This is a genomic window from Bosea sp. 685, from assembly GCF_031884435.1.
GTDB lineage: Bacteria > Pseudomonadota > Alphaproteobacteria > Rhizobiales > Beijerinckiaceae > Allobosea.
In genome coordinates, this window is sequence record NZ_CP134779.1 from 5,477,191 (window position 1) to 5,534,861 (window position 57,671).

47 protein-coding genes (2 of these 47 only partly in view) are annotated in these 57,671 nt (G+C 66.3%); 23 read left to right on the plus strand and 24 right to left on the minus strand.

Annotated features, from left to right (window positions below; genetic code table 11):
• From RMR04_RS26855 to RMR04_RS26870, 4 genes are all read left to right on the plus strand, one after another.
• On the plus strand, positions 1-973 hold the 3' portion of the coding sequence (locus tag RMR04_RS26855) for a hypothetical protein (RefSeq protein ID WP_311911583.1). The gene continues 824 nt to the left of window position 1, outside the view; only the last 973 of its 1,797 coding nucleotides appear in the window; its start codon lies off the left edge, out of view; its stop codon occupies positions 971-973.
• A 12-nt stretch (positions 974-985) separates the two neighbouring features.
• The gene (gene bcsN, locus RMR04_RS26860; protein ID WP_311911584.1) at positions 986-1,957 is read left to right on the plus strand and encodes a cellulose biosynthesis protein BcsN; all 972 of its coding nucleotides are present in this window, start codon (positions 986-988) and stop codon (positions 1,955-1,957) included.
• 48 nt (positions 1,958-2,005) lie between these two features.
• Positions 2,006-4,285, plus strand: a complete 2,280-nt coding sequence (locus tag RMR04_RS26865) for a response regulator (RefSeq protein ID WP_311911585.1) — start codon at positions 2,006-2,008, stop codon at positions 4,283-4,285.
• A gap of 120 nt (positions 4,286-4,405) precedes the next feature.
• Positions 4,406-7,627 (plus strand): PAS-domain containing protein, encoded by a 3,222-nt coding sequence (locus RMR04_RS26870; protein WP_311911586.1) that lies wholly within the window; start codon positions 4,406-4,408, stop codon positions 7,625-7,627.
• Positions 7,628-7,769: 142 nt separating this feature from the next.
• Here the strand turns inward: RMR04_RS26870 and RMR04_RS26875 are convergent, their stop codons facing one another.
• The 10 genes from RMR04_RS26875 to RMR04_RS26920 all read right to left on the minus strand — a co-directional run bounded on the left by RMR04_RS26875 (position 7,770) and on the right by RMR04_RS26920 (position 19,713).
• Entirely contained in the window at positions 7,770-9,566 is a 1,797-nt protein-coding gene (locus RMR04_RS26875) for a hypothetical protein (protein WP_311911587.1), read from the minus strand.
• On the minus strand, positions 9,550-10,656 hold the full coding sequence (locus RMR04_RS26880; RefSeq protein ID WP_311911588.1) for a protein-glutamate methylesterase/protein-glutamine glutaminase: 1,107 nt from the start codon (positions 10,654-10,656) through the stop codon (positions 9,550-9,552). Before RMR04_RS26880 ends, RMR04_RS26875 begins: the two co-directional genes overlap by 17 nt.
• Positions 10,653-11,552 carry a CheR family methyltransferase gene (locus RMR04_RS26885; RefSeq protein WP_311911589.1) on the minus strand — a complete coding sequence of 300 codons (900 nt, stop codon included), beginning with the start codon at positions 11,550-11,552 and terminating at the stop codon, positions 10,653-10,655. Before RMR04_RS26885 ends, RMR04_RS26880 begins: the two co-directional genes overlap by 4 nt.
• A 4-nt stretch (positions 11,553-11,556) precedes the next feature.
• Positions 11,557-12,039, minus strand: coding sequence for a chemotaxis protein CheW (locus RMR04_RS26890; protein WP_311911590.1), 483 nt, complete (start codon positions 12,037-12,039; stop codon positions 11,557-11,559).
• A gap of 92 nt (positions 12,040-12,131) precedes the next feature.
• On the minus strand, positions 12,132-14,336 hold the full coding sequence (locus RMR04_RS26895; protein WP_311911591.1) for a HAMP domain-containing methyl-accepting chemotaxis protein: 2,205 nt from the start codon (positions 14,334-14,336) through the stop codon (positions 12,132-12,134).
• A gap of 103 nt (positions 14,337-14,439) precedes the next feature.
• Positions 14,440-16,515: a HAMP domain-containing methyl-accepting chemotaxis protein gene (locus RMR04_RS26900; protein ID WP_311911592.1), complete on the minus strand. Its 2,076-nt coding sequence runs from the start codon at positions 16,513-16,515 to the stop codon at positions 14,440-14,442.
• A gap of 27 nt (positions 16,516-16,542) precedes the next feature.
• Positions 16,543-17,025 (minus strand): chemotaxis protein CheW, encoded by a 483-nt coding sequence (locus tag RMR04_RS26905; RefSeq protein ID WP_311911593.1) that lies wholly within the window; start codon positions 17,023-17,025, stop codon positions 16,543-16,545.
• Complete coding sequence (locus tag RMR04_RS26910; RefSeq protein WP_311911594.1) at positions 17,025-19,055, minus strand: chemotaxis protein CheA; 2,031 nt, start codon at positions 19,053-19,055, stop codon at positions 17,025-17,027. The genes RMR04_RS26905 and RMR04_RS26910 overlap by 1 nt, the downstream gene beginning before the upstream one ends.
• Positions 19,052-19,417: a response regulator gene (locus RMR04_RS26915; RefSeq protein WP_092171067.1), complete on the minus strand. Its 366-nt coding sequence runs from the start codon at positions 19,415-19,417 to the stop codon at positions 19,052-19,054. Before RMR04_RS26915 ends, RMR04_RS26910 begins: the two co-directional genes overlap by 4 nt.
• A 5-nt stretch (positions 19,418-19,422) precedes the next feature.
• Entirely contained in the window at positions 19,423-19,713 is a 291-nt protein-coding gene (locus RMR04_RS26920; RefSeq protein WP_311911595.1) for an STAS domain-containing protein, read from the minus strand.
• Between the two features lie 518 nt (positions 19,714-20,231).
• Here RMR04_RS26920 and RMR04_RS26925 point away from each other — a divergent pair.
• Positions 20,232-21,254: an AraC family transcriptional regulator gene (locus RMR04_RS26925; protein WP_311911596.1), complete on the plus strand. Its 1,023-nt coding sequence runs from the start codon at positions 20,232-20,234 to the stop codon at positions 21,252-21,254.
• A 224-nt stretch (positions 21,255-21,478) separates the two neighbouring features.
• Here the strand turns inward: RMR04_RS26925 and RMR04_RS26930 are convergent, their stop codons facing one another.
• Complete coding sequence (locus tag RMR04_RS26930) at positions 21,479-22,540, minus strand: ATP-binding protein (RefSeq protein ID WP_311911597.1); 1,062 nt, start codon at positions 22,538-22,540, stop codon at positions 21,479-21,481.
• A 157-nt stretch (positions 22,541-22,697) separates the two neighbouring features.
• On the opposite strand from RMR04_RS26930, the gene ppk2 reads away from it, so the two are divergent.
• Entirely contained in the window at positions 22,698-23,663 is a 966-nt protein-coding gene (ppk2, locus tag RMR04_RS26935) for a polyphosphate kinase 2 (protein WP_311911598.1), read from the plus strand.
• Positions 23,664-23,676: 13 nt separating this feature from the next.
• Here the strand turns inward: ppk2 and RMR04_RS26940 are convergent, their stop codons facing one another.
• The 4 genes from RMR04_RS26940 to RMR04_RS26955 all read right to left on the minus strand — a co-directional run bounded on the left by RMR04_RS26940 (position 23,677) and on the right by RMR04_RS26955 (position 29,320).
• On the minus strand, positions 23,677-24,624 hold the full coding sequence (locus RMR04_RS26940) for a lysylphosphatidylglycerol synthase domain-containing protein (RefSeq protein WP_311911599.1): 948 nt from the start codon (positions 24,622-24,624) through the stop codon (positions 23,677-23,679).
• A gap of 324 nt (positions 24,625-24,948) precedes the next feature.
• Positions 24,949-26,478 (minus strand): ABC-F family ATP-binding cassette domain-containing protein, encoded by a 1,530-nt coding sequence (locus RMR04_RS26945; protein WP_311911600.1) that lies wholly within the window; start codon positions 26,476-26,478, stop codon positions 24,949-24,951.
• Positions 26,479-26,862: 384 nt separating this feature from the next.
• Positions 26,863-27,438, minus strand: a complete 576-nt coding sequence (locus RMR04_RS26950) for a hypothetical protein (RefSeq protein ID WP_311911601.1) — start codon at positions 27,436-27,438, stop codon at positions 26,863-26,865.
• A gap of 94 nt (positions 27,439-27,532) precedes the next feature.
• The gene (locus RMR04_RS26955) at positions 27,533-29,320 is read right to left on the minus strand and encodes an ABC transporter ATP-binding protein/permease (RefSeq protein ID WP_311911602.1); all 1,788 of its coding nucleotides are present in this window, start codon (positions 29,318-29,320) and stop codon (positions 27,533-27,535) included.
• A gap of 487 nt (positions 29,321-29,807) precedes the next feature.
• Here RMR04_RS26955 and exbB point away from each other — a divergent pair, with 487 nt between their 5' ends.
• The 7 genes from exbB to RMR04_RS26990 all read left to right on the plus strand — a co-directional run bounded on the left by exbB (position 29,808) and on the right by RMR04_RS26990 (position 34,901).
• Positions 29,808-30,497 (plus strand): tonB-system energizer ExbB, encoded by a 690-nt coding sequence (gene exbB / locus RMR04_RS26960; protein ID WP_311915962.1) that lies wholly within the window; start codon positions 29,808-29,810, stop codon positions 30,495-30,497.
• A 4-nt stretch (positions 30,498-30,501) separates the two neighbouring features.
• Entirely contained in the window at positions 30,502-30,996 is a 495-nt protein-coding gene (gene exbD, locus RMR04_RS26965; protein WP_311911603.1) for a TonB system transport protein ExbD, read from the plus strand.
• 316 nt (positions 30,997-31,312) lie between these two features.
• On the plus strand, positions 31,313-31,627 hold the full coding sequence (locus RMR04_RS26970) for an NIPSNAP family protein (protein WP_311911604.1): 315 nt from the start codon (positions 31,313-31,315) through the stop codon (positions 31,625-31,627).
• Positions 31,624-32,451, plus strand: coding sequence for an alpha/beta fold hydrolase (locus RMR04_RS26975; protein ID WP_311911605.1), 828 nt, complete (start codon positions 31,624-31,626; stop codon positions 32,449-32,451). The genes RMR04_RS26970 and RMR04_RS26975 overlap by 4 nt, the downstream gene beginning before the upstream one ends.
• A complete protein-coding gene (locus RMR04_RS26980) occupies positions 32,448-33,254 on the plus strand; it encodes an aspartate dehydrogenase (RefSeq protein WP_311911606.1) in 807 nt (268 codons plus the stop codon). Before RMR04_RS26975 ends, RMR04_RS26980 begins: the two co-directional genes overlap by 4 nt.
• A 63-nt stretch (positions 33,255-33,317) precedes the next feature.
• Positions 33,318-34,076 (plus strand): SDR family oxidoreductase, encoded by a 759-nt coding sequence (locus RMR04_RS26985; protein ID WP_311911607.1) that lies wholly within the window; start codon positions 33,318-33,320, stop codon positions 34,074-34,076.
• A gap of 54 nt (positions 34,077-34,130) precedes the next feature.
• A complete protein-coding gene (locus RMR04_RS26990) occupies positions 34,131-34,901 on the plus strand; it encodes an SDR family NAD(P)-dependent oxidoreductase (RefSeq protein WP_311911608.1) in 771 nt (256 codons plus the stop codon).
• Between the two features lie 25 nt (positions 34,902-34,926).
• Here the strand turns inward: RMR04_RS26990 and RMR04_RS26995 are convergent, their stop codons facing one another.
• The 7 genes from RMR04_RS26995 to RMR04_RS27025 form a co-directional block, all read right to left on the minus strand.
• A complete protein-coding gene (locus RMR04_RS26995; protein ID WP_311911609.1) occupies positions 34,927-35,835 on the minus strand; it encodes a phosphate/phosphite/phosphonate ABC transporter substrate-binding protein in 909 nt (302 codons plus the stop codon).
• A 14-nt stretch (positions 35,836-35,849) separates the two neighbouring features.
• A complete protein-coding gene (locus tag RMR04_RS27000) occupies positions 35,850-36,851 on the minus strand; it encodes an ornithine cyclodeaminase family protein (protein WP_311915963.1) in 1,002 nt (333 codons plus the stop codon).
• 36 nt (positions 36,852-36,887) lie between these two features.
• Positions 36,888-37,865 (minus strand): oligopeptide/dipeptide ABC transporter ATP-binding protein, encoded by a 978-nt coding sequence (locus tag RMR04_RS27005; RefSeq protein WP_311911610.1) that lies wholly within the window; start codon positions 37,863-37,865, stop codon positions 36,888-36,890.
• Positions 37,862-38,866: an ABC transporter ATP-binding protein gene (locus tag RMR04_RS27010; protein ID WP_311911611.1), complete on the minus strand. Its 1,005-nt coding sequence runs from the start codon at positions 38,864-38,866 to the stop codon at positions 37,862-37,864. Before RMR04_RS27010 ends, RMR04_RS27005 begins: the two co-directional genes overlap by 4 nt.
• Before the next feature lies 1 nt (position 38,867).
• Positions 38,868-39,722: an ABC transporter permease gene (locus RMR04_RS27015; RefSeq protein WP_311911612.1), complete on the minus strand. Its 855-nt coding sequence runs from the start codon at positions 39,720-39,722 to the stop codon at positions 38,868-38,870.
• Positions 39,719-40,693, minus strand: a complete 975-nt coding sequence (locus tag RMR04_RS27020; RefSeq protein WP_311911613.1) for an ABC transporter permease — start codon at positions 40,691-40,693, stop codon at positions 39,719-39,721. Before RMR04_RS27020 ends, RMR04_RS27015 begins: the two co-directional genes overlap by 4 nt.
• A gap of 260 nt (positions 40,694-40,953) precedes the next feature.
• Positions 40,954-42,510 (minus strand): ABC transporter substrate-binding protein, encoded by a 1,557-nt coding sequence (locus RMR04_RS27025; protein WP_311911614.1) that lies wholly within the window; start codon positions 42,508-42,510, stop codon positions 40,954-40,956.
• Positions 42,511-42,801: 291 nt separating this feature from the next.
• Here RMR04_RS27025 and hutH point away from each other — a divergent pair, with 291 nt between their 5' ends.
• From hutH to RMR04_RS27060, 7 genes are all read left to right on the plus strand, one after another.
• Positions 42,802-44,355: an HAL/PAL/TAL family ammonia-lyase gene (hutH, locus tag RMR04_RS27030; RefSeq protein ID WP_311911615.1), complete on the plus strand. Its 1,554-nt coding sequence runs from the start codon at positions 42,802-42,804 to the stop codon at positions 44,353-44,355.
• 417 nt (positions 44,356-44,772) lie between these two features.
• On the plus strand, positions 44,773-46,278 hold the full coding sequence (locus RMR04_RS27035) for an ABC transporter substrate-binding protein (protein ID WP_311915964.1): 1,506 nt from the start codon (positions 44,773-44,775) through the stop codon (positions 46,276-46,278).
• Positions 46,279-46,443: 165 nt separating this feature from the next.
• A complete protein-coding gene (locus RMR04_RS27040; protein WP_311911616.1) occupies positions 46,444-47,421 on the plus strand; it encodes an ABC transporter permease in 978 nt (325 codons plus the stop codon).
• 139 nt (positions 47,422-47,560) lie between these two features.
• Positions 47,561-48,397, plus strand: a complete 837-nt coding sequence (locus RMR04_RS27045; RefSeq protein WP_311911617.1) for an ABC transporter permease — start codon at positions 47,561-47,563, stop codon at positions 48,395-48,397.
• Entirely contained in the window at positions 48,394-50,034 is a 1,641-nt protein-coding gene (locus RMR04_RS27050; RefSeq protein WP_311911618.1) for an ABC transporter ATP-binding protein, read from the plus strand. Before RMR04_RS27045 ends, RMR04_RS27050 begins: the two co-directional genes overlap by 4 nt.
• A 136-nt stretch (positions 50,035-50,170) precedes the next feature.
• A complete protein-coding gene (locus RMR04_RS27055) occupies positions 50,171-51,460 on the plus strand; it encodes an ArgE/DapE family deacylase (protein WP_311911619.1) in 1,290 nt (429 codons plus the stop codon).
• A gap of 225 nt (positions 51,461-51,685) precedes the next feature.
• The gene (locus RMR04_RS27060; protein WP_311911620.1) at positions 51,686-52,129 is read left to right on the plus strand and encodes an NUDIX hydrolase; all 444 of its coding nucleotides are present in this window, start codon (positions 51,686-51,688) and stop codon (positions 52,127-52,129) included.
• Here RMR04_RS27060 and RMR04_RS27065 read toward each other — a convergent pair whose 3' ends face one another.
• Together RMR04_RS27065 and RMR04_RS27070 are read right to left on the minus strand one after the other, a co-directional pair.
• Positions 52,130-53,851, minus strand: coding sequence for a Na/Pi cotransporter family protein (locus RMR04_RS27065; RefSeq protein ID WP_311911621.1), 1,722 nt, complete (start codon positions 53,849-53,851; stop codon positions 52,130-52,132).
• Positions 53,852-54,018: 167 nt separating this feature from the next.
• Positions 54,019-55,020 carry a GlxA family transcriptional regulator gene (locus tag RMR04_RS27070; RefSeq protein ID WP_311911622.1) on the minus strand — a complete coding sequence of 334 codons (1,002 nt, stop codon included), beginning with the start codon at positions 55,018-55,020 and terminating at the stop codon, positions 54,019-54,021.
• A gap of 86 nt (positions 55,021-55,106) precedes the next feature.
• Here RMR04_RS27070 and RMR04_RS27075 point away from each other — a divergent pair, with 86 nt between their 5' ends.
• The 3 genes from RMR04_RS27075 to RMR04_RS27085 all read left to right on the plus strand — a co-directional run.
• Positions 55,107-56,357 (plus strand): sarcosine oxidase subunit beta family protein, encoded by a 1,251-nt coding sequence (locus RMR04_RS27075; RefSeq protein ID WP_311911623.1) that lies wholly within the window; start codon positions 55,107-55,109, stop codon positions 56,355-56,357.
• Positions 56,358-56,518: 161 nt separating this feature from the next.
• Entirely contained in the window at positions 56,519-56,794 is a 276-nt protein-coding gene (locus RMR04_RS27080; protein WP_311911624.1) for a sarcosine oxidase subunit delta, read from the plus strand.
• Positions 56,791-57,671: the beginning of a sarcosine oxidase subunit alpha family protein gene (locus RMR04_RS27085; RefSeq protein ID WP_311911625.1), read on the plus strand. 2,104 nt of this gene lie beyond the right edge of the window; the window shows 881 of its 2,985 coding nt (coding positions 1-881); the start codon lies at positions 56,791-56,793; its stop codon lies off the right edge, out of view. The genes RMR04_RS27080 and RMR04_RS27085 overlap by 4 nt, the downstream gene beginning before the upstream one ends.

The window sequence follows — 57,671 nt, forward strand, 5'->3', positions numbered from 1 at the left end:
CGCGCTCGGCTGGTTCAAGCTCGCGATCGCGCGTGGCGGCGACGCCATGGTGGCGCATGGGCTCGCCCATACCCTGCTCCGGCTCGGCAAGCGCCGCGAGGCCGAGGAGGTCGCCTTCGCCTGGCGTGAGCCGCTGGTGAACAACGCCATCCTGTTCATCGATGTGCTCGAAGGCGAACTGACACAGCCGAGCCCTCCGGCGATCGAGCCCGAGCGGCTTTCACGCTATGCCCGCGTCACGCTCGACAGCCGCTCCGGCGAGGGCGCACAGGCGCTCGGCTGGTACGCCTACAACGCCTGCCAGTTCGAGACCGCGCTCGACTGGTTCCAGCGCGCCAGCGCCTGGCTGCCGAAAGAGGCGACCGTCTATGGCCAGGCACTGGCCCTGCAGCGGCTGAAACGCGGCAAGGACCTCTCCGAGCTCATCAACCGTTATGACGGACTCTTCCCCAAGGTGGTGGCGCTCGCCTTGCCGGATCCTCGCAGTGAAGCGCCTGGCCCCTGCGATCCACAGCCTGCGGCGCGGACGGCCTCCTACGATGCGGGCCGCTCCGGCCTTATCGCCACGATCCGGGTTCCGCAGCCGGCCGGCACCATCGTTTCCGATGCGAGTCTGGCGATGAAGCGCGCCGGTTTCCCCACTGCCGTCTCGCCCGAAAATCCGCTGCGCTATCCCGAGGCCGCTCGCAGCAGCGACACGCTGCGCCCGCGCGCCGCGGAGGCACGCCCGCTGGTGGCGCGCCGCGTCGGCGGAGTCGCGTCCATGCCTTACGAACCATTCGGCTTCACCTTGCTGCCCGGCTGGAACGGACAGACGGCCCCTAACGACATCGCCACCGCCGAGCGCGCCCCGGCGCGCGGGACGCTCTGGGCCGAGACGGCAGGCCAGACTCAGAGGGCAACCAGAACCGGCCAGACGCCGGAGCGCGAATCCAGCCCCGCCGACGCCGCCGCCAACCGCTTCCGGCGCTGAAGAGAACCGATCATGAGCCCTTCCTTCCCCAGCCGCCTCAGGCGCGCGACCTTCGCCGCACTCACCGGTGTCGCGACCCTCTCGGCCGCGGGCTGTTCCCAGCCGCGCGACGCAGCCGCCACGCAACCGCTCGAATCACTGGCCGGCGCTCCCGCCGCCGCGACCTGGAGCGCATTGCAGCCCGAGGCCGCGTTGCTGTACCTGCCCGACCGACGCGATCGCGCCACGGCACTGCGCGAGCAGCGCCCGACGCAGGGAGTGATGCAGGAGATCGAACTGCCGGCTCGCGGCGGGACCGGACGCAACCTGCTGACCCTCGCGGTCCATAGCGCCACCCCAGTGCCAGGGCTGTTCCCGGGCAAACCGAGCGAGGCCGGCATCAAGGCCGAAATCGCCGCGGCCTTTCCCGGGCGGGCGCTACGAATCGTATCCCAGCCGCGCCGCAACGGCTTCGGCCCCTACGGACTCGCCGTCGCCACCGGTCCCGACGGGCAGCGCTGCGTCTATGCCTGGCAGTGGCTCGAGCGTGACGACAAACGTGTGCGCGACGCACTCGGCGGCGCGGCCTCCTGGCGCGCCCGGATCTGTCGCAAGACGCAGACGCTCGACGAGATCGCCGCCGCGCTCGACGAGATCGCAATCGGCCTGCAGCCGGACATTGCGAACGCGCCCGCGCCGAGCCCGGCCCGTGCGGCCAACCCCACCAGGACGCGAGCCGCGCAGCCGGCGCCGGCGACCCGGCAGGCAAGATCAGCAGAGCCGGCTGCCGCCCTGCCGAGCCCGGCTCCCGACGGGCAACGCTATCTCGCCGCCGTTTCGTCCGCACAACGCCCCCCGGCCGGCCCAGTTGGCGCACAGGCCATGCTCGACCAGAGCCTGCCGGCCGAGGCTTATCGCGGCCCGATGGCTCGCACTGCCCAAATACCGCGCCCGGCGCTGCGTGAAGCCGCTGTGCCGCGCAGCGCCATCCCCGTTCCCGACTGACACGCAACCGATCCGACGACGACACACGCACTCCTTGAAGGTACCCTCATGACCCGCCGCATTCTGCTGATCGAAGATGAGCCGCTGTCGCAGGACATCATCACCGCGCTGCTGCGCGGCCAAGGCTATGCCGTCGATGTCGCCACCGATGGTTTTGCAGCTCTCGACCGGGTCCGCGCGGTCCACTACGACGCCGCGCTGATCGACTACCACCTGCCCGAGATGGACGGCTACGCGCTCGGCCGGCTGCTGCGCGAACAGCATCCCAGCGGCGATACGGGTCCGGTCCTGATCGGGCTGACCGCCGACCGCAACGGGCTTGCAGCCCGGCGCGGCTCCGACGCGGTCTTCCGCGCCATCCTGCCCAAGCCGATCAAGCCAGCCGAGCTGTTTGAAGCGATCGAGCGCCTCTGCGACACAGCCGGCAGGCCCTCCTCCGCCGAAACGCCTGCCCAGCCCGGCGACGCCCGCGGCGCGGCGGCGGCGCTCTGGCGCAGCCACGGCCTCGGCATGCCGCCGCGGGCCTGCGCCAGCCCGGCACCGACGATCGAGCAATCATCCGCGCTGATGCTTTGCTTCGAGCTGGTCGAACCCGAACAGGCGCAATGCGTCGTGCTGCTGGAGCGGCACGGCATCAACGAGGCGCTGCGCATCGCCAAGCTCGGCCGGGCTAAGCCACGGCCGATCATCGGCCTGAGCCAGGACCATGCTGATATCTGCGACAGCCTGTTCCGCGTCGATGATCCCGCCTCCTGGAAAACGCTCGCCAACATGCTCGGCGGCGTGGCGCCGGGACCAGCCGCTCGAATCCAGACGATGCCGGCACGCGTCGAACCAGCCGCCGTCGCTGCAGCGGTTGCCGACGATTCAGCTGCAGACGACATCGCGGCAAGCGACATCGTGATGGAGGAGGCCGAGTCCAAGAAGGCCGAGCCCGAGCACGCCGCGTCCCGCGACATCGGCAAGGCTCACCCCGACATCGCCGGCTCCATCCTGCGGACATTGCTGCTCAGCGGCGTCCGTGCGCCGCTCGACGCGCTGCGCGGCGAGCTTGCCGCGCAGCAGCGTTCGCGGGAGGCGTCCGATCCGGGGCAGACCCTTCCGGGGCAGCTCGCCACCCTGGACTCCGTCCTGCTGATCACCGGCACGATCGCCGACGCCTTGAACATGCCGGCGGCACGGACCCGCGAGGCCGCGATCTTCGACCCCGCCGAACTCGCCGAGAACGCTCTGGCGATGATCCGCGATTCGCGGCCGCCTGGCGCCGTGCGGCTGTCATGCCGGATCAGCGACAGCGTGCCACGCCTGCTGCGCGGCGACGTGCACCGGCTGAGCCAGGCCGTTCTGACGCTGCTCGACGATGCCTGCTCCGGCACTGAGCCGGCCATGCTGGCGCTGCACCTCGGCTTCGATGCCGAGCAGGGTTCATTGACGCTGCGGCTGAGCCATGAAAGCGGGACAAGCGAGCCCGCGCAAAACGAGGGCGTCGTCGCGCTGTTGCGGAATCTGCGCCTGACGATGTTGGGACGCCTCGTCCAACTGATGGGCGGAACCCTCTCGCAGGATGGAGGGCAGGTGCTGCTGACCGTTCCGTTGGAAAACGAGGCCAATGCGCCCGCGCAACAGGACAATAACCAGGCCAGCGAGCCCGCTCATGTGCTGCTGATCGACGACGGCGCGACCAGCGGCCAGGTGCTGACCCTGCTGCTCACGCAGAAAGGCCACCGGGTCTGCCGCGTCGGCGACAGCGAAGCGGCGCTCTTCGCTTGCCGCAATGCGCGGCACGACCTCGTCATCTTCGACCTCGCCAGCGGCGTCGAGGCGCGGCTCGCCTCGCTGGAATCGGTGCGCCAGTTCCAGACCTCGCAGGCCGATGTGCCGGCGCTCGTCCTGGCCAATGCGTTCTCGACGCAGGAGGAGGCCCGCCTGCGCAGCTGGGGTGTTGCACTCACCTTGGCCAAGCCGTTCTCGCCGGAGGCGCTCGGCAATGCCGTCGCGGCCTGCCGACTGAAGCGGGCCGAACCGACGCGCCCCGCGAGCGCAGCGATCGACACCCGCGTGCGCGATGCGCTGGCTCAGGCGCTCGGCGACCAAACCGTAGAACGCCTGACGGGCCAGCTCTTGGCGCAGATCGAGGCGTTGACCGACGGGTCGGAGATCACGAGCGAGGCGACGAGTCGACTGGTCGAGCTGTCGGGCTGCGCCTCCGTGCTGGGGCTCGCGGAGCTGGCGACGCATTGCGCGGCGCCAACGGGCGGTGTGGCGATCCACGGCGCGCTGCAACGCCTGCGCACCACGCTGGAGACGCAGCGGCTGGCCGCTGCTTGACGTCTCGTTAACCATATACGTGCTTGCGTCGGCACTCGGGAGTGGTGCGGGCAAAGGGCTCCGCGAGGGAAAGCGCGGATGACCATGGGGCAATCCAGGAGGGGCCGGAGAAAGCTCCTGGTGCCTGCCATCCTCATCGGCGTCATCCTCGCGAGCGTGCTGCTGCTCTCCGTCACCGGCTGGCTGGTCTGGCAATCCCGCCAGCGCGCCATCCAGACCGCCGTGACGGCGAACGAATCCCTGGTCTCCGTGCTCGAACGGCACGCGGCACAGATGATCGACCCGATCCGGATCGTACTGAAGACGGCGGGCCAGCAGCTCGGCCCTGCTCCGGGCGATCGAAGCCGGCACAATATGCTCGATGCCTGGCTCGCCGACGTGGCACGCGATCTGCCGCAACTGCGCGCGGTCGGCGTCTTCGACACCAGCAACGGCACATCGGTCTACCAATTCATACGCTCACGCGACCCGAGCGAGGCCGCGTTGAAGGCTTTCGCCACAGCTGCCTCGCGCCTTACGGGCGACGGCGTCCAGATCGGAGACGCCGTTTTCGACGACGCCAGCGGCCATTGGCTGTTGCCGATCGGGAGCGCCATCCCGCCCCGCCAAGGCATCGGCGGCCATATCGTCATGGCGCTCGTTTCGCTCGATCACCTTCAGGAACTCTACGCCTCGCTCGACACCGGACCGAACGGAACGGTGGTCCTGTTCCACAGTGATGGCTCCGTGCTGGTGCGCCATCCCTACGACCCGAGCCGCGTGGGCCAGAACATCCAGTCCGGCAGCCTTTTCGGCACCCATCTGTCGAGCCGGAACAGCGGAACCTTCCAGGCGCACTCCTCTATCGACGGCGTCGAGCGGATCATCAGCTTCCGCCGGCTCGAAGCCGCCCCGCTTGTGGCCGTAGTGTCGCGCTCGGTCACCGATGTGCTGGCGAAATGGCGCCAGGAGCTATCTGTCGATTTCACGGTGTCGGGGCTGTGCGCCGTAGCGCTGCTCGGCCTCGGCCTGCTGCTGATCCGCGTCGCGCAGGAGCGCGACAAGTCCAGCAGCTACCTCGATGTCACCCTGGCGCATATGGAGCAGGGCCTGCTTATGGTCGGCCCCAACCAGCGCACCAAGGTCTACAACCGCCGCGCGCTCGAGCTCCTCGATCTGCCGGAAGAGCTGATGGCGCGCCGGCCCCATTCGACAGAGGTCTTCGCCTACCAGGTGGCACGAGGGGAGTTCGCCGAGACCCCCAACGATCTGCATGGCAAGATCATCCGGCAGATCCTGTCGGAGACGCCGCATTGCTACGAGCGTACGCGGCCGAACGGCACGGTGCTGGAAATCCGCACCACACCGCTGCCCGATGGCGGCGCGGTCAGGACCTATACCGACATCACCGAACACCGCAGGGCGATCGACGATATGAACGCCAGCACGGCCTTCGCCAACTCGTTGATCAATTCAAGCCCCGACTGCATCCAGCTGCTCGACCTTGACGGCCGTGTCACCTTTATCAGCGATCTCGGCCAGGAGCTCTTCGAGATCCAGGATTTCGAGGCTATTCGCGGCCGGCCTTTCGCCGATTTCTTTGCCAAGGAGCATCGCAGCCGGATCGAGCTCGCCTTGCGGCGCGTGCGCGATGGCCAGACCGACCGCTTTACACGGATGTGCCCGACGCTCGGCGGCGTGGTGAAATGGTGGGAGTTCATCATCACGCCCGTGCATGAGATCGGGCGCGGGCCCGAACGGCTTTTCGTGGTTGCCCGCGACATGTCGGCGCAGCAGGCTCATGCCGAGGAGCTTAGCCGCGCCAAGGAAGCGGCCGAGCGCGCCAGCCTCGCCAAGACCCAGTTCCTCGCCTCGATGAGCCATGAGATCCGCACGCCGCTCAACGCCATCCTCGGCTTCGCCACCCTGGCTCGCGAGCGCCAGGGCCATGACCAGGAGCTGCGCCGGCAGATCGAACTGATCCAGAAGGCCGGCGAAGCGCTGCTGACGATCATCAACGACGTGCTCGACCTCTCCAAGATCGAAGCAGGCAAGGTCGAACTCGAGGAACGGCCACTCGACCTGCGCGGCCTCGTCTCCGACTGCCTGTCGCTGACCCACGGCTTGGCGACGCTGAAGGGCCTGGCGCTGGACTGCGTCGTCGATCCCGCGATCCCGGCGCGGGTGATCGCCGATGAAGCCCGGCTGCGGCAGATCCTGCTCAATCTTTTGAACAATGCGGTGAAGTTCACGCCGTCGGGCTCGGTCAGCCTGTCGGTCACCCCGGCACCCCAAGCCGGTCACATGGTGCTGGCGGTGAGCGATACCGGAATCGGCATCGCTGCGGACCGCCTGCCACATCTGTTCCAGGATTTCGTCCAGGTCGACGGCTCGATCAGCCGGCAGTTCGGCGGCACGGGGCTCGGGCTTTCGATCTCACGACGCCTGGCCGTCCTGATGGGCGGCGAAATCGGCGCCAGCAGCGTCTTCGGCCAGGGCTCCATCTTCCAGATTACTCTGCCAATAACCGAGGCAGGGATCGAGACGCCGCCATCGGCGGCGATCGAGACGCCTTCCGCGATCACCGCGACGCCGCGGCGGATCCTGCTGGTCGACGACCTCAGCATCAATCTGGAGATTGTCGGCGCGATGTTGGCGAAGGCTGGCCATCACGTCTCCTTCGCCAGCAGCGGCCCGAATGCGATCTCGGCCTATCGCGAGCAGCGGCACGACATGATCCTGATGGATGTCCAGATGCCGGACATGGACGGACTCGAGACCACCCGCCACATTCGCGAGCTGGACGCGCAAGGCCGCAGCGTACCGGTGATCGCGCTGACCGCGAACGTCTTTTCGCAGCAGATCGCGAGCTACCGCCGGGCCGGCATGAACGACCATCTCGGCAAGCCATTCCGTCGCGCCACCTTGTTGGCCATGATCGATCGCTGGACCGGCGACGGCGCGCCGATACGCGCATCCCGGATGGAGATAGCCGCTGCGGCGCCAATGCTCGACCAGGATTGCCAGGACGAGCTCGCGCGGCTGATCGGAACCGAGAAGGTCCTGGAGCTGCTGACGCGCCTGGCCGAAGACCTGCCGAGACGCCTGCGCTCGGCCGCTTCCGACGCGTTGCGGGCCGATGCCCATGTCATGGTCTCGACCGCCGGCCTGCTCGGCTTCGCGCAGCTGTCGGCGACAGCGCGCGAACTCGAACAAGCGATCGATGCCGAGGACGACATCGCGCCGCCGCTGGCGCAGCTTCTGGCCGTCAGAACAGCGACCATGCAGGAAATGAGGACGGTCATGTCGCGGCTTGCGCCCGACATGGAATTTGGCAGCAACACGTTCAATCTAAAGGGCTGATCCGTCCCTCTGTAGCAATCTCCGATCCAATTGGATCGTTCAATTGCTCCAGCTGATCGTCGGCAGGCTCATGCTGGCGCATCGACGCCGCCTGCTGCCCCCGGAGGTCACATGACAACGCCGCGGCCGCGAGGATCTCCGCTCAGAAGATGAATTCGTCCAGGGCATCCGCAGGCGCCGCCGCGACGGAGGTCCCCGCTTCCTCCGGAATGCCGCACTCAGCCATCACCGCCTTATGGATCGCGCGCTCGGCAGCCATGGTGTAGCTCGGCCAGACATGCTGCTGGAACAGATCGCGCAGGCAGGCCACCGCCCCTTGATCGAGCTCCTCACCCGGCGTGGAACGGGCGAGTTCGTCGGCCGCGGAGGCAATCAGGTCACTCATCGCGCCAGCATTGGAGAAGGACAGCCTCGCCTCGGCAAGAACGGTACAGAAGCCGCTGCCCTCTCGCGTCAACTGATCGAGCGTCGCGCCAAGACGATCGCCCGTCTGGCGCATGGCGGAAAGCGAACCGCGCATCGCCTGATCGAGCGCAGCGAAATGAGCGGCATCGAGCCTGCCATCGCATGTGAGACCGGCGGCGGCCGCCTGCATCTGCGCAAAGGTCGGCGCCAGGCGATTGGCGTCGTCGGCGATCTGATCGGCGGCGAGTTTCAGCTCCTGGGCGATGATGACGAGGCTGCGCCCCCCGGTGCCGACACGGGCCGCGCGCAGCCCCGCATTCATGCCGATGAGCACGATGCTGGTCACGGTGTCGGCCAGATTGGCGACAGTCTGCTGGCAAGTGTCGAGAACCGTCGCGAGGACCTCCGTGACACGATCGACCCCGGACCGCGCCCGGTCACATTTGCCGAGCAGATCAGAGGCCTGCGCCAGATCGGCTTCGAGATCGGTGAGGAAGGAGGCGGAGCTGGCACCATCCCCCTGATACAGTGAGCGCACGAGGTCGAGCAGACCGACCGTGTCGCCGGCGAGCAGCGCCAGCGCCGCCTCGATCGCCTCGGCATCGCCGCCGAGCGTGGCCGCGCTCTCCCGAAGCTGAGCCGATTGCAGTCGGCGCAGCGCCAGAATGCCTGCCTGTCTTTCGCCTTCGCTCAATCCGACGCCGGCGCCTGTCCCGTCCCTGAGCGTTCCGACCAGCCGCAGCGCCGCAAGCACATGCTCAAGCCGCTGCCTGATGCTGTCGCCCGATTGCAAGGCGATGATCGCGCCACCGGCCGCAGCCGCGATCCTGCCGGAATGGGTCGCGGCATCATGCGTCAGCGCGACGCTGCGCTGCTGGCGCTGCGTCACTTCGGCAAGCGTCTGCTCCAGATTGGTCGCCAGGTCCGAGAGAGCGTGGCCGTAGCGTCCGTCGAAATCGCGCTGCGCCGCAAGCGCCGAGCCGAGCAGGCCGCTCAGGCGCTCATAATCGCGGGCACAAGCCTGGATGGTGCGCTGCGCCTGCGTCGTCAAGGTCATGATCTCGCTGGTGAAGTCACCGAAATCGCGCCCCGCGGCCTGAATCGAAACGGCCTCGATCCGGGCGCTGCGGGCGAGGATGGTGATCAAACGCATATGGTCGAGCAGGCGATCCAGCGCCTGGGAGGCCGCGTTGCCATGTTTCGCCAGCTCCCGCAGCGTCGCCGTCTCGCCTTGGAGGCCATCATTGATCGCTCGCAACTCGCCAGCGAGCCCGGCCAGGGCCGCACCAGCTTGGGCGATCTCGCTGCCGGCCAATTCGCTCGACAGGGTCGACAGTCGTTCCTTCAAGGTCTCGAACAGGCTGAGGCCCTCGCCAAGTTGCCGGCCAGCTGTGGCGAAGGTGAGATCGATCTCGCGCGCGCTCCCTTCCAGCGAATGGATCAGCATCGGCAGCACCGCATCCCCCTTATGCATCACACCCCCAAGCATCCCGACACCTGGCATCCCGATGCCGACCTCAAGCATTTCGCGCATTCTCGCCCGCTCCCGCCAAAGTCGCATGTGGCCAAGCCATGATCTCCTGCGGCACGCGCGCAAGCTTGACGATGCGCTCCGCCGCGCCGAGCTCGATCGCTTCCTTGGGCATGCCGAAGACGACGCAGCTCTCCTCATCCTGCGCCAAGGTCCTGGCGCCGGCCTTGCGCATCTCGAGCAGGCCGCGAGCGCCGTCATCACCCATGCCGGTCATGATCAGGCCGAGCGCGTTGGCGCCGGCATATTGCGCCGCCGAGCGGAACAGCACGTCGACGGAGGGACGGTGGCGCGAGACATGCGGGCCGTCCTTGATGGCGATGCGATATTGCGTGCCAGAGCGCTGCAGCAGCATGTGGTGGTTGCCCGGCGCGATCAGGACACGGCCGGTGGAGACCTCGTCGCCATCCTCGGCTTCCTTGATCTCCATCGCGCAGATGCCGTTCAGGCGCTTGGCGAAGGCGGCCGTGAACTTCTCCGGCATGTGCTGGACGATGGCGATGCCGGGGCAGAGGGCGGGCAGCGCCTGCAGCACCTCGCGCAAGGTCTCGGTGCCCCCGGTCGAGATGCCGATGCAGACGATGCGGTCCGTTGTGTGCCGGACACGGCCCGGCACCGGCGGCGGCATGATGACGTCCGCGGTCAGCTTCTTTTCGACGGGAACGCGCGCCTCGCGCAGCCGCACACGAGCCTGCGCCGCCGCCCGAACGGCATGGCGCAACCGGTCGGCGGTCTCCATCAATGCGTTGCGCGTGTCGATGCGCGGCTTGGGCAGGACATCGACCGCGCCGGCCTCAAGCGCATCGAACAGCGCCTTGGATCCGGCCTCGGTCAAAGTGGAGCAGATGATCACGGGGATCGGCCGCTGCGCCATGATCTTGCGCAGGAAGGTGAGCCCGTCCATGCCCGGCATCTCGATATCGAGGATCATGACGTCGGGCAGCTCGGTCTGCAGGCGGCGTGCGGCGGCGAAGGCGTCGGCTGCCGTCCCCATCACCTCGATACCGGGGTCCTCGCTCAGGATCGTACTGAGGACCTGGCGCACGGAGGCGGAATCGTCGACGATGAGGACGCGGATGGGTTTGCGGTTCATGCCGCCGACCTCGCGAGCGCTGCCGGGAAGGCCTGATAGACGGTTGGCACGACCGATTTCAATCCGGCGATGCCGCTGCCAGCCATCGATTCCGAATGGCCCAGCATCAGATAGCCGCCCGGCCGCAGATGCGAGACGAGGCGCGCCAGCACGGCGGCTTGCGTCGGCTTGTCGAAATAGATCAGCACATTGCGGCAAAGGATCACATCGACGTCGCGGTCGAACGGGTAGCTGTCGTCCATCAGGTTCAGGTGCTCGAAGCGGACCCGCCGGCGCAGTTCCGGCGCAACCCTGACCAGATCCAGGCGCGAATCCTTCGAGCGCATCAGATAGCGCTGCTGCATGGGCGCTGGCACCGGCGCGACGAAGGCGCGTGGATAGATCGCGGCACGGGCCTCGCGCAGCACCTCAGTCGAGATGTCGGTTCCCAGGATCGAGAAGCGCAACTCCTTGCCGGCCTTTGCCCGGTCGGCATTGGCGAGGTCCTGCAGCACCATGGCGGCGGTATAGGCCTCGGCCCCGGACGAGCAAGCGGCGCTCCAGAGCTTGAGGTTCAATGGACCGGGTCCCTGGCGCTGCGCGAGCTGAGGCACGGCGACATCGCGCAGAAACTCGAAATGTGTCGGCTCGCGAAAGAAGTCGGTCTTGTTGGTGGTGACGCAATCGATCAGCTGGACCAGCTCGCCATCGAGGCCGCCATGCTCGAACAGATGCGCGCCATAGGCCGCCAGGCCCGAGAGCCCCAACGCCCGCACGCGCTTGCGCAGCCGTCCCTCCACCATGGTGCGCTTAGTCTGGGGCAGCTTGATGCCGACGCGCGTCTCGATGACCGCTACGATCGCCGCGAAATGCCTGTCGGTCAGATGATCATAGGTTTCCGGCGTGGTGGGCTTCATCGTGTCAGGCCGCGCTCTCGGTGGCCAGGCCGGCGAAGGCCGGCAGGTCGTCCGTTTCCATCAAGCGCTCGAGGTCGAACACGACGATGAAGGCCTCGCCCTTGCGGCCGATGCCGGCGATGTAGTTTGACTGCCAGCGGCCGCCGACATCGGGAGCCGCCTCGGTATGGTCGTCGTCGAGCCCTGTAACCTCGAAGACGCGGTCGGCGACGAAGCCGACGCCCAGCGTGCGGCCCTTGACCGGCACGTCGAGGATGATGATCCGGGTGGCGTCTGTCGGCTCCATGCGAGGCAAACCGAGCTTCGTGCGCAGATCGACGATCGGATAGCCGGTGCCGCGGACGTCGATCATGCCGAGCAGGAAGCTCGGCGCATGCGGCAGCTTCGAGACCGGGCGCATGTCAAGGATTTCCCGAACATTGCGAATGTCGATGCCGAACAGCTCCTGATCGATGCCGAGCGTCAGATATTGGGCGGTGTCAGCCATGATGGCCTCGCGATGATGCAGGGGAAGGCAGCAGGCAGGACGGCCTGACCAGGTGACCCGGCTCCGCCGGAGAGCGGAGCCGGGCGCTTCGATCAGGTGCGGTGAAAGGCGGCGTCGTGCTGGTCCTCGCCGCCATCCATCTCGAAGGCGAAGCCGCCATTGGCGATCTTCCTGGATGGGCGGGCGGATACGGACGCGGCCACAGCCGCAGCCTTCTTGGGCTGAAGCGCCGCCGCCATGGTCGAGGCCTTGCCGCGCAGTTGCTTGACCGCCTTGTCGATGACGACCGGCTTGCTGGCCGCAACGCCCGCCAGCCGGAAGAAGGCGATCGTGGTCTGGAGCTGCTCGGCCTGGGCTGCGAGCTCCTCGGAGGTGGCGGAGACCTGCTCGGACGCCGCCGCATTCTGCTGCGTGACCTTGTCGAGCTGCTGGATCGCCTGGTTGATCTGGGTCGAGCCGACATCCTGCTCGCGGCAGGCGGCCGTGATCTCCTCGACCAGCTCGGCGGTCCTCTTGATGTCGGGCACCAGCTTGGCCAGCATCGAGCCGGCCTCCTGCGCAACCTTCACCGTATCGACCGAGAGCGTGCCGATCTCGGCGGCAGCCGCCTGGCTGCGCTCGGCCAGCTTGCGCACCTCGGAGGCCACCACCGCGAAGCCCTTGCCATGCTCGCCGGCACGCGCCGCCTCCACCGCCGCGTTCAGCGCCAGAAGATCGGTCTGACGCGCGATCTCCTGCACGATCGTGATCTTGGCCGCGATCGTCTGCATCGCATCCACCGCACGGCCGACCGCAACGCCGCTCGCCTCGGCGTCCTTGGCCGACTGCGCCGCGATCTTCTCCGTCGTCGAGGCGTTCTCGGCGTTCTGCTTCACATTCGCCGCCATCTCCTCCATCGAGGACGATGCCTCCTCCGTCGAGGACGCCTGCTCCGTCGAGCCTTGCGACAATTGCTCCGCGCTCGCAGACAGCTCCTGCGAACCAGACGACATGTTCTCGGCGGCTCCGGTCACCTGGCCGACGACCTCGCGCAGCTTGATCACCATGTTCTCGAGCGCGATGCCGAGCGTGTCCTTGTCCGATAGCGGCTTGGCTTCGACCGTCAGATCGCCATTGGCGATCGAGTCAGCGACGGCGGCCGTCGCGTTGAGATTGGCGGTCATGCTGTTGAGCGAGGTGACGAGATCGCCGATCTCATCCTTGCTCTTGACCGCGATGGTCTGGCTGAGATCGCCGATCGCCACGGCATTGGCCAGGCCAACCGCGCTCGACAGACCGCGGCTGATGCTGACCGCGATCCAGCTCGCGGCCGCGACCGCGACGAGAAGCGAAGCAAGCACGATCGAGATCAGCAGGGTTTTGGCGAAGGCGGCAGCTTCCGCAGCCGTGGCGGCAGCCGAATCCGCCGATTTGGAGACGAACGAGCCGTAGCTGTCCAGCGCCGCGGTGAGTTCGGCCGCTGTGACGGCGCCGACCGTGATCGTCGAATTGGTGGCCTTGATGGTGCCGGCCTCGGCAGCGATCGCGACCGTACGTAATGCCGACGTGATGCCCTTATCGTAAGCCGCCAGCATGGGGCCCGTCGTCACGCCAAACCGAGCCAGATCCTCGCCCGTCTTGGCAAGGCCCGCACGTATGGTCCGCGCCTGCTCCTCAACCGTCTTCTGCTGCTTTTCGACCTCGGCGACCGTCGGCAAATTGAACGCGAGAGCGGCCGAACGCGTCAGGCGCAGCCATTCGAGGCGCACGTCCTGGAAAGCCAGGGCCGCGCGCAGCAACTCCGGCGACGCATCCGGCTTCGTCGCTTCCGCAATCGCCTGGCCAGAGGTCGTGTTGATCGCCTGAATCAACGGCATCGTCTCGGTCTGCCAGGCTTCAGTGGCGCGGTTGCTGGAATTCAGCTTGGCATTCCCGAGCGTCTCATCCTGCACAGCCGCGAAACGATTGGCCTTGTCCGTGATCTGCGCGACGTATTTCCGGCCCTCCTCGCTCGCGACACGGAAGAGCTCGTCCTTCTGCGTCATGGCTGCGTTGCGGCGCTCCACCGCTCTCGCGGCGGCGCTCTCGGTGTCCTTGTCGGTCGCAGCGAGAACCGCATTCTTTTCGGATCTGATCGAGACGTTGAAGGCATCCGAGATAGTGCCGATCGCCTCGATCCGCTTCGTCCAGGTGACGAGCGTGCTCTGCGTCTCGGTCATCTCGGACAGCTTTTGATATGATAGTCCGCCGGCCGCCATCGAGAGGGCGATCACGACGCCGAAGGCGCCGGCAAGTTTGGTCTTGATGGTCATACGCATGGCGGAGCTCATGAAGAGAGGAAAATCGCGAAGGGGTGGCTAGGCGACGGCGGTCGGCATCTAGGCCGCAGCGCCCCGGTAGAACCGGAGCGCCACGGGGCGGTCAGGACGCGCGGCGGAACTGGGCGTCCTGAGCGTCCTCGGCATGGTCGAGTTCGAAGGCGAAGCCTCCGCTCCTGTTCGAGCGGGCGGGAGCCGGCGCCGACGCCGCTTTCTTGGACGAGCCCTTGGGCGAGCCGGCGCGGGCCATCTGCACCGCCTTGGCCTTGAGCTGCCCGACCACGCGGTCGATCTCCTTGCCGCCTTGCTCGATGCGGAAGAAGGCGATTGTGGTCTGGAGCTGCTCGGCCTGGGCTGCAAGTTCCTCGGAGGTGGCAGAGACCTGCTCGGACGCCGCCGCGTTCTGCTGCGTGACCTTGTCGAGCTGCTGGATCGCCTGGTTGATCTGGGTCGAGCCGACATCCTGCTCGCGGCAGGCGGCCGTGATCTCCTCGACCAGTTCGGCCGTCTTCTTGATGTCGGGCACCAGCTTGGCCAGCATCGAGCCGGCCTCCTGCGCCACCTTCACCGTATCAACCGAGAGCGTGCCGATCTCGGCGGCAGCCGCCTGGCTGCGCTCGGCCAGCTTGCGCACCTCGGAGGCCACCACCGCGAAGCCCTTGCCATGCTCGCCGGCACGCGCCGCCTCCACCGCCGCGTTCAGCGCCAGAAGATCGGTCTGACGCGCGATCTCCTGCACGATCGTGATCTTGGCCGCGATCGTCTGCATCGCATCCACCGCACGGCCGACCGCAACGCCGCTCGCCTCGGCGTCCTTGGCCGACTGCGCCGCGATCTTCTCCGTCGTCGAGGCGTTCTCGGCGTTCTGCTTCACATTCGCCGCCATCTCCTCCATCGAGGACGATGCCTCCTCCGTCGAGGACGCCTGCTCCGTCGAGCCTTGCGACAATTGCTCCGCGCTCGCAGACAGCTCCTGCGAACCAGAGGAGACATTCTCCGCAGCCTGGAGCGCGTCGCCCACCACCTGCCTCAGCCGCTCGACCGTGCTGTTGAGCGCCTTCAGCAGATCGCCGACCTCGTCATTGGTCTTGACGTCGACGATGCGCGTGAGATCGCCGTCCGCCACGGAATTGGCCAGGGAAACGGCGCCGGCGAGCCCACGGCTGATGCTGACCGCGATCCAGCTCGCCGCGACGATGGCGATGAGCAGCGATGCGCCGACAATGCCGATCAGGAGCATCTTCGCGAAGGCTGCGGATGACAGAGCGGCATTGCCGATCTCGGTCATCCGGGTCTCGGCAAAGTTGCCGTAAGCATCAAAGGCCGCGAGCGTATCCTGCAGGGCCTTGCGCCCATCACCCTTGCTGAGCTCGACTGCCCGGATATTGCCGCCCTCGCGGGCCGTATCGAGTGAACGTAGGACAACGGCCATCAATTGGTCGCTTCGCGCTTCGAGCGCCTGCGTCGAGAGGCCCAAAGGCGTCGCAACCGTCACGGCATTCGCCAGCGCGCGCTTCATGGTGTCGATCTGGCTCAATGCCGCCCGGCGCCGGGTATCGAGCTCCGTGGCCGAGATGGCGCCCAGTGTCTCCATGACCAGCCGCAGGGAGCGCGCTGTTTCATAGCGCGCAGCCGTCACAAGCCGACCGGCAACGGCATGCTCCAGGGAGGCCGGCTGCTTGTCGAGCTCGGCGATGATCGCATCGAACGCGGCGTTCTGGCTCGCTACCGCGGGCACGCCTTCGGCGCTCCAGATCTCGGCCGCGCGGTTGGCGGAATTGAGCTTGGCATAGCGGATGGTTTCATCCTGGATCTCGTTCAGCGCCTTGGATTTTCCGAACGCCTGATCGAGCAGGCGCTTGCCCTGCTCGCTGGCGGTGGCATGCATCTCGGAGCTGAGCTTGGCGACCTTGTCGCGCCGGGCCGTCAATTCCGAGGCCGCCGCCTCGATATCCTTGTCCGTATCGGAGAGAATGACGTTCTTCTCGGCGCGAATCTGAGCCTGAAGCTCATTCTGCAGGTCCGCGAGCGTGCTGACCCGCTTGCCCTGATCGATGATCGCGACCTCGGCCTGAGCAAGTTCTGAGAGCTGATAATAGGCGACGCCACCAGCAAGCATCGACAGCATGATGATGACACCGAATGTCGAAGCCAGCTTCGCCTTGATCGTAAATCTCATCAGAATACCCCCAACCTAAAGTAAATATCAGTTCATTATCCGGGCTATTTCGGGAACGATTACGAATTCGTCGTTCCACTTCGTAATCAAGCGAATGAATTCCGGCTTCCAATGCAGCCCCATTCGCGGCGTTTGCTGCGTATTGCGACTGGACACCGCCGTGACCTCGTAGACTTTGTCCGCGATGATCCCGAGCGTGACCGGGTCGCCATCGATCACGATCTCAATGACGACGATGCGCGTGTCAGCGGTCGCCGCGGCTGCAGGCATGCCGAAACGCAGGCGCAGATCGGCAAGCGGGATGACGTTGCCGCGCACATTGATCAAAGCCGGCAGAAAAGCGCGCGCACCGGCTACTCGCGTCACCGGGACGGGATCGATGATCTCGCGGACCATGTCGGTCTCGATCGCGAAGATCTCGTTTCCGAGCCCGACCATCAGCACCTGAAGCCAGGTTTCCGCATCCGCGGACGATGCGCCTGTAGCCTTCTGCGCCTGAACCTGTTGCATCACGCGGCCTCCGGCGTTCTGTCGCTCTCGGCACGGCTCTGGCCGAGCATCACGAGTTGGGCGACGTCGAGGATAAGGGCCGCCGAGCCATCGCCGAGGATGGTGGCGCCGGAGAACATCGTGACGTCGGCATGGAGCTTGGAGAGCGACTTGATCACCGTCTGATGGCTGCCGATGATCTGGTCGACGACGAAGCCGATGCGGGTGTCACCCATCATGGTGATGATGATCTTCTGGTGCGGATCAGCCTCGCCCTCAGCCTCGAAGAGATCGCGCAGGCGCAGGAAGGGCACGAGATCGCCGCGCACATTGAGGAAGCTGCGCCCCTTGGAACGGGCCTCGATCGCCGGCGTCAGCTCGACGCATTCCTCCACCGCCGAGAGCGGGATGATGTAGCGCCCCTCGCCGACGCGGATCAGCAGGCCCTCGATGATGGCCAGCGTCAGCGGCAGGCGCAGCGTCACGCTCGAGCCGTGCCCGGGAATCGTGGTGAGGTCGATCGTACCGCGCATGGCCTCGATCGTGCGTTTGACCACATCCATGCCGACGCCGCGGCCCGACAGCGCCGAGATCGTCTTGGCCGTCGAAAACCCCGGATGAAACAGGAACTGGTGGATCTCGTGCTCGCTCAGGGGCGCGCCCGGCTGGATCAGCCCCTGCTCCTCCGCCTTGGCGCGGATGCGCGCGGTATCCAGGCCGGCCCCGTCATCCTGTACCGTGACGAGCACCTGCGCGCCGACATAACGCGCGGCAAGCTCGATGCGCCCGGTCGACGACTTGTTCGTGCCTGCACGCCGCTCGGCGCTCTCGATGCCGTGGTCGATCGCATTGCGAATGAGGTGGACGAGAGGATCGGCCAGACGCTCGATCATGGTCTTGTCGAGCTCGGTGTCCTCGCCGATCGTGACGAAATCCACCGGCTTGTCGAGATCGCGCGAGAGGTCATGGACAAGGCGGCGGAAGCGGCCGAAGAGCGAGCCCATCGGCACCATGCGCACGCCCATAGTCGTGTCGCGCAGGCCCGACGCCAAGCGCTCGATTTCCTCGGCGATCGCCTTGATGGCGAGGTCCGTTCCGGCATGGGCGAGCTGGCTGAGCCGTGCCTGGGCGATGACGAGTTCGCCGACACGGTCCATCAATTCGTCGAGGCGCTCGGCCTGGACACGGACCGTCGAGCTCTTGTCCTCGGCGCGACGATTCAACTCGGCCTTCTCTTGAACCGGGCGCTCGACAGGAACCGGCGCCATCTCGCCGGCAGGCTCGCGCCGCACGGGGGCGACAGCGGCCGGCATCGACATGTCGAGCGGCGCCATCTCCGGCGCGGGCAGATCCAGTGCCGAGATCGTGAGCTTCATCTCGTCGCGCACGAACATGAAGACGTCCTCGATCTCGTCCTTCCCGCAGGCGCTGTGCAGCGTGACGGTCCAGGCGATCAAGCAAGCCTCGGGATCGAGCGCGGTCAGCTCGGGAACCGCATCGAGATTGGCCTGAACGTCGCAGGGACCAAACGCGCGCAGATCATCGAGAAGAACGAGCGGATTCGTGCCGTTGCGCAGAATTTCGGGCTCGAATGCGATCTCGATCAGCCAGCCTGCTGACGGGGGCGCCGCTTCGCGCCCCACATCGGTAGCCGGCATATTGTCTGCCGCTGCGGCAGGGCCGCCAATCAGGCGCTGCAATTCCTCGACGATCGCCTCGCCGATGATCGGATCGGTCGAATCCGGATCGTCGATCAGCGTGCGGATGTAATCCTTGGCCGCGAGCGAGACGGTGACGATGTCGCGGTCGGCGTCGATCTTGCCCTTGCGAATGAGGTCGAAGGCCGTCTCGAAATCATGGGTGAAGGCCGCGACCTTGTCGAAGCCGAACATCGCGCCCGACCCCTTGATCGTATGCAGCGCCCGGAAGGCGGCGTCGATCAGATCGCGGTCCTGCGGCGTCTGGCCGAGATCGAGCAGCACGGTTTCCAGGCTGTCGAGCAACTCGGCCGCTTCCTGGCGGAAGGTCTCGGTCGGATCGAGTTCCATCATGTGCGCACCAGCTTTGCGACGACGGCAAGCAACTGCTCGGGCTTGAACGGCTTGGTGATCCAGCCGGTCGCACCGGCGGCCTTGGCCTCCTGCTTGACCGCATCGTCGGATTCCGTGGTTAGGAAAACGATCGGCACGCCCATGAAGGAGGGCAGCGCGCGCAGGCCCCGGATCATCGCCATGCCGTTCATCACCGGCATGTTCAGATCGGTGATCACAAGGTCGAAGCTCTGCGTCTTGGCCTTGGCAAGCCCTTCCGAGCCGTCGCCGGCCTCGACCACATTATGGCCGGCAGGGCCAAGCACGAGCTTGATCATCTGCCTTACGCTGGGGGAATCATCGACGGTGAGAATCGTCGCCATGGCAATCAGACCTCGTTGATGAGAATGCGGTCGGCGGAAGGCGACAGGGCAAGGCCAGCCCGCACCAGCGCAGTGCTCAGGGCCTCCGACGCGCCCTCCAGCCGCATGAGGCGCCCGGAAACAGCCGCCGTCTTGCTGGCCGAGACCAGGAGTTGGATGCCAGCAATGTCGCAGGCTGTGATCGCGGAGCAATCGATGACGAGATCGCCGCCCGACTTGAAGGCGGCGGCCACTTCAACATGGCAAGACCTGATCGAGCGCAAGGAGCAGTCGACCGGCATATTCACCGTTGGCATGAACACTCACTTTCCGTTGAGTCATATCGCCATAAGACAGAGCGACATACCCAACCACGCAACACTACTTACTGCCTCAAGCTTGCGCGCAGAGGACCGCAACCCGAACGCCGAACTCCAGGGATTATTTGAAGCTTAACGACCAATTACCGTTGATTATTCTCGGTTAATTCTGATCGATGTATTAACCCCGAATCTTATCTTGCGCCGATCGTCACAACCCTGCGTCCAGCGAATCCAGCTTGCGCCATGCGTAAATTGATTGCATGATTCGTAATCTTGACCGCCGTGCTTGTTCAGACGTTCCGGTCAACGGAAGTGGGACATGGGGCATTCCGCATCGAGCCCGCCGGGATCCAGATCCGGCGGCGATTACGACTACATTCACGCGCGATTCAAGACTTGCGTGCGATCCAAGACTTGCGCGCGATCCAACACTCGCGCGCAATCCAAGACCGGTCGGGCGGAGCTGCTTTCGTGGCTTGCTGTCTCCCTCATCTGTCTCGCGGAGCGCACTGATGCCGGCTGACTATCATAAAGGCGCGGTTCACCCGGCTCGCACGCGGCATTTCGTGGCGCACGACATTGACGAGGCGATCGAGCATTTCGCAGCCTGCGGTTTCAGGCTCGCGCTTCAACCGCTGGGCGCCCGTTCGGGGCGGGTCGAGTTCAACGCGATCAGCCGGGCCTGCGACGGCATGTTCTTTTTCCGTACGAGCTTCGAGGAGCCGGTGGAGATTCGGCACCACGAGATTTTCGACGGCTTTCAAATCGTGATGCCGCTGAGCGGCTCGACCACGATCATGCTTGGCGATGGCAACATCGAATGCGCGCGCTCGAGCTCCATCCTGCTCGACATGCGCGAGGTGAAATCAACGCGCCGCTCGGCCCGGTCGGAGAACTATACAATCCAGATCGAGCAGCGCCTGCTGACGCATCGCCTCTTCGAACTCACCGGCGCGCCGGTCTTGCGCAAGCTGCGCTTCACGCCGCAATTCGATGCGAAGGACCATGCGTCACAAGCCTTGCGCGCCTTCCTCGCCGCGCTCGATCGAACGATGCTGCTGCCCACGCTCGAGGAGGCGCCACACAGCGCCGGCAGGCTCTCGGCGTTGCTGATCGATCTCATTCTCGAGATTCTTCCGCATAATTATCAAGATGCCTTGTCGCGCCACGCGACGATCATCGTCCCCAAACATGTCAGGCGGGCGATCGACTATATCGAGCGCCATGCCGATGATTCACTGTCTCTGGAGGAACTCGTCACCGTCTCCGGTGTCAGCCTGCGAGCCCTGCAATATGGCTTCCAGAAATTCCTTGGTGTCTCGATCTCGGAATATGAGCGCTCGGTGCGCCTGGACCACGCGCGCCGCGACATCGAACGCAATCCAAGCGAGCGCGTCGCTGTGGTCGCCAAACGCTGGAATTTCTCGAACTTCACGCGCTTCAACACGCAGTTCGAAGCCGCTTTCGGGATCAGCGCCGTCGCTTTGCGCGCCAGCCGCAACCAACATGCGGAGCAGCCCGAAACCGGCGAGTGACGCTAGAGCGTTTTCGAGCGAAGTGGATACCGGTTCGCTCGCGACAAACGCGAAGCGTTTGCGCGGAGAAAACGCGTTAGAATAAAGATCTAGAGCAGTTGAACGATCCAACTGGATCGGAAACTGCTCTAGCCGGCGCGCATGAGAGCCCGTTTGGAAACGCCAGCCCTCATCCTGCGGAGCGCTCCTCAGGATGAGGGCTCAGAAGAGTTCCAACCCGGGGCTCAGGACGTGGTCCGCGGCGCCGGTCCGAGGCGCGGAAAGATTGCCTTGAAAGTCGCGCCCTGCCCCAGCAAGCTCTCGATGGTGAGACGCCCGCGATGGCGCAGCACGATGTGCTTGACGATGGCCAGGCCAAGGCCGGTTCCGCCCGCTTCACGGCTGGCGGCGGTGTCGACCCGGTAGAAGCGCTCGGTCAGGCGCGGCAGGTGTTCGGGCGCGATGCCGGGCCCGTCGTCGCGCACGCTGACGCTGGCCTCGGTCGCGCCGTCGACCACATCGATCGCAACCTCACCGTCCTTGCGGCCATATTTGATGGCGTTCTCGACCAGATTCTCCATCAGGCGCAGCAATTCGTCGCGGTCGCCGGCGACCTTCACCGGCTGCTCGGGCAGCGACAGGCGCAGATTCACATTGCGCTCACGCGCCATCAGCGTCAGCGGATCGACGATCTCGCGCGAGATACCGGCGAGATCGACCGGGGTTTCTGGCGCCAGATGGGCGCGCAGTTCGATGCGCGAGAGCGAGAGCAGATCGTCGACGAGGCGCGCCATGCGCAGGCCCTGTTCGCGCATGATCGTCAGGAAGCGGTCGCGCGCGCCGGCGTCGTTGCGGGCCGGGCCCTGCAGCGTCTCGACGAAGCCAAGCAGCGAGGCCAAAGGCGTGCGCAATTCATGGCTGGCATTGGCGACGAAATCGACCCGCATGCGCTCGGTGACCCGCTGCTCGCTGAGATCCTCGAAAGTCAGCAGCAAGGAGCGACGCCCGCCCGCGGTCCGCAACGCCGCGATATGGATCCGAAAGGTGCGCTCGACCGGCACGCGCTCGACCAGTTCGATGACGCGGCGCCCGCCCTGGCTCGATACCTGCTCCATCGCCCCGATCAGATCGGGATCGCGCATGACGAGCGTCAATTGCCGGCCCTTGTCGAGCGCCGGGATCAGCGCGTTCATCGCCGGGCTCAGCGCCTGGACGACGCCTTGCGCATCGAGCAGGACCACGGCCGAGCCGAGCGCCCCGATCAGGGCGAGCGTGGCGGGAGCATTGGGGTCGACAGTCTCGAACATCGGGCGCGGCACCTTGCGCTGTCCTCTCGCCACCGAGGCAGGCGCGAGAGCCGGACGACGCGAGAGGATGCCTTCCTGATCGGATCGCCGGCGCACGTCAATTCCCTTGACCTCGCCCACAGGTTAGCTTGCCCCCTAAGAACCAGGGAGCAAGGCGATGGCGAAGAGCTTTTCCGGAAACAAGCTGAAGGGGGCCATCCAGCTCCCGCCCAAGGAGAAGGGGCGGCCCAAGGCCTCCGCCAAAAAGCAAATCACCTCGGATAAACCGGCGAACAAATCCGACGCCTTCGACATCGAAGCGGAGACCTTGCCCCAGCGCATCGTCGACGCCGCCTTCCGCAGCGGCGGCTACCCTTATGACAAGCGCATGAAGCGCAAGCATTACGACAAGGAGATGGAGCCGCTGCAAATCGAATTGCAGAAGCTCCTCGCCTGGGTGCGCGAGACCGGCGAGCGCATCGCCATCGTGCTCGAAGGGCGCGACGGCGCCGGCAAAGGCGGCGCGATCACCCGCTTCACCCAGCATCTCAACCCGCGCCAGGCGCGCGTGGTGGCGCTGTCGAAGCCTTCCGACACCGAGAAGGGACAATGGTATTTCCAGCGCTATGCCGCGGAAATGCCGGCGGCGGGCGAGATCGTGTTCTTCGACCGCTCCTGGTACAACCGCGCCGGCGTCGAGCACGTGATGGGTTTCTGCACGCCCGACCAGACCGACGCCTTCCTGCGCGAGGCCCCCGTCTTCGAGGGCATGCTGACGCGCGACGGCATCCGCCTGATCAAGCTCTTCCTGACCATCGGACGCGAGATGCAGATGACGCGGCTGCATGCACGCTGGCACGACCCGCTCAAGCGCTGGAAGCTGTCGCCGATCGATTTCGAGGCGATCCCGCGCTTCGACGCTTATTCCAAGGCCTTTGACGAGATCCTGGAGCGCAGCTCGACATCATGGGCGCCCTGGAACGTGCTGCGCGGCAACGACAAGTTCCGCACCCGGCTCAATGCCATCCGTCTCGTCCTCCAGGCCATTCCCTACAAGGACAAGGATGAGGCGGCGATCGGCGAGCTCGACCACAAGATCACGCTGAGCGCGGCGCGCTATCTCGACAAGGGCGGGGAGAAATAGAGGTTGGAGAGGTTCAGCGCTCCCGCCGTCTGATTCGCCTGATCATCTCGTTCAGCGCCAGCAGAACCAGCGCCAGGATGAAGGGCAAAAGGTAATAGGCGATGCGGAAGAGCAGCAGCGCGCCGAGCACGCCCTCGTAAGGCAGGCGGCTCAGTGCGACCAGCATCGTCGCCTCGAAGACGCCGAGCCCGCCGGGTGCGTGGCTGGCGATGCCGATCAGGCAGGCGAAGACATAGACCGCCAGGAATGTCGGGTAGTCGATGTTGTGCCCACCCGGCAGCAGGACGAAGAGCACGGCAGCGGCCGCACAGACCTCGCAGGCGCCGAGGCACATCTGGCCGAGCGTGATCCCCAAGCCCGGCAGCGGCAGGTTCCAGCCACTGACGCGGATGGTGCGCTCGCCGCTCGCGATCCAGGCGAGATAGCCCAGCGTGCCGAGCGCCACCGCCGCGCCGACCGCCTGCACCACCAGCGGCGAGGTGCGCGCCAGCGCCGCCACCGGCTCGGTCGCGTAGAACAAGCAGGCGCACAGGATCGCACCGAGGCCGAGCCAGAAGGTGAGCCCCGCGATCACGGTCAGGCTCGCGACCTCGGAGGCGCGCACGCCCTTGGGCGAATAGATCCAGTAACGCACCGTGCCGCCGGTCACGATCGGAAAACCGAGCGTGAAGGAGACGGAATAGCTGGTGAAGGAGGCGAGCGCCGTGGTGCGATAGGGGATGGAGAGCCCCAATCGCTTCAGAGCCAGCGCGTCATAGCCAGTGAGCAGGAGATAGCTCAGCGCGGTGAAGCCGAGCGCGAGACCGAGCTGGCGCTGGCTGGCATTGGCGAAGGCGCCGGCGAGCGCACCGGGCTGGATCTCCCGGATGATGAACCAGAGCACGACCAGCGAAGCGCCAAAAATCGTCGCGCTCGCCAGCGGGCCGAGCCACCACCAACGGCTGCGCCTGCGCAAGGGCATACCTGGCTCGTGCGGGCCGAAGGACATATGCGAACTCGCTCGAAGGCTGATCGGGACCGCACGCTGCTGCGCCAGATCCCCGGGCGGGGCGACAGGCCGCAGGACGCGACCCTGCCCGACAGATAACGCCTCGACCGGGATGCACAAGCCGGAACGGCGCGGCGAATGCGCGCCATGAGGCTGACGCAGGTCGCACCCGGCGGTTTTCCGGGAACGGCGCCCATTCTATGAGGCGGCCATTGCGGCCGCCTCATAGCGCGAGAATACGTCCGGCGTGGACCCTCGCAGCGAGGATCCTGGCGGCGAGGATCCTCGCGTAATGCGTCAGGCATCCCGCCTGGCGACGGAGGCGAAGAGTGCATCCGGCCCCTCGACCTCGACCAGGCGCCGATTCTCGATCAGCCAGAAGCGATTGCCGACCGTCCGGGCGAAGCTGCGGTCATGCGAGACCAGCAGGCCGCTCGCCTCATGGCCCATCAACTCGGCCTCCAGCGCCTCCTGCCCCTCGATGTCGAGATGATTGGTCGGTTCGTCCAGCAGGTAGAAGTTGGGGTCGGCCAGGCGCAGGACCAGCATCATCAGCCGCGCCTTCTGCCCGCCGGAGAGGCGGCCTATGAGGCCGTCCTGCATCTCGATGGTCAAACCCGCGCCGGCCAGCAGCGAGCGAGCGCGCTGATCGCCGACATCGAAGCGCCTGCCGATCGCCGCCCCGGGCGTATCGTCAGACGCAAGCTCGGACAGGTCTTGGTCGCTATAGCCGAGCTTCAGGGACGGCGTCGCCCTGATCACCTCCGATGCTCCTTGCGGCTCCACGATCGCGCGCCTGATCAGGCTGACGAGGCGCGACTTGCCGGTCCCGTTGGCTCCGAGCAGGACGATGCGGTCGCCCTGGTTGATCCAGCGCTTGCCCGTTTTGAACAGCAGCGTCCCGTCCGGCGTCATGACGGCCGCATCGTCGAGCGTGACCAGAACCTTGGCGTGGGTGCCGCGATTGGCGAGCCTGATCGCACCCGCCGAGCGCTCGCGATGCGCGGGCAAGGCGGCATCCTCCAGGCGCTCGGCTCTTTCCTTGAGCTGCTTGGTCTTGACCACCAGCAGGTCGCTGCCGGAATTGATCCCGATATTCCTGAGCTTCGCGGCCTGCTGGCGCAATTGCTGGGCGGTCTTCAGGTCGCGCTGGAACCGGCGTTCCTCCGAGGCATCGGCCTCGTCGAGCGCAAGCCGCGCCCGTGTATAGGGCAAGGCGAAGACCTGGGAGCGCTCCGGGCGCAGGAACAGCGTCCGGTTGGTCGTCGCGTCCAAGAAGGCGCGGTCATGGCTCGATATGACCACCGGAACATCGCGCGGCAGAGCATTGAGCCAGTCTTCCAATTGGCTGATCCGGGCGAGATCGAGATGGTTGGTCGGCTCGTCCAGCAGCAGCAAATCAGGCTCGGTCACCCAGATGCGCGCGAGCATCGCCAGCCTCTGCCAGCCGCCGCTCAGGCGCGAGAGCGGGCGCTGGCGCAGCGGCTCGGGAACCTCGAGCGAGTCGAGCACTACATCGACGCGCCAGCCTTCGCTGTCGGCCTGCTCCGCCGGCAAGGCTTGGCGGACGAGGTCATGGAAGGCCGTCTCCGCAAAGCGGGCCGGAATATCCTGCTCGACATGCCCGACGCGCAAGCCGCGCGAGCGCGTGATCTCGCCCGCACTGGGCTCGAACCCACCTGTGAGACAGTGCAGGAGGGTCGACTTGCCCCGGCCATTGGCGGCGACGAGGCCGAGGCGGTCATTCGCCCCGATCGTCAGGTCCAGGTTCGAAAAGAGCGGCGTGCCCAAGGTGACGCCGAGATTCCTCAGATTGATCAATGCCATTGTCGTTGTCCGGTCCGCCCGAGCCATCGCCGGCATGCGCAGCAAGCCGTTTTGCGGCTGCGCGATGCGGGACCGGGGGCCGCAGCCTCCCAAGCTCGGTATGTTGTGAAGAGGCGCGGGCCGCGAGCCTGTGCAGGCTCAACGCCGCGCTACCACGAAGGGCAGACCGGGAAGAGAACCGTGAAGCAATCGTCTCTGGTCAGCCCTGCAAACAGCTTTGCAGGGCGTTGACCGGGCCACGCTGACGATGGTGACGAAAGAACGTGATCACGCAGCCCTCCTTTCTCGACAAGTTGTACGACAGAGATAACGCCGCGCGTCACGGCAGGCAATCCTCGCCGCTTCGGCCGCATTGTTTATGCTCTGCACCGCCGCGTGTGCGCCTCAGCCGGTCTTGCGGAACACCCGCAGCGTCTTGAAGCTCGCGACCTCGTCGACCTGCGCGGTCGCGGCCCAATCGGCGATGATCGGCTCGGCCGAGGCATAGGCGAAGGAGCCGGTGTAGAACAGGAGATAGCCGCCGATATCGGTCTGGGCGGTGAAGAGGTCGATCACCTCGCGATCGGTCAGCGCGCCATAGGCGTCGTTGGCTTCCGATCGAAACTCGCAGGCATGGAACAGCGTCACGATGTCGAAGCGCGGCAGCAGCTTGGCGTTGCTGGTGTAGATGTCGCCGAAATAGGCTGAATAGGTCTTGGTGATGGTCGGGCTTGCCGTCGCCAGCTTGACGAAGGCGTCATATTCCTTGGGCGAGGCGGTGATGCCGAGCACGGTGTTGTTCAATTCCGGCTCGGCGCAGCGGATGCCGACATAATGATGCCCGCCCGTGCCAAAATGGTAGATGCGCTTGTCGGTGAGCCCCTCCTCCTCCAGCCATTCGACGAAATGCACGTCGCAGGGGCATTGGTCGACGCGCAGGCCCCAATAGACGTCCCAGATGTTCATCGTCGCGGCTGTCATCGATATCGGCTCCTTGGCATGAGCGCCGGCGCTCCCACCGGCGGCTTTGGGGAAGGATGGGGTTGCAGGCACGGGAGGAAGCTCATCGCGCGCCCTATTCCGCCAGTTCGGCATGCGCACCCGTGCGCGCCTTGTCGGCACCGGCCATGCGCACCACGCCGCCGGCCCGCTTCAGCACCAGGCGATGCGTCGCGGCCTCGGCGAAGCCGGCGCTCTGGCCGAAGGCGAGGATCATCGCGTCCGGCCGCGCCGCGCGCAGTTCACCGATCAGTTCCAGCGCCATGTCGGTCTCGAGCGCGCTTGTCGCCTCGTCGAGCAGGATGATGTCGGGCGCCTCCAGCTCGGCACGAGCGAGCGCAAGGCGCTGCCGGTCCCCGGTCGCGAGTTCCTTGTCCCAGTCGCAGGTCTCGTCGAGCCGCGGCGCGAGAGCCGACAGGCCATAGCGGCGCAGGGCCTCCACCAGAGGCTCGGAGGGCCGGGTCAGCCCGGTATCGAGCACGGCCCGCAAGCTGCCCTCGGTCAGATGCAGCTTCTGCGGTACGACCGTCACCAGCGCCTCCCGCGGCAGCGCGATCTCGCCCCGTCCCCAGGGCCAGAGACCGGCGATCGCCTGGATCAGGGCGGCCTTGCCGAGGCCGAGTTCGCCCGACAGATGCAGCGTCGCGCCCGGCGGCAGCGACAGGCTGATATCGGCCGCGAGCGTGCGACCGTCCCGGTCGATCAGCGTGACCTCATGCAGCCGCAGCAGGCCGTCAGGGCTCGGCGTCACGCTGAGATGATCGCCCGGAGGCTCGCCGTCGACGCGCTCCAGCGCATCGGCGAGTTCGTTGACGCGCCGCGCGGCCGCAAGCCATTCAGCGATGCGCATGAAGTTGTCGAGCAGCCAGTTGAAGGCGTTCTGCACCGCCACGAAGGCCGCCGCGACCTGCACGACGCCGCCGAGCGACATCTCGCCGGAGAGGTATTTCGGCGCAGCCAGCAGCAGCGGCACCACCGGCACCAGCGCGCCGCTGCCATTGGTAATCCAGGTCAAACGGCCGCGTTGGCGGATCATCGCGAGCCAGCGCCTGACGAGACCGTCATAGGTCTGCGCCACGGCGCGGCGCTCGCCGGGCTCGGTACGGGCGAGCGCGATCGTCTCGCCATGGTCGCGGATGCGCATCAGGGAGAAACGCAATCGCGCCTCGCCCTCGTTGCGCGCCGCGATCAGGCGCGGCAGGCGGCGCCCGACGATGCTGATCAGGAGGGAGACGAGTACCGCATAGACGATCGCTGCGAGCACCATATAGGCGGGGATCGTGACCCGGCCGCCGCCGGTCGCGACCTGCAGCGCGCCGCCGATGTCCCAGAGGATCTCGATGAAGGTGATGATGGTGATGACCGCCGTGAGCAGCCCGATGGCGAAATCGACCACCGGCTCGGTCGCCCAGCGGACGTCGTCGGCGATGCGGTATTCGGGATTGGCCGGCTCGTAGCCGGAAAGGCCGAGCCGGAAGAAGCGGCGCTCATTAATCCAGCCATCGGCCAGCTTTGCCGTGACCCATTGCCGCCAGTGCACCTGGAAGGTCTCGCGGGCGACGAGGATGAGGACGCCGAGCCCGGCCGCGATCAAAACCAGCACCGGAAAGACCGCCATTGCAATCAGCGCGCTCTCGCTGTCCTTCTTCTCGAGCGCGTCGAAGAACCAGCCGTTCCAGCGATTGACGGTGACATTGGCGAAAACGGAGAGAATGATCGCAACGGCGAGGAGGAGCGACCAGAACCAGGCACGGCGGGCGCTCGCGCCCCGCCAGAAGCCGCCGGTCAACCCTGCGAAACGCCAGGCGACCTGCCGGTCACTCGGCAGCCCGGCCATGCCCTGCATGTCGTCCGAACTCGGCAACAGCGACGGATCCCCCCAGACCACGCAACCGGATCGTCCCGCCGCAAGCGAGCCTTAACAGACACTTAGCCGCGACCCAATGAACTTGACATGAACGGCTGATGAACGAAAGCGGACGCCGCAGCACCGCTCTCCCAGCCATTCCGCCTTTCATTAGAATCTCTCTAAGATACTGATATTGAATATATATTTTCGTATGCTGCATTGCATTCGAGCCATTGACTCGCCAACATCGCGCCTTAAAGACAAGCCCGTTCGCGACAGGCCGCCACGTTTCCCTGGCCAGCCAGATCGCCGAACCCGAGCAACCACCGCGGCGCGGTGCCAGCGGCCGCCTGACGGGAAGCCACCACAACCTCATTCGCCACCGGGCCGAGATGTGACCATGACGCGCCAATCAACCACCCGACATCGCCGGACGCTGCGCCTCGCAGTCGCTGCGACGTTCCTGTTCATCCCCGCTTTTGCCCATGCGCAGGCCTCGACCATGCCGCACGACCTCTCGCCCTGGTCGATGTTCATGGCCGCCGATATCGTCGTGAAATCGGTGATGGTGGGCCTGGCCTTCGCCTCGGTCGTGACCTGGACGATCGGGCTCGCCAAGACGCTTGAATTAAGCGCCGCCAAGCGCCGGCTGCGGCAGGCGACCCGGATCCTGGCGAAGCAGACCACTCTCGGTGAGGCGTCGCTGGCGCTCGGCAAGGCGCAAAGGCTCGGCCGCAAGCTGATCGAGGCCGCGGTGGAGGAGATGCAGGCCTCCAAGCAGGCCTATGACAAGGACGGCATCAAGGAGCGCGTCGTTTCGCGGTTGCACCGGATCGAGCTCGCCGCCAGCCGCGAGATCGCGCGTGGCACGGGCTGGCTGGCGACGATCGGCTCGACGGCGCCCTTCGTCGGCCTGTTCGGCACGGTCTGGGGCATCATGAATTCGTTCATCGGCATCTCCAAGGCGCAGACCACAAACCTCGCCGTGGTCGCTCCGGGCATCGCCGAGGCGCTGCTCGCCACCGCGATCGGCCTCGTCGCCGCCATTCCCGCCGTGATCATCTACAACCTGTTCAGCCGCGGTATCGCCGGCTACCGCGCCGAGGTCGGCGACGCCGCCGCGACCGTGGCGCGTCTGGTCTCGCGCGATCTCGACCGCGGCCGCAGCGCGCTGCAGCGCGCGGCGGAGTGACGCCATGGCCGGCGGCATCAATGCGAATGACGGCTTCGGCGACGACGACCTGCCCGAAGCCAGCGAGATCAACGTCACGCCGTTCATCGACGTGATCCTGGTGCTGCTGATCATCTTCATGGTCGCAGCCCCGCTCTCCACCGTCGATGCGCCAGTCGAGCTACCGGTCTCGACCGCCAAGCCTCAGCCGCGCCCGGAGAAGCCGGTCTTCCTGACGCTGAAGGCCGATCTCGCGATGGTGCTGGGCGAGCAACCTGTCGCCACCGAGCAGCTCGCCCAGGCGCTCGATGCCCAGACCAAGTCCGACCGCGAGCAGCGCATCTTCGTGCGCGCCGACCAGTCGGTCTCCTATGGCGAGGTCGTCAAGCTGATGAACACGCTGCGCGCGGCAGGCTATCTCAAGATCGCGCTGGTCGGGCTCGAAGGCCCGAGCTCGCCCGCCCCGGCCACAGGCGAGATCCCCGCGGCCCCGGCTTCGCCGGCCGGTCCGCAGCCGTAAAAGACCCGGCGCCGCGCCGCGTGAGGCCGCGGCCGCCGCTCCAGAACAGCCGCCTCCATCCGCGAACGCAGTCCAGACCGGGCTCTGCGGCGGCCTTAGTCGGGGCGCCGCCTGCCCTGCTTCCCGAAAGGTGATCTGCATGGCCCGCGCCCCGGCCCCGTCTTTGCGTGCATGGCGGCGGCGAGCCAGCTAGGCCATGCTTAGCAGGCATGACCGAAGCCGCAGTTGCGGCGAACGGCTCAGCGTGATGCAGCAGACGCATGAGCATGAGGGCGCAGATCCTCGTGCCTGATGCACGAGAGGGGAGGATCGCCCGATGATCTATGAAGAGCGCGATTATCGCATCAAGGCCGGCAAGCTCGCCGAATTCGTCAAGATCTACGGCGAATACGGCCTGCCGCTGCAGAAGGAGCATCTGGGCAGTTTCATCGCCTATTTCACCACCGAGATCGGCGAGCTGAACCATGTCGTCGCGCTCTGGAGCTATCAGAGCCTCGACGAGCGCACGGCCAGGCGCAAGACGATGCTGGCCGATCCGCGCTGGCAGGACTACCTCACGCGCGTCGATGGGCTGATCGACATCCAGAACACGCGCATCCTCAACCCCGTTTCCTATTCGCCACTGCAATGAGCACAGCATCGCAATCCGGCGCGACCGGACATTTCACCGCCGAAACTCCCGACGGCGCCGTACTGCACGTGACCAGCGAGGGCCAGGGCCCGACGCTGCTGCTCGTCAGCGGGCTCGGCGGCACAGCCGGCTTCTGGAAGAGCAATGCCGCGACGCTGGCGCGCTCCTTCCGCATCATCCGCTTCGACCAGCGTGGCATCGGCGCGAGCACGCGCGGCACCGCCGCCTGCACCATCGACCAATTGGCGCAGGACTGCCTCAGCGTGCTCGATGCCGCCGGGGCCGACCGCACTGTCCTGCTCGGCCATTCGACCGGCGGCTGCATCGGCCAGGCGCTGGGCCGGCTCGCGCCCGAACGGCTCGACGGGCTGATCCTGAGCGCGACCTGGCTCAAGCCCAGCCGCTACATGACCAGCCTGTTCGGTACCCGTCGCGCAATCCTCGACGAGAACCCGCATGCCTATGCCGCGACCGCCGCGCTGATGGCCTATCCGCCAGCCTGGATCGAGGCGAATTGGGGCACTTACGAGGCCGCCCTCACCTCTGCCCCGGTGACGGCGCAGGCACGGCAGGTCGTGCGCGAGCGCATCGACGCGCTGATGTCCTTCGACGGCTCCGCCAGCACCGCCTCGCTGATGATGCCGATCCTGGTCCTGGGCGCGCGCGACGACATGATCGTGCCAGCCTTCCTGCAGGAGGAGCTGGCGGCAGCACTGCCTGGATCGCGCAAGACGATGCTCGACACGGGAGGGCATTTCTTCCCGGTCTCGCGGCCCGACGCCTTCACCGCGAATGTCGCGGAATGGATCGGCGAGCTCGGATGAAGCCGCGCCGCCTCGTCCTGATCGGCTTCGGCGCGATCGCCAGCGATCTCGCTACTGCGCTGCTCGACGCGTCGCAGCCGGGTTATGCGCTCGGTGTGCTGCTGAGGCCGGGATCGGCCTCGCGCCAGCGCCTGCCGCAGGGCTGTACCCCGCTCTCGGACCTCGCCGAGCTCGCCGCCTTCGCCCCCGACCTCGTCGTCGAGGCGGCGGGACATGAGGCGGTGCGCGGCAGCGTTCCGGGCTGTCTTGCGCTTGGCCTGCCCGTGCTGATCTCCTCGATCGGCGCCTTGCATGACGAGGCCTTGCTTGCGAGCCTGGTCGCCACGGCGCGCGAGCATGGCGGGCGCTTGCTGCTGCCCTCGGGCGCGCTCGGTGCGCTCGACTATGTCCGCGCGGTTCGGCACGCAAGCGAGCTGACGCTGCGCTATGAATCGCGCAAGCCTCCCGCCGCCTGGAGCGCGGAGCTCAAGGCGCTCGGCCATGATCCCGAAAGGCTCGATGCCCCCGTGACCCTGTTCTCGGGCAATGCGCGCGAGGCGGCGGCGGCCTATCCGCAAAACCTCAATGTCGCGGCCGCGCTGGCGCTGGCGGGGCCGGGCTTCGAGGCGACCGGCGTCGATGTGATCTGCGACCCCGCCGCGACCGGCAACACCCATGTCGTGACCGCACGCAGCGAATTCGGCACCATGCATCTTGCCATCGCCAACCGGCCCTCGCCGAGCAATCCGAAATCCTCCTGGATCGTCGGCCGCTCGCTGCTGGCGGCGATCGAGCAGTTCTTCGCTCCGGTGATGATGCTGTGACGGCCTTTCGCACCTGATATATAAATACGGCGCAATCCCGTGGCGAGACGAAGGACGGACAGGATGAAGCTTGCTGGCAAGATCGCGATCATCACCGGGGGCGGTTCCGGCATCGGCCACGAGGCGGCGAAGCTCTTCGCGGCAGAGGGCGCGATCGTGATCGTCGCCGACCGTGACGGGGCTGCCGCGGAACGCGTCGCGGCCGAGATCGAGAGCGATTCCGGCAAGGCGAGCGCACATACGATCGACGTCAGCAAGGAAGCCGAGATCAAGGCGATGATCGACAGGGTCGTCGCCGATCATGGCCGGCTCGACATCCTCGTCAACAATGCCGGCTTCGGTTTCGCCGGCACGGTCGTCACCACATCGGAAACCGACTGGGACGCGCTGATGGCGGTGAACGTCAAGGGCGTGTTCTTCGGCTGCAAGCATGCGATCCCAGTCATGGAAAAGCAGGGCGGCGGCGTCATCGTCAACACGGCGTCCGCCGTCGCCAATGTCGGCATCACCGATCGCGCAGCCTATGTCGCCTCGAAGGGTGCGGTCGCCGCGCTGACGCGGGCTATGGCGATCGACCATGTCGCAGCCAAGATCCGGATCAACTGCGTCGCGCCGGGCACGATCGAATCGCCCTATTTCGCCAAGATCCTGAGCGGACCCGACGGTGCCGAACTCCGACACGGCCTTGAGCAACGCCAGGCCATGGAGCGACTGGGACAGCCCGTCGAGATCGCCAGGGCGATGCTCTTTCTCGCCAGCGACGACGCGTCGTTCTGCACGGGAACGACGCTGGTTGCCGACGGCGGTTGGACAGCGCGCTGATATATTATAAGGAGCGGCTCGCTCTCCAGACTCCGATCGACAGGATTTCCGCGCATGTACGGACTTGAAGGACGCAAGGCGATCGTCACCGGCGCCGCCCATGGCATCGGCAGGGCCATCGCGGCGCGGCTGCTCACTGAGGGCTGCGATGTCGGCATTCTGGATTTTGATCTCGCGGCCGCCGAGGCGACGGCTGAAAGCCTGCGCAAGGATGGCGGCAAGGTCGCGGTCGCGGCCGGCGACGTCTCGTCGAGCGCTCAGGTGGAGGCCGCCGTCGAGACGCTGCGCGCGGCGCTCGGCCCCATCGACATCCTGGTCAACAATGCCGGCATCCTGAAGGTCGGCAAGCTGCTCGAGACCAGCGAGGCGGACTGGAAGGCGCATTTCTCGGTCAATGTCGACGGGCTGTTCCACATGACGCGCGCCGTCGCGCCCGAGATGGTTGCGAACCGCAAGGGCGCCATCGTCAACATCGCCTCCTGGATGGGAAAATCGGGCGTGGCTTCGTACAGCGCCTATTGCGCCTCGAAATTCGCGATCGTCGGCATCACCCAGTCGCTCGCGACCGAACTCGGCGAGCACGGCGTGCGCGTCAACGCCGTCGGTCCGGGCCTGATTGTCGACACCAAGATGCGCGACGAATCCGAGATCAAGCGCAAGGCCGAAGGACTGCCCGACGCCTATGAGCGCGCGCAGGCGATCCCCCTGCGGCGGCCGGGCTTTCCCGACGACATCGCCAAGGCCGTCGCCTTCCTGTCCTCAGACGAAGCCGACTACATCACGGGCGAGACGATCAGCATCACTGGCGGCCTCTGGAACGACTGAGCGCACCCTATCCCGGCTCGCCGCCCTATCCCGGCTCGCCATATCCGGATTTGTCGAGGACGGCTGCCTGCGCCAGCAACGGCCGGTAATCGTCAAGCGCCACAGTGGCAAAGCCGGTGAGGCATAATTCGGCGAGGACAGGCTCTGCCGCCGAGGCCGCGCCAAGCCCCAGCAACGCGCCGCGCAAGGCTGCAACACTCGCGGGGTCGATCCCGTTCGACGCAGCCAGCAGCGGCATCGGCGTTGCTTGCGTCGTCGCGACGACGCGCAGCCTTGCCGCCGTCCCGGGCTCATGCCGCTTCAGCAGATCGTGGAAATAGGAATCGAGCGGTCCGATATCGATACGGTCGTCGAGCACGGCCTCGATCACCCGGCGCGGCGTCATCAATTCACCGATGCTCTCGCGATAAAGCGGTCCACCAGGGCTAGAGCAGTTTCCGATCCAGTTGGATCGTTCAATTGCTCTAGCACCTTGTTTTGACGCGTTTTCTTCACGCGAACCGGTGTCCACTTCGCTCGAAAACGCTTTCGCATAAGGCAGCAGGTGCCGACGCAGCGCCTGGAAGCCGGATTGCGAATGCCTGCTCGTCCAGCCGATGCGGCCACCAAACGTATCCTGCAGCGTCCGGAGCGGGCCCTCAGTGCGCACGATCAGATCGCTGGCGTAGAGAGGTTGTCCGGATGCGAGCGGGCTTGCGGGGATGGGCGCCGCGATCGGCTGTAGGGGAAAGCCGCCACCGGCGAGGGGAAAGCCGCAGATGAAGGCGAGGCCAAGATCCTCACGCCGCCAGAGTTCCTCAAGCGGCGCGGGCGCGGCGTGCTCGACCACCGCAAGCGGCACGCCGGCTTTCTCAGAGACCAGCGCGAACAGTTCTGCCCAGGCGGCGCGAACGCCGGCATTGACCGCATACATCCGCGCATTGGCGACGAGCATCGGCCTGGTCCCGCTCAGGCGAAGCGCAGGCGCTGGCCGATGCCCAGCCGCTTGCCCTTCTCCAGCATGGCGTGGCCGAGCGCGATATCCGACAGCGACAGGCCACGATGCCAGAACAGGATGGTCTCGTCCTCGCTCTCGCGGCCAGGTTTCAGGCCGGCGACGATCTGGCCCATCTCGGCATGCAGCGTCGCCTCCGAAAGCTTGCCGGCCTCGACATGGGCGCGCAAGCTGCCGAACTTGCCGCCCTTGCACTGGCCCCAATCATCGACGACGAGCTTGCTCATGATGTCGGTCAGCGAGAACTCGACCGCGCTCATCGTGCCATAGGGCACGACGAAGGCGCCCTTTTTGATCCACTGCGTCTTCAGCATCGGCTCGGGCTGGTCGAGCCGCGACGCTTCCACGACGATGTCCGCGCCCTCGACGCAGGATCGCCAGTCCGGCGTGGCGACGACGGGCTTGCCGAGATCGGCAGAGAGTTTCGCGGCGAAGGCGTTCTGGCTCTCGGCCCGGCGCGAATGCACGCGGATCTCGTCGAAATCGAAGAGATGGTCGAGCAGGCGGACATTCCAATAGGCGGTGCCGCGCGCGCCGATATGGCCGAGCACCTTGGAGCCCTTGCGAGCGAGATATTTCGCGCCGATGGCAGTGACCGCACCAGTGCGCATGTCGGTGATGCCGGATGCGTCGAGGATCGCCTTGGGGCTGCCGTTGAAGCGGTCGAACAGGGTCAGCACTGCGAGTTCCGAGGGCAGGCCGATCTTGTAGTTCTCGACGAAGTCTCCGACGACCTTGACGCCGGCTGCGTCGATCTCGCCGCCGAGCGCGCCGCGCAGCACATTGAAATGGCCGTTCGCCGCCTTCGGCTCGAGATGCATGCGCGGCTCGATCACGGCCTCGCCGCGCCCCTGCGTCGCCAGCGAGCCCTCGATCGCAGCCAGGATCTCGTCATCGGTGATGGCAAGCGCCTCGATGTCGAGGCGGTTCATATAGGTGATGTAGATCGGCGGCATGGCAGCGGGCGCGGACATGGCTTTTGCTCCTCGGGATCAGGCCGTATGGGCGGCGGCGGCGGTCAGCGGGAAATGGCAGCGCACGCGGCGGCCGGTGCCCAGTTCGCGCAGCTCCGGCATCTCGATCTTGCAACGCTCCGCGACCTGCGGGCAGCGCGTATGGAAGCGGCAGCCGGAAGGCGGATTAATCGGGCTCGGGATCTCGCCCTTCAGGATGATGCGCTCGCGGCGCCTGGCCGGATCGACGGAGGGGTTGGTCGAGAGCAGCGCTGCCGCATAGGGGTGGGCCGGGGCCTCGAACAGCGCCCTGGTCGGCGCCTCCTCGACGATCTGGCCGAGATACATCACGATCGTCCGGCCGGTCAGCCGCCGCACGACATTGAGGTTGTGGCTGACGACGAGATAGGTCAGCGCGAACTCCTCATGCAGGTCGCGTATCAGATTGAGCAATTCGCCCTGCACGGAGACGTCGAGGCCGGCAGTCGGTTCGTCGGCGACGATGATCTGGGGCTCCAGCACCAAAGCGCGCATGATCGCGACGCGGCGCGCCTGTCCGCCCGAGACCTGATGCGGAAATTTGTCGAGCGTCGCCTCGGGCAAGCCGAGGCGCTTGAGGATGCGCAGCAAGCGGGCGCGACCCTCGGCCATCGGCAATCCGTGGATCTTCAACGGCTCCTCGGCCAGCGCCCGGATGCGCATGCGCGGCGAGAGCGAGGCGACCGCCTCCTGCTTGAGCATCTGCGCCTGCCGGCGAAAGCCGAGCGGATCGCGCGCGAGACGCGCCGCCAACGGCTCCCCGGCGATCGTTACGCGGCCGGATGAAGCGGGCAGCAGCCCCATCAGCACGCGGCAGAGCGTGGTCTTGCCCGAGCCGGATTCCCCGACGAGGCCAACGATTTCACCGCTCTCGATCGCGAAGGAGACGCCGTCGAGCGCCCGTACCTTGCCGCCATAGACGAGCGAGACCTCGTCGAAGGCGATCAATGGTGCGCGCTGCGCCGCCGGCGCACTCATGGCAGCACCTCGCATGGCAGCACCTCGGCTGAGCGGATGCAGGCCGCCTGCCGACCCTGCCCCATGACTGCCAGCGGCGGATGCCGCTCCAGGCAGATATCGGCGGTGTGGGCGCAGCGGCTGGCGAAGATGCATTGCGTCAATTCACTCAGCGGGTTGGGCACCTCGCCGGGAATCGTTGCGAGCCGGCCCTCGTCGCCATCCTCGATCTCGCAGTCGAGCAGCGCGCGGGTATAGGGGTGGCGCGGAGCCCTCAACACCTCGGCGACCGGGCCGGTCTCGACGATCGCGCCGCCATACATCACGCAGAGATCGTCGCAGAGCTCGGCGACGAGCCCGAGATGATGCGAGATGAAGACGATCGAGCCGGCAAAATCCTGCCTGAGCCGGTCGAACAGCGCGACGATCTGGGCTTCGACCGTGGCGTCGAGCGCCGTCGTCGGCTCATCGGCGAGCAGCAGATCGGGCTCGACCGAGAGCGCCATGGCGATCATCACGCGCTGGCGCATGCCACCTGATAACTGGTGCGGATAGGCCTTCAGGCGCAGATGCGGATCGGCGATGCCGACCTTGACCAGCATCGCCTCGCTGCGAGCGAGCGCCTCGCGCCGCGACAGTTCGGGAAAGCGCCGCCGCAGCACATCGACCATGTGCGTGCCGACGGTGAAAAGCGGGTTCAGCGCCGTCATCGGATCCTGGAAGATCATGGCGATGCGAGTCCCACGCCACCGCTGGATTTCCTTGGCCGAGAGTTTGAGTAGATCGGTGCCGTCGAAGCGGATCTCGCCGTCAAGGCGACTGATGTTGCTCGGGAGCAAGCGCAGCAAGGCGGAGGCGAGCGTCGATTTGCCGGAGCCGGATTCTCCGACGACGCCGAGAATGCGGCCGCGCCCGATCTCGAGGTCGAGCCCACGCAGGATATGAGCCGGGCCATGCGCGGTCGTGGCGTCGAGCGTCAGCTTGCGGATGCTGACGAGGGAAGATGCCGCCTCACCCATCATGTTAGCGCTCCCCGTCGAGGCGCGGATCGACCGCGTCGCGAAGCGCCTCGCCGAAGAGCGTGAAGCCGAGCGTGGCGAGGCCGAGCGCGCTGCTGGCGATCACCACGGGGAGCTTGGAATCCGAGAGATAGGCATAGCCGTCATAGATCAGCGTGCCCCAGCTCGCGAGCGGCGGCCTGACGCCGAGCCCGATGAAGGACAGTCCGGCCTCGATGGTGATGACCACGGGAATGTCGATCGAGGCGAGCACGACGAGCGGCCCGGCGATATTGGGCAGGATATGCGAGAAGACGATGCGCCAGGCGGAGGCCCCGAGCAGCCGCTCGGCCTCGATATAGGGCGCATTGCGCACGGTCAGCACCTGGGCGCGGGCGACACGGCCGAAATGCGGGATCAGCGTGACCGCGACGATGATCACCACGAGCATGGTCGAGGGGCCGAAAACCGCGACAGCCGCCAGCGCCAATACGAGACTGGGGAAGGACGAGACCACGTCGAACAGGATCAGGATGAGCCGCTCGGAGCGCGCCGGCAGAGAGGCCGCGAGGATGCCGAGCAGCGTGCCGGCGATGAGCGCCGTCGAGATCGCGGTCAGCGCCACCGCCATGGCGACACTCGCGCCATGGACGAGCCGGCTGTAGAGATCGCGCCCGAGATGGTCGGTGCCGAGCCAATGCTGGGCGGTGGGGCCGGAGAAGCGGTTCAGCACATCGAGCGCATCGGGATCATGCGTTGCCACCAGCGGCGCGAACACGGCCGACAGCACCACGACCGCGACGATGACGAGCCCGACCGCGCCGCCGAGATGCGAGCCGATGCGCCGGACGGTGCCGACCGTTGCCGCAAGCGCATTCATTGCCCGGCCGCCTGCGGCGCGCCATCACGGCGGATGCGCGGGTCGATCGCGGAATAGCTGAGATCGACGAGGAGGTTGGTGACGACGAAGATCAGCACCACGACCAGCACCGCCCCCTGCAGGACAGAGAAATTGCGGGTTGCGATCGCATCGAAAATCAGGCGGCCGAGGCCCGGCCGCGCGAAGACGATCTCGACCAGCACGGCTCCGCCAAGCAAACGGCCGATGCCCATGCCGAGCACGGCGATGGTCGGGATGCAGGCGTTCTTGAGCGCGTATTTATAGGTCACCATCCGGTTCGGCAGGCCGTAGGCGCGCGCGGTGCGGATATAATTCTCGCCCATCACCTCCAGCATGGAACTGCGCATGAGGCGCGCGATGAAGCCGATCCAGCCGACGCTCAGCGCTGTCGTCGGCAGGATCAGGCGCTTGGCCTGGTCGAGCCAGTCGCCGGGCTGACCGGCGCCAAGCACGGGCAGCCAGTCCAACCAGATCGAGAAGATCAGCAGCAGGAAGATTGCGATGACGAAGGAGGGGATCGCGATGAAGGCGACGCTGATGAAAGCCAGCGCATGGTCGAGAGCCGAGCCGCGATGCGTCGCGGCATAACAGCCGAGCGGTACGCCGATCACGACCGCGAGCCCGATCGAGGCGAAGGTCAGGATGAAGGTGTAGGGAAGCACCGCGCCGACGATGCCCGCGACCGGCCGGCCCGAAAGCACGTCGGTGCCGAGATTACCGACCAGGATATTGCCGAAGAAGGTCAGGAGACGGCGATACCAGGGCTGGTCCAACCCCATCTCGACGATGAAGCGCCGCGCATATTCAGGGGTTGCCTGCGGACCGAGCAGGGCGGTTGCCGGATCGCCCGGCACGACCGCCGAGAGCGTGAACAGCAGCAGCATCGCGCCAAACACGATCAGCAGCGTCGTGACGAGACGGCTCGCGAGGTAGCGCGCGGTGTCGCTCATGGCGCAGCCATTGGGAGGTCAGCTATGCCCCGCCTTGCATTATCGGCTCCCACATCACGACAACCCGCGCCGTCATCCCGGGCGGAGCGAAGCGCAGACCCGGGATCCATTCCGGAGCGCTTGCCGGAGAGGTTCAGGAATGGATTCCGGGTCTCCCTCCGGTCGCCCGGGATGACGGCGTGGGTTTTTAAGCTGCAAGCCTGCAAGACTGGTCCGGCAATCCAATCACGACCCAAAATCACGGCGTCAGCACCACCCGCTCAAACGCTCGTGAAACGGTCGAGCTGCCAGTCGAGCGCACCGGGCAGATAGGCCGGCTTCACCGAGGCGCGGCGCACGGCGAAGGCGACGTCGTTGGTGAGCCAGACGAAGGCGGCCGACTTGTCCATTTCCTGCTGCGCCTTGATGACGATCGCGGCGCGCTTGGCCGGATCGGATTCGACGATCGCCTCCTGATAGAGCCTGTCGAATTCGGGGCTGTTGAAGCGCTGCCAGTTCCAGGTGCCGATCTGGCTGGAGACGAACCACTGCATCAGGAAGTTGGGGTCGAGCTTGCCGTTGAAGCGCATCATGAACAGATCGAGGTTCTTGCCGGCATCGCCCTTGCCGGCATCCCAATAGGTGCCGCCTTCCTGGACATCGAGCTCGGCGGTGATGCCGACCTCCTTCAGCAGCGCCTGCGCCACCAGCGCCATGGTCTGGTAGGATGGCTGGTTGAGGATGGTGATGCGGGTCTTGATCGCGGTCTGGCCAGCTTCCGCCAGGAGCTTCTTGGCTTCAATGACATTGCGCTTGTAGACCGGCGCCTCAGTCCAGGCGCCGAGGATCGGCTGCATGACCAGCGTGTTCAGTCGCGGCGCCTTGCCGTTGAAGCCAGCGAGCAGCATCTGGTCGACATCGAGCGCGAGCCTGACCGCCTGGCGCACGCGCAGATCGGTGAAGGGCGGCTTCTCCATGTTGATGCCGAGCCAGACATAGGCCAGCCCCGGCGACTGATCGACGACGATGCCTTGCGCCGAGCGCATCGGCTCGGCAATGGCCGGCGGCAACACCGCGAAATCGAGCTCGCCCGAGCGCAGCGCCAATTCCGCCGTCTTCGGATCCTGGATGAAGTTGACCTTGATCTCCTCGAAGGTCGGCTTTGCTCCCGAATAGGCCGGGTTGCGCTTCAGCACGGCACCGCGCTGCTTTTCGACCGAGACGACCTGATAGGGCCCCGAGCCGACCGGCTTGGTATTGTGCTCGACGCCGCGCGCCAGCACCGCCTTCTTCGAGACGATGCAGCCCGAGGCATCGGCGATCGCGATCGCGAGCAGGCCGGCATTGGGCTGCGAGAGGTTGATCTTGCCGGTATATGTGCCGGTGACCTCGACGCCGGTCAGGCCGGTCCAGTCGCCTTTATAGGGCGAGATCTTGCCATCGACGGGTGCAACCGCGAAGCGCTCGAAGGAGAATTTCACGTCCTCGGCGGTCATCTCGCCGAAACCGTCGGTGAACATCTGCCCGGGCTTGAGCGTGAACTCGATCAGGGTCGGGCTGACCTGCTTCAGCTCGGCTGCGGCATCGAGCTCCGTCTCGACCGAACCGTCCTTCTGCTTGATCAGGCGCTGATAGACGCAACGGATGACATTGGCGTCATGCGGGCCGCCGCGGAAGGCGGGATCGAGCACGGTGATGTCGCGCTCGATGCGCACCGCGATGCTGGTCTTGGCCTGCGCCAGGGCCGGCAGCGCGCCGAGCAGAGGGCTCGCAGCGGCGGCGACCGAGCCCGCCACGAAGGCGCGCCGGGACACGCTGAGCTCCAGATCGTTCTGCATCATCGCTCTCCTCTGTCCATCCGATCTTCAGACGGCGTCCGTCGTCAAACGAGCGAGCGGCCGGGAAGATCCCCTTGCCGCCATCGTCAGCCGGATCGAGGTGTGAGGTAAGGGGCTGCGCTGCCAGTTCTGTCAGCAATCGCAACGGCAGTGCTCACATCTTCGCGCCTTTGGCGGGTGAGAGGCCTGTTGCGCGGCCGTCGAGGCTGCGGCTACCGTTCCAGCTCAAGCGCCGCCGGCGCCGCATCCCACCGCCTGCACATCGCAAGGTATCGACGGAGATCTTTCAGCGTGAGCGAATTCCTTCTGGGCGCCGCACCGGTCGGGCTCGGCTTCATCATGGCCGCCAGCCGCCCCGGCACGACGGTCGCGCTTGCGCCTGAAGCGCGCGACAAGGTGGTCGCGGCGCGCAAGGTGGTGGAGCGCTATGCCCAAGGCGACGCGCCGATCTACGGGCTCAACACCGGGCTCGGCGGCAATGTCGCCTTCCGCCTGGACAAGGCGCAGATCGAGGCCTTCCAGGTCCAGATGGTGCGCGGGCGCTGCATCGGCATGGGCGAGCCGTTTCCCGAGGCGACGGCGCGCGCGATGTGGCTGTGCCGCCTGATCGGCCTCGCCCAGGGCGGCTCGGGCATCTCCCCTCCCGTGCTCGACACGATGGTGGCGATGTTCAATGCCGGGCTGACGCCGGTCATTCCCGGGCGTGGCTCGATCGGCGCCGGCGATCTCGGGCTCTGCGCCCATCTCGGCGCGGCGGTGATCGGGCTCGGCGAGATCTTCGTGAAGGGTGAAAAGCGGCCCGCCATGGAGGCGCTCACTTCGGCCGGGCTGCAGCCGGCGACGCTCGCCGCCAAGGACGGGCTCGCGATCCTGAATGCGAGCGCGGTCAGTTGCGGCCACGCCGCCAAGGTGCTGGCCGAGCTCTCCGACATCCTGTTCGCCTCCGTCGCGATCGCAGGGCTGACGGATGAGGGCTATGCCGCCAATCCGCAGATCTTCGACGCCAGGCTCGCAGCCGCGCGGCCGGCCGGAGGCCAGGAGCGGGCGACGGCGATGTTCCGCGCGGTTCTCGCGGGCAGCTATCTCCATGACGAAGGCGCGGCCCGCTCGATCCAGGACGCGCTCTCCTTCCGCGTGCTCGCGCAGATCTACGGGCCGGCGCTGACGAGCTTCGAGACGGCGGTCGAGAGCGTCGAAACCGAAATCAACGCGGCAGCCGACAATCCGCTGGTCATGACCGATGACGATTTGATCCTGTCCACAGCGAATTTCCATACGCCGGCGATCGCGCTGGCTTTCGACACGATGGCGATCGTCAACACGCATCTGGCGACAGCCTCGGCCTACCGCACCATCAAGATGATGAACCATCATCTCTCCGGCCTGCCGAAATATCTCTCGCCGATCGGCGGCGCCTCGAACGGCTACAACTCGCTGCAGAAGACCGCCTCCTATCTGCATGGCGAGATCCGCCTCAAGGCAGCGCCCGCGAGCTGCGACGCGCTGCCGGTCTCGGAGAGCGTAGAGGACCATGCGCCGCAGACGGCATTGACGGTCCGCAAGCTGGAGGAGCAGCTCGTGCCCCTGCGCATGCTGTTTGCGATCGAGGCCGTGGTCGCGGCCCAGGCCGTCGATATCGGCAAGCGGCCCCGGCTCGCCCCCGCTACCAGCGTGCTCTACCAGGCGATCCGCGAGAGCGTGCCGATGCTGGTCGAGGATCGCGAGACCGGCCCGGATGCGATGAAGGCGCTGGCCGTGATCGCGCAGCCCGCCTTCATCGCCGCTCTGCGCAGAGCGATGCCGGCGGATGCGACGGGCGCCTTCGCATTGTCGCGAAAGGGCTGACGGCGGACGCCTTGCGGCATCGTTCCTGCTTTCCTGCCTGCATTGCGGCAAAAATGGACAGGGACGACAGCACCTGCACCGCAGCGGGCAGAAACGCGTTGCCACTGCCTGCAAAGGCCGCTCGGGCGGCTATCGCTGGCATAGGCACAGGCTATTGGACGATCGCCGCGCTGCCTCGTTATCGTTCCCTTGCGAGCTGCGCGGTGGAGGCCATCGGCGGGAGAATATCGGGCAGCGGCTCCGGCCCTGTGCGGCACGACCAAGCTATGATCTAGTTCGAGGCGGGGCGGATCGCGAAAAAGATGCGACCGACGATTAAGACAGTCGAGGCAGTGGGAGACGATGATGACGAGTTCAGCATTCCGCCGGCATCTTGCCGTGACGACCGCGCTGGCAGCCTTCGCGCTGGCGCCGTCCATGGCGCCGGCGCAGACGCCCAAGACGGGCGGCAGCATCCATGTCGTGGTGCAGCCGGAACCGCCGATGCTGATGCAGGGGCTGAACCAGAACGGCCCGACCAACATGGTCGCGGGCAACATCTACGAATCGCTGCTGCGCTATGACGAGAAGCTCCAGCCGCAGCCTTCGCTGGCCAAGAGCTGGGAGATCTCGCCGGACTCCAAGGTTTATACCTTCAAGCTCCAGGACGGCGTGACCTGGCATGACGGCAAGCCCTTCACCGCCGACGATGTGGTGTTCTCGCTCGACAAATTCCTGCGCGAGGTGCATCCGCGCTGGCGCCCGATCGCCAACGGCCAGGTCGAGAAGGTCGAGAAGATCGACGACCTCACCGTCAAGATCACGCTGAAGCAACCCTTCGGCCCGCTGATCCTGTCGCAGGAGGTCGGCGGCGCGCCGATGATCCCCAAGCACATCTATGACGGCACGGATTACCGCGCCAACCCTGCCAACAACACGCCGATCGGCACCGGACCGTTCAAGTTCAAGGAGTGGAAGAAGGGCTCCTATATCCACCTCGTCAAGAATGAGAACTACTGGCAGAAGGGCAAGCCGAACCTCGACGAGATCTATTGGGAGATCATCCCCGATGCGGCCGCCCGCGCCGTCGCCTACGAGACCGGCAAGATCGATGTGCTGACCGGCGGCTCGGTCGATGTCTACGACGTCGCCCGCCTCTCCAAGCTGCCCAATAGCTGCGTCACCACCAAGGGCTGGGAGATGTTTGCGCCCCATGCCTGGCTGACGCCCAACATCGCCAAGGGCGGCCCGCTCGCCAACAAGCAGTTCCGCCAGGGCATGATGTTCGCGATCGACCGCGAATTCGGCAAGGACGTGGTCTGGGGCGGGCTCGGCAAGATCCCGACCGGGCCGGTCTCGTCGAAGACAAAGTTCTATTCAGCCGACGTGCCCAAATATGCCTACGACGTCGCCAAGGCGAAGGAGCTGATCAAGGCGTCGGGCTACAAGGGCGAACCGATCAAGCTGCTCGCCCTGCCCTATGGCGAGGTCTGGAGCCGCTGGGCCGAGGCGATCAAGCAGAACCTGACCGATGCCGGAGTCAACGTCTCGATCGAGACCACCGACGTGCCGGGCTGGACCCAGAAGGCCAGCAACGGCGATTTCGACATGACTTTCAACTATCTCTACCAGCTCGGCGATCCGGCGACGGGCGTGGCGCGCAACTACATCTCGACCAACATCGTCAAGGGTAACCCCTTCGGCAACCAGGGCGCCTATGTGAACCCGGAGGTCGACAAGCTCTTCGCCGACGCCGCGATCGCGCCTTCGGACGCCGCTCGACAGGAACTTTACACGAAAGTGCAGAAGATCCTCGCCGACGACGTGCCCGTGCTCTGGCAGCTCGAGATGGATTTCCCGACGATCTATCGCTGCAACGTCAAGAACCTCGTCAACACCGCGATCGGCGTGAATGACGGCTTCCGGGATGCGTGGAAGGAGTGACACGATCCGTACGGATCGTGTCATCCCGGACGCCGCGCAGCGGCGATCCCTCGCATGCAGAGTGAGGCTCCAAGCCGTGCTCTTTCCCGGTGACGGTCCCGTGTCAGCGCAGCGGCACTTCGCGCCGCAGCGCGCACGGGATGGCACGCTTCGCGAAAGCCTTGAATGAACCTCCTCCACTTCCTCTCCGGCCGATTGGTGAAGGGCGTTCTCGTGCTCTTCGCCATCGCCGTGCTGAACTTCTTCCTGATCCGCGCAGCACCGGGCGACCCGGCGCAAGTGCTCGCGGGCGAAGCGGGCGCGGCCGACGCCCAGTTGCTCGAACAGCTGCGCCAGCGCTTCGGGCTGAACGAGCCGATCACGACGCAGCTCTGGATCTACATCAAGGGCTACATGACCTTCGATCTCGGCTTCAGCTATCGCCAGCAGCAGCCGGTGCTCAGCCTCGTGCTCGACCGCTTACCCGCGACGCTGCTGCTGACAGGAGCGGCTTTCGTCGTCTCGCTCGGGCTCGGCATCGTCATGGGCGCGCTGGCCGCAAGGCGAGCCGGGCGCTGGTCGGACAGCCTGATCACCACGCTGTCCCTCGTCTTCTACGCGACGCCGCTGTTCTGGATCGCGTTGATGAGCCAGATCGTCTTCTCCCTGAAGCTCGGCCTCGTGCCCAATGTGGGGTACGAGACGATCGGCGCGAATTACACCGGGCTGGCGCGGGCACTCGACATCGGCCACCACCTGATACTGCCGGCGCTGACGCTCGGCCTATTCTTCACCGCGCTCTATGCCCGGATGATGCGCGCCTCGATGCTCGAGGTCGCCGGGGCCGATTTCGTCAAGACGGCACGCGCCAAGGGCCTCTCGCCAGGCATCGTCTCGCGGCGGCATGTCGCGCGCAACGCGATCTTGCCCGTGGTGACGCTGGCGGGATTGCAGGCCGGGCAGCTCGTCGGCGGGGCGGTGCTGACCGAGACGGTCTTCGCCTGGCCCGGCATCGGCCGGCTGATGTTCGACGCGCTGGTGCAGCGCGACTATTCCGTGCTGCTCGGCGTCTTCTTCATGTCCTCGGCCATGGTCGTCGGCTTCAACATCCTGACGGATCTGGTCTACCGCATCGCCGATCCGCGCATCGAGGCTGCGTCGTGAGCTGCTTTACCACCTCGTCATGGTCGGACTTGTCCCGACCATCCATGTCTTCATTTGCCACGTCTTCGCTTGTCGAATGCCGCGTTCAAGACGTGGATGCTCGCCACAAGGGCGAGCATGACGGCGAGGAGACCGCGTCATGAACTTCCTCAAACGCTTCTGCCGCAATCGCGGCGCGGTCCTCGGCCTTGTCATCCTGCTCGCGGTCGTCGCCTTCGCACTGCTGGCGCCCTCGCTCTATCCGAGCTCGCCCTGGCGCATGGTCGGGCGGCCCTTCATGGCGCCCTTCGCACTGGAGCGCTTCCCGCTCGGCACCGATACGCTTGGCCGCGACATCGCGGCAGGCATGGTGCATGGGGCGCGCGTCTCGCTGATGATCGGCGTCGTCTCGACGATCGTCTCGCTGCTGATCGGCGTGCCGCTCGGCGCTGTCGCCGGCTATGCCGGGGGCTTCGTCGACGACGCCCTGATGCGCTTCACCGAATTCTTCCAGACCATCCCCTCCTTCGCGCTGGCGATCGTGCTGGTCGCGATCCTGCAGCCGCAACTGGGCTCGATCGTGCTCGCCATCGGCGTCGTCTCCTGGCCGCCGGTGGCGCGGCTGGTGCGCGGCGAGGTGCTCTCGCTCAGGACGCGCGAATATGTCCAGGCCGCCGTCACGATCGGCCAATCGACGCCGCGCATCATCTTCAGCCAGGTGCTGCCCAACACGGTGGCGCCGATCATCGTGATGGGTTCATTGATGATCGGCTCGGCGATCCTGCTCGAATCCGCCCTCTCCTTCCTGGGCCTGGGCGACCCCAACCTGATGAGCTGGGGCTATATGGTGGGGGCGGGGCGCACGCGCCTGCTCGACGCCTGGTGGATCAGCTTCTTCCCGGGCTTTGCGATCTTCCTCACTGTGCTGGCGCTCAACCTTGCCGGCGAGGGTCTGAACGATGCGCTGAACCCGCGCCTCGCACGAGGCCGCGAATGAGCGATATCTCTGCAAAGGCCCTGCCTGTCCTCTCCATCGAGAACCTGACGCTGGCCCTGCCGGCGCTGGCCGACCGGGCCCATGCGGTCGAAGGCGTGACGCTTGCGATCGCGCCCGGCGAAACGCTCTGCGTCGTCGGCGAGTCCGGTTCGGGCAAATCGATGATCGCGCATGCCGTGATGGGCCTCCTGCCCAAAGCGGTGAAGCCGGCGGGCGGTGCGATCAGGCTCGCCGGACGCGACCTGCTCAGCCTCGACGAGGAGGCGATGCAGGATGTGCGCGGGCGCGAGATCGGCATGATCTTCCAGGAGCCGATGACCTCGCTCAACCCGGTGATGCGGGTCGCCGACCAGATCATCGAGACCTTCGAGGCGCATGGGCTGCACGGAACCTCCGAGCGGCGCGCGCGCGCCGTCGCGCTCCTGACCGAGGTCGGCCTGCCCGACCCGCCGCGCCTCGCCAAGGCCTATCCGCACGAGCTCTCGGGCGGCCAGCGACAGCGCGTGATGATCGCTATGGCGCTGGCGCTCGAACCCAAGCTCCTGATCGCCGACGAGCCGACGACCGCGCTCGACGTCACCACACAGGCGCAGATCCTCAAGCTCCTCGATAATCTGCGCCACAAGCACGGCACTGCAGTGCTGTTCATCACCCATGACATGGGCGTTGTCGCCGAGATCGCCGACCGCATCGCCGTGCTGGAGAAGGGCGTGCTGGTCGAGGAAGGCACGGCCGATCAGGTGCTGGGCTCACCCCGCCATGCCTATACGCAAAAACTCCTCGCCGCCGTGCCTTCCCTCGTGCCGCCCGTGCGACCGGCCTTGCCGGAGAGCCCGCCCGTGCTCAGCGTCGAGGGGCTCGGCAAGATCTATCGCAAGCGCTCCTTCTTCGGCACGGCGCGCGAGGTCAGGGCAGCCGAGGACATCTCGTTCTCGCTGGTCCGTGGCGAGACGCTCGGGCTCGTCGGCGAGTCCGGCTCCGGCAAATCGACCGTCGGGCGCTGCTGCCTCAGATTGATCGAGCCCAATGCCGGGCGGATCGTACTGAGCGGTCAAGGCTCGGGCGACCTCGTCCTCAGCGATCTCGGCCCCGCCGCGCTGCGCCAGCACCGCAAGCGCATCCAGATGGTGTTCCAGGATCCCTTCGCCTCGCTCAACCCGCGCCAGACCGTCGGCCGCATCATCTCCGACGGGCCGGTGGCACATGGCGTCGCGCGCGTGACCGCCCTGATGAAGGCGCGCGAATTGCTCGAACTCGTCGGCCTCTCCGCCAATGCGGTCGACCGCTACCCGCATGAATTCTCCGGCGGCCAGCGCCAGCGCATCGGCATTGCGCGTGCGCTCGCCCTCGAACCCGACGTGCTGGTGGCCGACGAGGCGGTCTCGGCGCTCGACGTCTCCGTGCAGGCGCAGATCCTGTCCCTGATCAAGGAGATCCAAAGCCGGCTCGGTCTCGCCATCCTGTTCGTCACCCACGACCTGCGCGTCGCTGCGCAGATCTGCGACCGCATCGCGGTGATGCAGCGCGGCCGCATCGTCGAGACCGGCCCGACGGCGGCTTTGTTCGCCGCCCCGCAGCACGCGTATACGCGGCAGCTGCTGGCCGCCGTTCCCGGCGGCGGGCGGTTCGGGCATTGATTGGAGAACGGGGCCTCGTTCCTCGTCATGGTCGGGCTTGTCCCGACCATCCACGCCTCCCCTTCATCCGCGTCGCAAGACGTGGATGCTCGGCACAAGGCCGAGCATGACGGCAACAGCCTCCGGAGCCCAGCCCATGCCTCTCGATCCCGCCCTCCGCGACAAGATTCTTGCCTCCGTCGAGGCCGGTTTTGCCGAGCAGATCGCCTTCACGCAGGAGCTGATCCGCTTTCCCTCGCTGCGAGGCGAGGAACACACCTGCCAGGACTTCGTCTTCCGGGCGCTGAAGGACCGCGGCTTCACCATGGACCGCTTTGCGATGGACAGGGCGGCGATCGCAGCCCATCCCGGCGGCGCGCCTTTCTCCGACACGCATTCCGACGCTCCGATCGTCGTCGGCATCCATCATCCGCGCGCGGAGACCGGCCGTTCGCTGATCCTGCAGGCGCATGTCGACGTCGTACCGACTGGGCCTGTCGACCAGTGGACGCATGCGCCCTTCGACCCGGTGATCGAGGGCGACTGGATGTATGGCCGCGGCAGCGCCGACATGAAGGCCGGGGCCGGCGCCAATTTCTACTGCCTGGACGCGCTGAAGCGCATCGGCCTGCAGCCGGCGGCGACGCTCTATCTGGAATCGGTCGTCGAGGAGGAGTCGACCGGGAACGGCGCATTGATGACGCATTTGCGCGGCTACCGTGCCGACGCGGCGCTGATCCCCGAGCCCGAATACGAGATGCTGGCCCGGGCCAATGCCGGCGTGCTCTGGTTCCAGTTCGAGGTGCGCGGCGTGCCAGTGCATGTGCGCGAGATGGGCACTGGCGCCAACGCCATCGACGCCGCCTATCGCGTCGTCGCGGCACTGCGCAAACTGGAAGAGGAGTTCAACGCCGAGAAGGCCGGCCGCGAGCATTTCGAGGACCAGCCCCACCCGATCAACCTCAATATCGGCAAGATCGAGGGCGGCGACTGGGCCTCCTCGGTGCCGTGCTGGTGTCGGGTCGATTGCCGGGTCGGGCTCTATCCGGGCGTGACCGCGGAAGAGACCGCCAAGCGCATCGAGGATTGCATCCGAACCGCGTCGCGGGCCGATGCCTTCCTCGCCAACAACCCGCCGAAGGTGACCTTCAACGGCTTCTGGGCGGAGGGTTATGTGCTCGCCCCCGGCAGCGAGGCCGAGGCCGTGCTCGGCCGCTCGCATGAAGCCGCGCTCGGAGCGCCGCTGAAGAGCTTCATGACAGCGGCCTATCTCGATGCCCGCGTGCACGCGCTCTACGACAAGATTCCGGCGCTCTGCTACGGCCCGATGGGCGAGAACATCCACGCCTTCGACGAGCGCGTCAGCCTGGCCTCGCTGAAGCGCATCACCGGATCGATGGCGCTGTTCGTGGCGGAATGGTGCGGCGTCGAGGCCGTAAGCGGCTGAAGCACCACAAACACGCGCACGGTCCTGCTCCGGCAAAAGATCGCCGGCTCGGTCCGGAGCCGGCTTTGCCCCGTCAGATACAACAAAGCTGTTGTCGAATGGCCGCGCTGGAACCAAGGGCGTCGCCATTCGGCCGTGGATGCGTGACACTCTACCGGCTTCGGTCGCGCCTGATTCGCGCTGGGCGCCTTCGATTTCGCGCAGCCATGGAGACGCCGCCCCACGATGAAGAAGGCCAAGCGCACGCCCGGCGAGGCTCGCTTACAGATCGCTGCCATGCCGATCCGACGCATGAACAATGGCTCGACCGAGATCATGCTCGTGACCTCGCGCACGACGCAGCGTTGGATTGTGCCCAAGGGCTGGCCGATCAAGGGGTTGAAGAACCATGAGGCGGCAGCGCGCGAGGCTTTTGAAGAAGCCGGGGTGATCGGCAAGATCAGCCCCAAGCCGGCTGGCCGCTACATCTACTGGAAGCGCATGCGCGACCATTTCGTGCTGTGCACGGTGAAGCTCTATCTGCTCGAAGTCGAGCGGCAGCTCGAAAGCTGGGCCGAGCAGGGCCAGCGGCGCAGTCAGTGGTTCAAGCCCGAAGACGCCGCCGATCTGGTCGATGAGCCTGAATTGAGCACGGCCATCCGCAAACTGGCCGCCCCAGTGCCGGGCTGATCAGAGGCCCGATTGCGGGGCCGGCATCAGATGCCCCCCTTGCTGGGCCTGCGCCTCCTGCGCTTCCCGCAAACGGCTCTCGCGCAGGGCATTGGCGCTTTCCAGGATCGGATAGCCGATCGAAGCGACATGGCCGTGGATGCGCTTGAGGTCGCGGATGATGTCGAGATGGATCGCGCTGGTCTCGATCGATTCCGCCCGCCCGCTGCGCAGCCGCTGGAAATGGCTCTCGGTCGCGCGCCGCTCGGCATCGCGCATCATCGCCTTCTCCGCGAAAAGCTGGCGCGCCAGAGCGAGATCGCGGCTGGCGAAGACATTGAGCGCCAGCACCAGACCCGACGAGACGCGCTGGTGGAAGTCACGGATCTCGGCCAGGCCTTCGGGCGAAAAAGCATAGCGCTTGCGGATCTTCTTCTCGGCGAGTTCGCGCAGGTTCTTGTCGATGATGTCGCCGATATGCTCGAGATTGGTGATCAGCGTGATGATCTCGAGCAGGCGGCGGCCCTCCTCCTCGGTCAGTTCGTTGCGCGACACCTGGACGAGATAGAGCTTGATCGATTCATGGATCGCATCGACGCCGTCATCGGCCTGGGCGATGGCGCGCGAGAGCTTCAACTCGTCCTTTTCGAGCAGCGTCATCGTATCGCGCAGCATCAATTCGACGCGATCACCCAGATTCAGCGCCTCGCGCATCGCACAGGCCAGAGCCTCCGAGGGGCTGTCGAGCACGGCAGGATCGAGATGGCGCGGCCGCACGGTCGCGTCAGGCGCCTCCTTGCCGGGCATCAGGCGCTCGACCAGCCGCGCCACCGGCGCGACGAAGGGCAGGAACACAAGCGCGCCGACGAGATTCAGCGCGACGTGGAACTCGATGGCGAGCCGCGAATCGAGCGTCGGCAGGGTCTGAAGCCAGCCAGCCAGAGGCGCGACGAAGGGCAGCACCAGGAGCGCCAGGACGAGCCGGGTGAACAGATTGGCGACGGCAGCCTGACGCTGCAGGGCAGGCGCGCCGAGCTGGTCCAGCACCGGGATCAGCGCATTGCCGAGATTGGCGCCGATGACGAGGGTCAGCGCGGTCGCGGGCGGAAACAGGCCGGACGCCGCAAAGGTCGCGATCAGCAGGATGACGGCGATGCTGGAATGGGTCAGCCAGGTCGCAGCGACCGCGACGAGGACCGCCAGCAGCGGTTCATGGCCGATGGCGCCCAGGAGCGTGCGAAAGACCGGCGATTGGGCCAGGGGAGCCGCCGCCGCGTTCAATTCGATCAGCGAGAGCAGGATGAGCCCGATGCCGACGAAAACGCGGCCGATATTGCGGGCGCGGTCCATCGCCTCATTGGCCAGATAAAGCGCGACGCCGATGGCGAGGCAAAGCCCCCAGATCCAGCCCAGATCCATCGAGATCACGAAGGCCGCGAGCGAAGTGCCCAGATTGGCGCCGAGCAGCACGGCCAGCGCCATAGCCGGCACGATCAGGCGGCGGCCGGCGAAGGAGGAGACCAGCAGCGTCGTCGCCGTCGAACTCTGCAGCACCATGGTGACCGCGATACCGCTGCCGAAAGCGGCGAAGCGATTGCGCGTGAAGCTCGCCAGCGCATGGCGCAACGAGGCCCCAAAGGCCCGCATGGCACCCGTGCGCACCAGCCTGACCGCCCAGATCAGCAACGCGACGCCGCCGGCAAGGTGGATCAGGACTGTGGTGGCACTCTCGCTGCTTGTCATCGCCGTGGGGTCTTTCTCCGATTCAGGCCGAAACCGTAGCGCAAAATTCCTAGTTTTTCATTAGCCAACTTATCTTTAGTGACGGCAAAACATGCTGACAATGCGGCGGGGTCGGTGAAATTTTGCGCATCGGAATTGCGGTTGGCGCAATGCGAGCCACCTGCCGCTCAGCGCGGCGCGCGCGCCCTCTCCGGAGCACGCTCGGCGCGCGGCGAATGGCCGAAACGCAAGCGATAAGCCCGCGAGAAATGGCTCGCGCTGGCAAAACCGCAAGCGAGCCCGGTCTCGAGCACTGAAAGGCTGGTCTGACGCAGCAGGTCACGGGCCCGGTCGAGCCGCAATGCCAGATAATGCTCGCCGAGCGAGCGGCCAAGATGCAGCCGAAACAGCCGTTCCAACTGGCGCAGGGAGACATTCGCCGTGCGGGCGAGCTCGGCGCGGGTGACGGGATTCTCGAGACTCTGCTCCATCCGCGCGACGACGCGCAGCAGCGGCGCATGGGCGATGCCGAGCCGCTCGCGCAGGGGCATACGCTGCGGCCCCTCGCCTTCCCGGACATGGGTCTGCAGGAACCATTCGCTGACCGCGAGCGCGAGTTCGCTGCCATGTTCGCGGGCGATGACGGCGTGCATCATGTCGAGCGGGGCGGTACCGCCGCTCGAGGTCAGGCGATCCCGGTCGATCTCGTAAAGCGAGCGCCGCAGATCAAGATCGGGATAATCCTCGAGGAAGGCGGAGGCATGCTCCCAATGCAAGGTGAAGCGATAGCCGGAGAGCACATTGGCCCGCGCCAGGATATAGGGCCCGCCCGAGACGCCGCCGAGCTTGACGCCGCGCCGCACCAATTGCCTGAGCCAGGCAAAGGTCGCCGGATGCTGGAAAGCGGCGGGATTACCGCCGGCGCAGACGAAGACATAGTCGAAGCGGATCTCGTCCCCCAGACCATAATCGGCCTGGATGCTGACGCCGTTCGAGGCTGGCGCCGGCAGGCCGTCGATCGAGACATGGCTCCAGCGGTAGAGATCGCGCCCCGAGAGGCGGTTGGCCGCCCGCAAGGGCTCGACCGCAGAGGCATAGGCGAGCAGCGCGAAATCCGGAATCAGCAGGAAGCCGATATGGGCCGGGCCCTGGCCGTCGCTATTGGTCAATCTTGCGTCGCTGGTGGTCATGTTGACCAGCCTATGATCGTCAATCTCAGGAAGACAAGTCCGGAGCGCCGCTGGCCGCCGGACAAGCCCTCCGGACCTGACCGCTCATGCGCTATTCCGTCTTCTCGCTGCTCGCCCAGACGCTGGCAGGCCATAAGGGCTGGAAGCCGGCCTGGCGCGACGCCGCGCCCAAGCATGAATATGATGTGCTGGTCATCGGCGGCGGTGGGCATGGGCTGGCGACGGCCTATTACCTCGCCAGCCAGCACGGCATCAGCAATGTCGCGGTGATCGAGAAGGGCTATATCGGCTCCGGCAATGTCGGCCGGAACACCACGATCATCCGCTCGAACTATCTCCTGCCCGGCAACACGCCTTTCTACGAGCATTCGATGAAGCTCTGGGAAGGGCTGGAGCAGGACATCAACTACAACGCCATGGTCAGCCAGCGCGGCGTGCTGAACCTCTACCATTCCGATGCGCAGCGCGACGCCTATGCCAGGCGCGGCAACGCGATGCGGCTCGCCGGCGTCGATGCCGAACTGCTCGACCGCGAGCAGGTACGTGCCATGGTTCCCTTCTTCAACTACGAGACCGGACGCTTCCCGATCCAGGGCGGGTTGCTGCAGCGGCGTGGCGGCTCGGTCCGGCATGATGCCGTCGCCTGGGGCTATGCCCGTGCCGCCGACCAGCGCGGCGTCGACATCGTCCAGAACTGCGAGGTCACCGGGCTTTCGATCGAGAATGGCCGCGTCACCGGGGTCGAGACCTCGCGCGGGCCGATCAAGGCGAAGAAGATCGCACTCGCCGTCGCCGGCAACTCCTCGCGGCTCGCCGCCATGGCGGGGATGCGATTGCCGATCGAGAGCCATGTGCTGCAGGCCTTCGTCTCCGAGGGCGTCAAGCCATTGATCGACACTGTCGTGACCTATGGCGCCGGCCATTTCTACGTGAGCCAGTCCGACAAGGGCGGGCTCGTCTTCGGCGGCGATATCGACGGCTACAACTCCTACGCCCAGCGCGGCAACCTGCCGGTGATCGAGGATGTGATGGAATCGGCCATGGCGCTGTGGCCCGGTGTCGGACGGTTGCGCGTGCTGCGGCACTGGGGCGGCATCATGGACATGTCGATGGACGGGTCGCCGATCATCGACCACACCCCGATCGACGGGCTCTATCTCAATGCCGGCTGGTGCTATGGCGGCTTCAAGGCGACGCCAGCCTCAGGCTGGTGCTTCGCGCACCTGATCGCGCGCGATGAGCCCCACCCTGTCGCAACCGCCTTCCGGCTCGACCGTTTCACTACGGGCCGCGTCATCGACGAAAAGGGCGTCGGCGCCCAGCCGAACCTGCATTGAGGCGCGCGATGCTTACGCTTCCTCTTCCGTCATGGTCGGGCTTGTCCCAACCATCCACGTCTTCCTTCGGAGCGTGCGGTGTTCAAGACGTGGATGCTCGGCACAAGGCCGAACATGACGTGGTTGGCGCGCGCCTCGCCCTCGACCGGATGGTCTGAACCATGCGAATCCCCTGCCCCTATTGCGGCGCCCGCGACGCCCAGGAATTCACCTATCTCGGCGACGCCAATCCCAAGCGTCCCGACAGGATGGAAGCGACCGAAGCGGCCATGTTCGATTACGTCTATCAGCGCGACAACCCGGCGGGGCGGTTTCGCGAGCTCTGGTATCACGGCGCCGGCTGCCATGCCTGGCTCGTGGTGACGCGCGACACCAAAACCCATGCGATCGAGGCCGCCGAGCCGGCGAAACCGAGCAAGGCCGGAGCCGCGGCATGAGTACGCAACCCTTCCGTCTCGGCACCGGCGGCCTGATCGACCGCACGCAGGCGCAATCCTTCCGCTTCGACGGCAAGCGCTATGAGGGCTATGCCGGCGACACGCTCGCCTCGGCTCTCCTAGCGAATGGCGTCAGACTCGTCGGCCGCTCGTTCAAATACCACCGCCCGCGCGGCATCCTCTCGGCCGGAGCGGAGGAGCCCAATGCGCTGGTCGAGCTGCGCGCCGGCGCAAGGCGGGAGCCCAACACGCGCGCGACGGTCGCCGAGCTTTATCATGGGCTGGAGGCGCGCAGCCAGAACCGCTGGCCCTCGCTCGCCTTCGACCTGCTTTCGGTCAACTCGCTCTTCGGCGCCGGCCTGGTCGCGGGCTTCTACTACAAGACCTTCATGTGGCCGGCGGCCTTCTGGGAGAAGCTCTACGAGCCGCTGATCCGGCGAGCGGCCGGGCTCGGGCGGGCCGCGACCCATGAAGATCCCGACCACTACGAGAAGGCCTTCGCCTTCTGCGACGTGCTGGTGATCGGCGGCGGGCCGGCAGGCCTTGCCGCCGCGCTGGCAGCGGGGCGCAGCGGCGCACGCGTCATCCTCTGCGACGAGGATTTCCGGTTGGGCGGCGCCTTGCTTGCCGAAAAACGCGAGATCGACGGCCGGCCGGCGGCTGAATGGCTCGCCGCGACGCTGACCGAACTCGCCAGTCTGCCGGATGTGACGATGATGCCGCGCAGCACGGTCTATGGCGTCTACGACCATGGCATCTATGGCGTGGTCGAACGTGTGAACGACCATCTGCCGGTCCCGCCGGCGCATCAGCCGCGCCAGCGCGCCTGGCGCATCAACGCCAAGCGCGCCGTGCTGGCGGCGGGCGCGATCGAGCG

Coding starts and splice junctions, on each gene's coding strand:
- bcsN (WP_311911584.1), top strand. CDS start 986: ATGAGCCCTTCCTTCCCCAGCCGCCTCAGGCGCGCGACCTTCGCCGCA.
- RMR04_RS26865 (WP_311911585.1), top strand. CDS start 2,006: ATGACCCGCCGCATTCTGCTGATCGAAGATGAGCCGCTGTCGCAGGAC.
- RMR04_RS26875 (WP_311911587.1), bottom strand. CDS start 9,566: ATGCGCGAAATGCTTGAGGTCGGCATCGGGATGCCAGGTGTCGGGATG.
- RMR04_RS26880 (WP_311911588.1), bottom strand. CDS start 10,656: ATGAACCGCAAACCCATCCGCGTCCTCATCGTCGACGATTCCGCCTCC.
- RMR04_RS26885 (WP_311911589.1), bottom strand. CDS start 11,552: ATGAAGCCCACCACGCCGGAAACCTATGATCATCTGACCGACAGGCAT.
- RMR04_RS26890 (WP_311911590.1), bottom strand. CDS start 12,039: ATGGCTGACACCGCCCAATATCTGACGCTCGGCATCGATCAGGAGCTG.
- RMR04_RS26895 (WP_311911591.1), bottom strand. CDS start 14,336: ATGCGTATGACCATCAAGACCAAACTTGCCGGCGCCTTCGGCGTCGTG.
- RMR04_RS26900 (WP_311911592.1), bottom strand. CDS start 16,515: ATGAGATTTACGATCAAGGCGAAGCTGGCTTCGACATTCGGTGTCATC.
- RMR04_RS26905 (WP_311911593.1), bottom strand. CDS start 17,025: ATGCAACAGGTTCAGGCGCAGAAGGCTACAGGCGCATCGTCCGCGGAT.
- RMR04_RS26910 (WP_311911594.1), bottom strand. CDS start 19,055: ATGATGGAACTCGATCCGACCGAGACCTTCCGCCAGGAAGCGGCCGAG.
- RMR04_RS26915 (WP_092171067.1), bottom strand. CDS start 19,417: ATGGCGACGATTCTCACCGTCGATGATTCCCCCAGCGTAAGGCAGATG.
- RMR04_RS26920 (WP_311911595.1), bottom strand. CDS start 19,713: ATGCCAACGGTGAATATGCCGGTCGACTGCTCCTTGCGCTCGATCAGG.
- RMR04_RS26925 (WP_311911596.1), top strand. CDS start 20,232: ATGCCGGCTGACTATCATAAAGGCGCGGTTCACCCGGCTCGCACGCGG.
- RMR04_RS26930 (WP_311911597.1), bottom strand. CDS start 22,540: ATGTTCGAGACTGTCGACCCCAATGCTCCCGCCACGCTCGCCCTGATC.
- ppk2 (WP_311911598.1), top strand. CDS start 22,698: ATGGCGAAGAGCTTTTCCGGAAACAAGCTGAAGGGGGCCATCCAGCTC.
- RMR04_RS26940 (WP_311911599.1), bottom strand. CDS start 24,624: ATGCCCTTGCGCAGGCGCAGCCGTTGGTGGTGGCTCGGCCCGCTGGCG.
- RMR04_RS26945 (WP_311911600.1), bottom strand. CDS start 26,478: ATGGCATTGATCAATCTGAGGAATCTCGGCGTCACCTTGGGCACGCCG.
- RMR04_RS26950 (WP_311911601.1), bottom strand. CDS start 27,438: ATGACAGCCGCGACGATGAACATCTGGGACGTCTATTGGGGCCTGCGC.
- exbB (WP_311915962.1), top strand. CDS start 29,808: ATGCCGCACGACCTCTCGCCCTGGTCGATGTTCATGGCCGCCGATATC.
- exbD (WP_311911603.1), top strand. CDS start 30,502: ATGGCCGGCGGCATCAATGCGAATGACGGCTTCGGCGACGACGACCTG.
- RMR04_RS26970 (WP_311911604.1), top strand. CDS start 31,313: ATGATCTATGAAGAGCGCGATTATCGCATCAAGGCCGGCAAGCTCGCC.
- RMR04_RS26975 (WP_311911605.1), top strand. CDS start 31,624: ATGAGCACAGCATCGCAATCCGGCGCGACCGGACATTTCACCGCCGAA.
- RMR04_RS26980 (WP_311911606.1), top strand. CDS start 32,448: ATGAAGCCGCGCCGCCTCGTCCTGATCGGCTTCGGCGCGATCGCCAGC.
- RMR04_RS26985 (WP_311911607.1), top strand. CDS start 33,318: ATGAAGCTTGCTGGCAAGATCGCGATCATCACCGGGGGCGGTTCCGGC.
- RMR04_RS26990 (WP_311911608.1), top strand. CDS start 34,131: ATGTACGGACTTGAAGGACGCAAGGCGATCGTCACCGGCGCCGCCCAT.
- RMR04_RS26995 (WP_311911609.1), bottom strand. CDS start 35,835: ATGCTCGTCGCCAATGCGCGGATGTATGCGGTCAATGCCGGCGTTCGC.
- RMR04_RS27000 (WP_311915963.1), bottom strand. CDS start 36,851: ATGCCGCCGATCTACATCACCTATATGAACCGCCTCGACATCGAGGCG.
- RMR04_RS27005 (WP_311911610.1), bottom strand. CDS start 37,865: ATGAGTGCGCCGGCGGCGCAGCGCGCACCATTGATCGCCTTCGACGAG.
- RMR04_RS27010 (WP_311911611.1), bottom strand. CDS start 38,866: ATGATGGGTGAGGCGGCATCTTCCCTCGTCAGCATCCGCAAGCTGACG.
- RMR04_RS27015 (WP_311911612.1), bottom strand. CDS start 39,722: ATGAATGCGCTTGCGGCAACGGTCGGCACCGTCCGGCGCATCGGCTCG.
- RMR04_RS27020 (WP_311911613.1), bottom strand. CDS start 40,693: ATGAGCGACACCGCGCGCTACCTCGCGAGCCGTCTCGTCACGACGCTG.
- RMR04_RS27025 (WP_311911614.1), bottom strand. CDS start 42,510: ATGCAGAACGATCTGGAGCTCAGCGTGTCCCGGCGCGCCTTCGTGGCG.
- RMR04_RS27035 (WP_311915964.1), top strand. CDS start 44,773: ATGGCGCCGGCGCAGACGCCCAAGACGGGCGGCAGCATCCATGTCGTG.
- RMR04_RS27040 (WP_311911616.1), top strand. CDS start 46,444: ATGAACCTCCTCCACTTCCTCTCCGGCCGATTGGTGAAGGGCGTTCTC.
- RMR04_RS27045 (WP_311911617.1), top strand. CDS start 47,561: ATGAACTTCCTCAAACGCTTCTGCCGCAATCGCGGCGCGGTCCTCGGC.
- RMR04_RS27050 (WP_311911618.1), top strand. CDS start 48,394: ATGAGCGATATCTCTGCAAAGGCCCTGCCTGTCCTCTCCATCGAGAAC.
- RMR04_RS27055 (WP_311911619.1), top strand. CDS start 50,171: ATGCCTCTCGATCCCGCCCTCCGCGACAAGATTCTTGCCTCCGTCGAG.
- RMR04_RS27060 (WP_311911620.1), top strand. CDS start 51,686: ATGAAGAAGGCCAAGCGCACGCCCGGCGAGGCTCGCTTACAGATCGCT.
- RMR04_RS27065 (WP_311911621.1), bottom strand. CDS start 53,851: ATGACAAGCAGCGAGAGTGCCACCACAGTCCTGATCCACCTTGCCGGC.
- RMR04_RS27070 (WP_311911622.1), bottom strand. CDS start 55,020: ATGACCACCAGCGACGCAAGATTGACCAATAGCGACGGCCAGGGCCCG.
- RMR04_RS27075 (WP_311911623.1), top strand. CDS start 55,107: ATGCGCTATTCCGTCTTCTCGCTGCTCGCCCAGACGCTGGCAGGCCAT.
- RMR04_RS27080 (WP_311911624.1), top strand. CDS start 56,519: ATGCGAATCCCCTGCCCCTATTGCGGCGCCCGCGACGCCCAGGAATTC.